The 57,671-nt window shown below is 44.5% G+C and carries 51 protein-coding genes and 1 pseudogene (1 of these 52 running past the window's edge); 25 read left to right on the top strand and 27 right to left on the bottom strand.

All coding sequences use genetic code 11. The features are described 5' to 3' along the window. Positions 1-127 precede the first annotated feature (127 nt). The 3 genes from FLM53_RS00005 to FLM53_RS00015 all read left to right on the top strand — a co-directional run bounded on the left by FLM53_RS00005 (position 128) and on the right by FLM53_RS00015 (position 2,574). Positions 128-508 (top strand): RidA family protein, encoded by a 381-nt coding sequence (locus FLM53_RS00005; RefSeq protein ID WP_176681204.1) that lies wholly within the window; start codon positions 128-130, stop codon positions 506-508. Positions 509-562: 54 nt separating this feature from the next. After that, positions 563-1,837, top strand: coding sequence for a serine dehydratase subunit alpha family protein (locus FLM53_RS00010; RefSeq protein WP_176681203.1), 1,275 nt, complete (start codon positions 563-565; stop codon positions 1,835-1,837). Between the two features lie 89 nt (positions 1,838-1,926). Next, a complete protein-coding gene (locus FLM53_RS00015; protein ID WP_176681202.1) occupies positions 1,927-2,574 on the top strand; it encodes a transcriptional regulator in 648 nt (215 codons plus the stop codon). A 51-nt stretch (positions 2,575-2,625) separates the two neighbouring features. Here the strand turns inward: FLM53_RS00015 and FLM53_RS00020 are convergent, their stop codons facing one another. Next, positions 2,626-3,429: a sterol desaturase family protein gene (locus FLM53_RS00020; protein WP_176681201.1), complete on the bottom strand. Its 804-nt coding sequence runs from the start codon at positions 3,427-3,429 to the stop codon at positions 2,626-2,628. A gap of 72 nt (positions 3,430-3,501) precedes the next feature. Here FLM53_RS00020 and FLM53_RS00025 point away from each other — a divergent pair, with 72 nt between their 5' ends. Continuing rightward, on the top strand, positions 3,502-4,248 hold the full coding sequence (locus FLM53_RS00025; RefSeq protein WP_176681200.1) for a tRNA-uridine aminocarboxypropyltransferase: 747 nt from the start codon (positions 3,502-3,504) through the stop codon (positions 4,246-4,248). 163 nt (positions 4,249-4,411) lie between these two features. Continuing rightward, positions 4,412-5,320, top strand: coding sequence for an N-acetylglucosamine kinase (gene nagK / locus FLM53_RS00030; RefSeq protein WP_048658721.1), 909 nt, complete (start codon positions 4,412-4,414; stop codon positions 5,318-5,320). A 181-nt stretch (positions 5,321-5,501) separates the two neighbouring features. Here the strand turns inward: nagK and FLM53_RS00035 are convergent, their stop codons facing one another. Continuing rightward, positions 5,502-5,768: a DUF2960 family protein gene (locus FLM53_RS00035; RefSeq protein WP_017063882.1), complete on the bottom strand. Its 267-nt coding sequence runs from the start codon at positions 5,766-5,768 to the stop codon at positions 5,502-5,504. A 179-nt stretch (positions 5,769-5,947) separates the two neighbouring features. Between FLM53_RS00035 and FLM53_RS00040 the strand changes: the two genes are divergently transcribed. After that, on the top strand, positions 5,948-8,158 hold the full coding sequence (locus tag FLM53_RS00040; RefSeq protein ID WP_176681199.1) for a GGDEF domain-containing protein: 2,211 nt from the start codon (positions 5,948-5,950) through the stop codon (positions 8,156-8,158). Between the two features lie 120 nt (positions 8,159-8,278). Here the strand turns inward: FLM53_RS00040 and FLM53_RS00045 are convergent, their stop codons facing one another. From FLM53_RS00045 to FLM53_RS00065, 5 genes are all read right to left on the bottom strand, one after another. Next, the gene (locus tag FLM53_RS00045; protein WP_176681198.1) at positions 8,279-10,096 is read right to left on the bottom strand and encodes a bifunctional molybdopterin-guanine dinucleotide biosynthesis adaptor protein MobB/molybdopterin molybdotransferase MoeA; all 1,818 of its coding nucleotides are present in this window, start codon (positions 10,094-10,096) and stop codon (positions 8,279-8,281) included. Beyond that, positions 10,096-10,680: a molybdenum cofactor guanylyltransferase MobA gene (gene mobA, locus FLM53_RS00050; RefSeq protein WP_046224284.1), complete on the bottom strand. Its 585-nt coding sequence runs from the start codon at positions 10,678-10,680 to the stop codon at positions 10,096-10,098. The genes FLM53_RS00045 and mobA overlap by 1 nt, the downstream gene beginning before the upstream one ends. Beyond that, positions 10,658-11,377 carry an energy-coupling factor ABC transporter ATP-binding protein gene (locus FLM53_RS00055; protein ID WP_176681197.1) on the bottom strand — a complete coding sequence of 240 codons (720 nt, stop codon included), beginning with the start codon at positions 11,375-11,377 and terminating at the stop codon, positions 10,658-10,660. The genes mobA and FLM53_RS00055 overlap by 23 nt, the downstream gene beginning before the upstream one ends. 10 nt (positions 11,378-11,387) lie before the next feature. After that, complete coding sequence (locus FLM53_RS00060) at positions 11,388-12,086, bottom strand: ABC transporter permease (RefSeq protein ID WP_132968372.1); 699 nt, start codon at positions 12,084-12,086, stop codon at positions 11,388-11,390. Positions 12,087-12,297: 211 nt separating this feature from the next. Next, on the bottom strand, positions 12,298-13,104 hold the full coding sequence (locus FLM53_RS00065; protein ID WP_150878019.1) for a substrate-binding domain-containing protein: 807 nt from the start codon (positions 13,102-13,104) through the stop codon (positions 12,298-12,300). Between the two features lie 302 nt (positions 13,105-13,406). Between FLM53_RS00065 and FLM53_RS00070 the strand changes: the two genes are divergently transcribed. The 3 genes from FLM53_RS00070 to FLM53_RS00080 all read left to right on the top strand — a co-directional run bounded on the left by FLM53_RS00070 (position 13,407) and on the right by FLM53_RS00080 (position 18,780). Further along, positions 13,407-14,870 (top strand): sigma-54 dependent transcriptional regulator, encoded by a 1,464-nt coding sequence (locus FLM53_RS00070; protein WP_132968370.1) that lies wholly within the window; start codon positions 13,407-13,409, stop codon positions 14,868-14,870. Then, positions 14,860-16,887 carry a cache domain-containing protein gene (locus tag FLM53_RS00075; protein WP_176681196.1) on the top strand — a complete coding sequence of 676 codons (2,028 nt, stop codon included), beginning with the start codon at positions 14,860-14,862 and terminating at the stop codon, positions 16,885-16,887. Before FLM53_RS00070 ends, FLM53_RS00075 begins: the two co-directional genes overlap by 11 nt. 273 nt (positions 16,888-17,160) lie before the next feature. Next, a complete protein-coding gene (locus FLM53_RS00080) occupies positions 17,161-18,780 on the top strand; it encodes a methyl-accepting chemotaxis protein (RefSeq protein WP_176681195.1) in 1,620 nt (539 codons plus the stop codon). Between the two features lie 136 nt (positions 18,781-18,916). On the opposite strand, the gene FLM53_RS00085 is transcribed toward FLM53_RS00080, so the two are convergent. After that, the gene (locus tag FLM53_RS00085) at positions 18,917-19,804 is read right to left on the bottom strand and encodes a mechanosensitive ion channel family protein (RefSeq protein WP_176681194.1); all 888 of its coding nucleotides are present in this window, start codon (positions 19,802-19,804) and stop codon (positions 18,917-18,919) included. A gap of 1 nt (position 19,805) precedes the next feature. After that, a complete protein-coding gene (locus tag FLM53_RS00090; protein WP_176681193.1) occupies positions 19,806-22,151 on the bottom strand; it encodes an ATP-binding protein in 2,346 nt (781 codons plus the stop codon). A gap of 461 nt (positions 22,152-22,612) precedes the next feature. Here FLM53_RS00090 and FLM53_RS00095 point away from each other — a divergent pair, with 461 nt between their 5' ends. Continuing rightward, on the top strand, positions 22,613-24,196 hold the full coding sequence (locus tag FLM53_RS00095; protein ID WP_176681954.1) for an ABC-F family ATPase: 1,584 nt from the start codon (positions 22,613-22,615) through the stop codon (positions 24,194-24,196). 162 nt (positions 24,197-24,358) lie between these two features. Here FLM53_RS00095 and FLM53_RS00100 read toward each other — a convergent pair. Both FLM53_RS00100 and FLM53_RS00105 read right to left on the bottom strand, forming a co-directional pair. Continuing rightward, positions 24,359-26,243: pseudogene (locus FLM53_RS00100) on the bottom strand (methyl-accepting chemotaxis protein). Positions 26,244-26,526: 283 nt separating this feature from the next. Next, positions 26,527-27,351: a formate dehydrogenase accessory sulfurtransferase FdhD gene (locus FLM53_RS00105; RefSeq protein WP_176681192.1), complete on the bottom strand. Its 825-nt coding sequence runs from the start codon at positions 27,349-27,351 to the stop codon at positions 26,527-26,529. A gap of 401 nt (positions 27,352-27,752) precedes the next feature. Between FLM53_RS00105 and FLM53_RS00110 the strand changes: the two genes are divergently transcribed. The 11 genes from FLM53_RS00110 (at position 27,753) to cobB (ending at position 39,316) form a co-directional block, all read left to right on the top strand. Then, positions 27,753-28,217, top strand: coding sequence for a DUF3305 domain-containing protein (locus tag FLM53_RS00110; RefSeq protein WP_017630662.1), 465 nt, complete (start codon positions 27,753-27,755; stop codon positions 28,215-28,217). Then, the gene (locus FLM53_RS00115; protein ID WP_176681191.1) at positions 28,207-28,866 is read left to right on the top strand and encodes a DUF3306 domain-containing protein; all 660 of its coding nucleotides are present in this window, start codon (positions 28,207-28,209) and stop codon (positions 28,864-28,866) included. The genes FLM53_RS00110 and FLM53_RS00115 overlap by 11 nt, the downstream gene beginning before the upstream one ends. 301 nt (positions 28,867-29,167) lie before the next feature. Continuing rightward, complete coding sequence (locus FLM53_RS00120; protein ID WP_176681190.1) at positions 29,168-30,835, top strand: 4Fe-4S dicluster domain-containing protein; 1,668 nt, start codon at positions 29,168-29,170, stop codon at positions 30,833-30,835. Positions 30,836-30,844: 9 nt separating this feature from the next. Beyond that, on the top strand, positions 30,845-31,477 hold the full coding sequence (locus FLM53_RS00125) for a molecular chaperone (RefSeq protein ID WP_176681189.1): 633 nt from the start codon (positions 30,845-30,847) through the stop codon (positions 31,475-31,477). A gap of 78 nt (positions 31,478-31,555) precedes the next feature. Then, the gene (locus FLM53_RS00130) at positions 31,556-31,756 is read left to right on the top strand and encodes a twin-arginine translocation signal domain-containing protein (RefSeq protein ID WP_008217926.1); all 201 of its coding nucleotides are present in this window, start codon (positions 31,556-31,558) and stop codon (positions 31,754-31,756) included. Positions 31,757-31,766: 10 nt separating this feature from the next. After that, on the top strand, positions 31,767-34,622 hold the full coding sequence (locus FLM53_RS00135; protein ID WP_176681188.1) for a formate dehydrogenase subunit alpha: 2,856 nt from the start codon (positions 31,767-31,769) through the stop codon (positions 34,620-34,622). An 11-nt stretch (positions 34,623-34,633) separates the two neighbouring features. Next, positions 34,634-35,242, top strand: a complete 609-nt coding sequence (gene fdh3B / locus FLM53_RS00140) for a formate dehydrogenase FDH3 subunit beta (RefSeq protein ID WP_004742271.1) — start codon at positions 34,634-34,636, stop codon at positions 35,240-35,242. Between the two features lie 13 nt (positions 35,243-35,255). Beyond that, the gene (locus FLM53_RS00145; protein WP_102478359.1) at positions 35,256-36,329 is read left to right on the top strand and encodes a formate dehydrogenase subunit gamma; all 1,074 of its coding nucleotides are present in this window, start codon (positions 35,256-35,258) and stop codon (positions 36,327-36,329) included. Next, a complete protein-coding gene (locus FLM53_RS00150) occupies positions 36,313-36,729 on the top strand; it encodes a hypothetical protein (RefSeq protein WP_048658737.1) in 417 nt (138 codons plus the stop codon). The genes FLM53_RS00145 and FLM53_RS00150 overlap by 17 nt, the downstream gene beginning before the upstream one ends. Before the next feature lie 377 nt (positions 36,730-37,106). Further along, complete coding sequence (locus FLM53_RS00155) at positions 37,107-38,327, top strand: ammonium transporter (RefSeq protein ID WP_176681187.1); 1,221 nt, start codon at positions 37,107-37,109, stop codon at positions 38,325-38,327. A gap of 257 nt (positions 38,328-38,584) precedes the next feature. After that, the gene (gene cobB, locus FLM53_RS00160; protein ID WP_176681186.1) at positions 38,585-39,316 is read left to right on the top strand and encodes a Sir2 family NAD+-dependent deacetylase; all 732 of its coding nucleotides are present in this window, start codon (positions 38,585-38,587) and stop codon (positions 39,314-39,316) included. Positions 39,317-39,497: 181 nt separating this feature from the next. On the opposite strand, the gene FLM53_RS00165 is transcribed toward cobB, so the two are convergent. The 6 genes from FLM53_RS00165 to potA all read right to left on the bottom strand — a co-directional run bounded on the left by FLM53_RS00165 (position 39,498) and on the right by potA (position 45,556). Continuing rightward, on the bottom strand, positions 39,498-40,298 hold the full coding sequence (locus FLM53_RS00165) for a GGDEF domain-containing protein (RefSeq protein WP_176681185.1): 801 nt from the start codon (positions 40,296-40,298) through the stop codon (positions 39,498-39,500). Positions 40,299-40,382: 84 nt separating this feature from the next. Beyond that, on the bottom strand, positions 40,383-41,420 hold the full coding sequence (locus FLM53_RS00170) for an extracellular solute-binding protein (RefSeq protein ID WP_176681184.1): 1,038 nt from the start codon (positions 41,418-41,420) through the stop codon (positions 40,383-40,385). Positions 41,421-41,647: 227 nt separating this feature from the next. After that, a complete protein-coding gene (locus FLM53_RS00175) occupies positions 41,648-42,682 on the bottom strand; it encodes an extracellular solute-binding protein (protein WP_017632482.1) in 1,035 nt (344 codons plus the stop codon). Positions 42,683-42,829: 147 nt separating this feature from the next. After that, positions 42,830-43,600, bottom strand: a complete 771-nt coding sequence (gene potC, locus FLM53_RS00180; RefSeq protein WP_008217945.1) for a spermidine/putrescine ABC transporter permease PotC — start codon at positions 43,598-43,600, stop codon at positions 42,830-42,832. After that, complete coding sequence (potB, locus tag FLM53_RS00185) at positions 43,600-44,457, bottom strand: spermidine/putrescine ABC transporter permease PotB (protein WP_017632481.1); 858 nt, start codon at positions 44,455-44,457, stop codon at positions 43,600-43,602. Before potB ends, potC begins: the two co-directional genes overlap by 1 nt. Further along, on the bottom strand, positions 44,441-45,556 hold the full coding sequence (gene potA / locus FLM53_RS00190; RefSeq protein ID WP_050653493.1) for a spermidine/putrescine ABC transporter ATP-binding protein PotA: 1,116 nt from the start codon (positions 45,554-45,556) through the stop codon (positions 44,441-44,443). Before potA ends, potB begins: the two co-directional genes overlap by 17 nt. A gap of 329 nt (positions 45,557-45,885) precedes the next feature. Between potA and FLM53_RS00195 the strand changes: the two genes are divergently transcribed. From FLM53_RS00195 to ttcA, 4 genes are all read left to right on the top strand, one after another. Continuing rightward, positions 45,886-46,701 (top strand): hypothetical protein, encoded by an 816-nt coding sequence (locus FLM53_RS00195; protein WP_029405598.1) that lies wholly within the window; start codon positions 45,886-45,888, stop codon positions 46,699-46,701. Further along, positions 46,694-47,545: a glucosaminidase domain-containing protein gene (locus tag FLM53_RS00200; protein WP_176681183.1), complete on the top strand. Its 852-nt coding sequence runs from the start codon at positions 46,694-46,696 to the stop codon at positions 47,543-47,545. The genes FLM53_RS00195 and FLM53_RS00200 overlap by 8 nt, the downstream gene beginning before the upstream one ends. Before the next feature lie 120 nt (positions 47,546-47,665). Continuing rightward, positions 47,666-48,316 (top strand): DUF2987 domain-containing protein, encoded by a 651-nt coding sequence (locus tag FLM53_RS00205; protein ID WP_176681182.1) that lies wholly within the window; start codon positions 47,666-47,668, stop codon positions 48,314-48,316. A gap of 326 nt (positions 48,317-48,642) precedes the next feature. Continuing rightward, on the top strand, positions 48,643-49,536 hold the full coding sequence (ttcA, locus tag FLM53_RS00210) for a tRNA 2-thiocytidine(32) synthetase TtcA (RefSeq protein ID WP_017632476.1): 894 nt from the start codon (positions 48,643-48,645) through the stop codon (positions 49,534-49,536). Between the two features lie 123 nt (positions 49,537-49,659). On the opposite strand, the gene uspE is transcribed toward ttcA, so the two are convergent. The 10 genes from uspE to ccoN form a co-directional block, all read right to left on the bottom strand. After that, a complete protein-coding gene (uspE, locus tag FLM53_RS00215) occupies positions 49,660-50,610 on the bottom strand; it encodes a universal stress protein UspE (RefSeq protein ID WP_176681181.1) in 951 nt (316 codons plus the stop codon). Positions 50,611-50,742: 132 nt separating this feature from the next. Then, on the bottom strand, positions 50,743-51,489 hold the full coding sequence (locus tag FLM53_RS00220; protein WP_017632474.1) for an FNR family transcription factor: 747 nt from the start codon (positions 51,487-51,489) through the stop codon (positions 50,743-50,745). Positions 51,490-51,575: 86 nt separating this feature from the next. Continuing rightward, positions 51,576-52,250: a sulfite exporter TauE/SafE family protein gene (locus FLM53_RS00225; protein WP_176681953.1), complete on the bottom strand. Its 675-nt coding sequence runs from the start codon at positions 52,248-52,250 to the stop codon at positions 51,576-51,578. After that, a complete protein-coding gene (ccoS, locus tag FLM53_RS00230; protein WP_176681180.1) occupies positions 52,240-52,476 on the bottom strand; it encodes a cbb3-type cytochrome oxidase assembly protein CcoS in 237 nt (78 codons plus the stop codon). Before ccoS ends, FLM53_RS00225 begins: the two co-directional genes overlap by 11 nt. Further along, positions 52,476-54,848 (bottom strand): heavy metal translocating P-type ATPase metal-binding domain-containing protein, encoded by a 2,373-nt coding sequence (locus FLM53_RS00235; RefSeq protein ID WP_176681179.1) that lies wholly within the window; start codon positions 54,846-54,848, stop codon positions 52,476-52,478. Before FLM53_RS00235 ends, ccoS begins: the two co-directional genes overlap by 1 nt. A 5-nt stretch (positions 54,849-54,853) precedes the next feature. After that, complete coding sequence (locus FLM53_RS00240) at positions 54,854-55,333, bottom strand: FixH family protein (protein ID WP_123301700.1); 480 nt, start codon at positions 55,331-55,333, stop codon at positions 54,854-54,856. An 85-nt stretch (positions 55,334-55,418) separates the two neighbouring features. Continuing rightward, positions 55,419-56,393, bottom strand: a complete 975-nt coding sequence (gene ccoP / locus FLM53_RS00245) for a cytochrome-c oxidase, cbb3-type subunit III (protein WP_086711456.1) — start codon at positions 56,391-56,393, stop codon at positions 55,419-55,421. Further along, a complete protein-coding gene (locus tag FLM53_RS00250; RefSeq protein ID WP_004742291.1) occupies positions 56,393-56,569 on the bottom strand; it encodes a CcoQ/FixQ family Cbb3-type cytochrome c oxidase assembly chaperone in 177 nt (58 codons plus the stop codon). The genes ccoP and FLM53_RS00250 overlap by 1 nt, the downstream gene beginning before the upstream one ends. Before the next feature lie 9 nt (positions 56,570-56,578). Beyond that, on the bottom strand, positions 56,579-57,199 hold the full coding sequence (ccoO, locus tag FLM53_RS00255) for a cytochrome-c oxidase, cbb3-type subunit II (protein ID WP_004742292.1): 621 nt from the start codon (positions 57,197-57,199) through the stop codon (positions 56,579-56,581). Positions 57,200-57,210: 11 nt separating this feature from the next. Next, positions 57,211-57,671, bottom strand: the 3' end of a protein-coding gene (gene ccoN, locus FLM53_RS00260; RefSeq protein ID WP_050645360.1) for a cytochrome-c oxidase, cbb3-type subunit I. The gene runs 967 nt beyond the window's last position; the window shows 461 of its 1,428 coding nt (coding positions 968-1,428); its start codon lies beyond the right edge, outside the window; the stop codon is at positions 57,211-57,213.

Below are 57,671 nucleotides of genomic sequence, written 5' to 3' on the forward strand. Positions count from 1 at the left end.
GGATTTCATTTTTGAGATCTTTGATTGAAAGTATTTTATGATAATTATTGCAACTATTTTTGCATTTTAACGATTTCAATGTTTAAACTGTAGTTGAAATATTTAGCAACTCTGAACAGGAATAAACATGAAAGAAGTCATTACAGCAGACAAAGCACCAGAAGCCATCGGCCCATACTCGCACGGCAACGCATTCGGAAACCTCGTTTTCACATCAGGTCAATTACCCGTGTGTAGAGAAAAAGGCGGTGTTGTAGAAGGTGGCGTTAGTGAACAATCTCGTCAGTCGTTACTAAACCTTCAATATGTTTTACAAGCGGCGGGCAGTGACCTAGACGCGGTACTAAAAACAACGTGTTACTTATCAGACATTAGCGATTTTGCGGCTTTCAATGAAGTCTACAAAGAGTTTTTTGAAAAGGATTGTCCGGCTCGTAGCTGCTTTGCAGTGAAGGATCTTCCTCTAGGTGTGAAAATCGAAATTGAAGCGATTGCTGGTCGTAAATAGCTGCTCGTAAATAGCTGGTCGTAAGTAAACTAAGAATAGTGTGAGGTCCTTACTATGAAACAACAATGGCAACAGTATAAAGAGATTTTAAATACCGTCGTTAAACCCGCTCTTGGCTGCACAGAACCCATCTCCGCAGCTTACGCTTGTTCAGTCGCTGCCAAGATGCTTGTGGGTACACCGGATAAAGTTCGAGTGTATGTGTCGGACAATTTATACAAAAACTCTATGGGCGTGTTCGTTCCGGGGACAGGAAAGATAGGCTTACCCATTGCTGCTGCTGTTGGTGCGATTGGTGGGGACCCACACGCTGGTTTAGAGGTGTTAGCGAAGATCAGCACAAAAGATGTTGAGAAAGCGCAAGCTCTTATCGATGCCGGACAGGTGAGTGCGCATCGTAAAGATGTAGACGAATTCATCTATTGTTACGCTGAAGTGGAATTAGAAGGGCAAGTCGCGACAGTTGAAATCAGCGGCGGCCATACACAAATCATCAAAAAAACCTTAAATGGCACGGTTCTTTTCAGTCAAGATTGCGACCAAACCGTTTCAACAGGTTCGATTTGTGAAGGAATCGATATTGATATCGGTAACATCTATAACTATGCCACCAGTGCTGAATTCAAAGACATTGAGTTTATTCTCGAAGCTTCTGACCTCAACGGCAAGCTATCGCAAGAAGGCCTAGCACACGCTTATGGGCTTGAGGTTGGTCGCACCATGGAACAGGGTATTCAACTCGGCTTGATGAGTGAAGACTTGATGAACAAGATCATCATGCAAACTGCAGCCGCGTCTGATGCTCGAATGGGTGGTGCAACTCTACCAGCGATGAGTAACTTTGGTAGTGGTAACCAAGGCATTGCTGCAACGATTCCTGTCGCGGTTATCGCTGAGCACTTTAAATCGTCTCAAGAGCAACTTGCGCGTGCACTTATCATGAGTCACCTTGGTGCGATCTACATTAAATCGTACTATCCACCGCTTTCTGCTTTTTGTGGTAACACGGTAACCAGTGCCGCCGCTGCGATGGCAATGGTGTATCTGGCTAAAGGGTCATTTGAACAGAGTTGCTACGCAATTCAGAACGTTCTAAGTGATTGTTCTGGAATGGTTTGTGATGGTGCTAAATCGACATGTGCGATGAAGGTTAAAACCTCAACCAGTGCAGCGGTAAACGGGTTCTTAATGGCTATGCGTTGTAATGAAGCGCACAACCAAGGCATTGTTGCTGATGATGTTGAGACCAGTATTCGCAATATTGGAAAATTGGTTACCGCTGGTATGAGTGTTACAGACTCAACGATTATTGATATAATGTCTGCGTAATCAAATGTTTTAGAATCAGATGATTTTAATAAATCAAACCGCTTGGTAGTTTTACTTAGCGGTTTTTTCGCCAGAAGAGGAAGGACTCAGTGTTCGAATTAGCTCAAAGTGATTATGATATTTTGCACTCAATCGAAAACATCGTTGACGGGATTGCTGCAATGTATGGCGAGCATACGGAAGTGCTATTGCACAGTTTAGATGTCCGTAATCCTTCGATTATCAAAATCGCGAACAGTCATGTCACAGGACGAGACGTTGGCGCACCTATTACTAACTTAGCACTGATGAAGCTGACTCAGGGTAAAGATGTGTCGGGCGCTTACATGACAAAATGTCCTGATGGTAAAACCTTGCGTTCGATGACCACTATAATTCGCAACCCGCAGCAAAAAGCCATCGGCTTGCTATGCATTAACACCAACCTTGATGCACCGTTCCAAGAGGTGATGCATTCACTGGTTCCTTGTTTGCTTCCACACTTAGAAAGACCTCAAACTACGCCTGAGACTTTTGCTCGCAGTAACGAAGAGATGATGCACAGCTCAATTGAAACTGTGCGAGAGCAGGTGACTGGAGACGCAGATATCGCACCGTCGAAGAAGAGCCGTGAGATTGTGACTCGATTGCATGAAATGGGTATTTTTGATTTGAAAGACAGTGCGCAAATCGCGGCAAAAGGGCTCGATATTTCTATCCATACCATCTACCGCTACCTGCGCGAACTCAAAGCGTAATCCATTAGTTTAGCGTGATACATTGGTTTAGCGTAATATTTTGGTTTCAGTTTAATTATTCGGTTTCTGGTTATATCTAAATGGCTGGGTCATCAACTTATCTAGCCTTTGTTCTTTTCCATCGCGTATCTCAGGAACGCCAATGCTTACCTTGTCGTGGCCAAGCTTAGGTTGAGCGCGATAGGTTTTGAACCAAATGTCCCACACCGACAAAAAGAAACCAAAATTAGAATGCGTTTCTTTGACGATCACAGAGTGATGCACTCGATGCATGTCAGGTGTCACAATCACCTTGCGTAATTGCTTATCGAACCATAATGGCAAACGACCATTGCTATGGTTGAACATCGCACTCACATTCAACACCACTTCGAAGATCACCACCGCTAATGCCGGAACACCGAGTACAAAAATCAATGCCACTTTAATCAACATCGATAAGATCATCTCTATCGGGTGGAAGCGTGTGCCTGTCGTTACATCAATATCCAAGTCTGCGTGATGAACACGATGAAGTTTCCAAAGCAGAGGAATACGGTGGAAGACGAGATGTTGAGTGTAAATGGCAAGGTCTAACAGCACCACACAAAGAAACACGGTTATTTCAAAAGGAAGCGTAATGTTATTAAACAGACCCCATTGGTTTTGCTCAGCAATCAAAGCCGCTTGAAACGCTGCTACGGGAATTAATGTTGCCAACAATACGCTGTTAACCGCCATCAACGAGAAGTTATTTCCCCAACGAAACCACTTGTTTTGAGTCAGCGTTTTTCTAGGAGCACGGTACTCCCACAACGCACACAAGATGAAAGCGGTGATAAAACAGACAAGGCGAAGTAGCGATGGGTCCTGCATAAGAATTCCTTCTATCATTATCAAGCCACTGTAAGTACAATCGTGCCACTTTTCTAGTTCTATCTGTCGTTATTGTCCATGAGAATCCACGCTTTCCACCGTTTATACCAACACCGTTTATCTCTTTCTACCAAACCGTTTAATGCGCGCGGGTGTAAAGTGGTGCGCTGTGAGTACTGCAAAATCAAACAAGACAGTTGTATCTGTGAACATCAACCAGACATAGATACGAACGTCGCGACCATGTTGATCTTGTCAGACAACGAAATCTTAAAGCCGAGTAACACCGGCCGTTTGATTGTGGATACCGTAAAAGACAGCCATGTTTACCTTTGGCACAGAACTGAACCCAACGCAGAAATGTTGGATGTACTGAAAGACGAAAAGTATCAACCTGTCATTGTGTTCCCTGAAGATTACACCGATGACAAAACGCGAGTAGTTCAAGACTTGCCACAAATGCGTGACTCAAATAAAAAGCTTTTGCTGATTTTCATCGATGGAAGCTGGCGCGAAGCAAGACGCATCTTTAGACGTTCTGAGTACCTACAAGATTTACCTGTATTATCGATTGAACCAGAATCGGTTTCTCAATACATGATGCGTAAGTCAGACAACGACCAACACCTTTCAACGGCGGAAGTGGCGAGCTTGGTATTAAAACAAGCAGGTGAAGAGCAGGGCGCGAAGACTTTACAACTTTGGTTCGAAGCATTTCGCGAAAGCTACATGCTAAGTAAGACGCGTTATAAGTCGGATCTGACCAAACCTAGCCTGAACGCTTTCATAGAACACAGTAAAAGTGAGACTTCACTCTAACCTTTAACCGCTTTGTGCTGACTTGTTGTTCAAACAGACTCGAACACGAGATAAGTTTGTTATCTATCACGGTTTGTAGGGGGAGTGTTATGGATAATGTTCCTCAGTTGTTTTATTTAAAGAATTTATTTGCCCGAATTTAGGGAAAAATTGGAGAGATTTCATGTATTACGGCTTCGATGTTGGCGGCACAAAAATTGAGTTTGGTGCATTCAATGAGAAACTTGAGCGAGTAGCAACAGAGCGTGTTCCAACACCAACAGACGATTATCAGTTACTGCTTGATACAATTGCTGGTTTGGTAAAAAAGTACGATAGCGAATTCTCTTGCGAAGGCAAAATTGGCCTTGGTCTTCCTGGCATGGAAAACGCAGACGACGGCACAATGCTGGTTGTTAACGTACCAGCTTCAACAGGTAAGCCACTACGTAAAGATTTAGAAGCGCTTATTGGTCGTAGTGTAAAAATTGAGAACGACGCAAACTGTTTCGCGCTTTCAGAAGCGTGGGATGATGAGCTTAAAGATGAACCATCAGTTGCTGGCCTAATTCTGGGTACTGGCTTCGGTGGTGGTTTAGTTTACGAAGGTAAAGTGTTCTCTGGTCGTAACCACGTTGCAGGTGAGCTAGGCCATATGCGCCTTCCTATCGATGCATGGTTCCACCTTGGCGATAACGCACCGCTACTAGGCTGTGGTTGTGGCAAGAAAGGTTGTCTAGACAGCTACCTATCTGGTCGTGGCTTTGAGTTGATCTACGAGCACTACTACGGCGAGAAGAAGAAAGCGATTGAGATCATTCAAGCATACAACGAAGGCGAAGCAAAAGCGGCTGAGCACGTTGATCGCTTCATGGAACTATTGGCTATCTGTTTCGCGAACCTGTTTACTGGTCTTGACCCACATGTTGTTGCATTGGGTGGCGGTCTTTCAAACTTCGAGCTTATCTACGAAGAGATGCCTAAGCGTGTGCCTAAGTACCTACTGTCTGTAGCGAAGTGTCCTAAGATCATCAAAGCGAAACACGGTGATTCAGGCGGCGTTCGTGGTGCTGCATTCCTTAACATTAAGTAATCGCGACTTAACGTTGAACTAGTCAAAAAGAATAAATAAAAATGCCGCAATCTCGAAAGAGGTTGCGGCATTTTTGATTGTTTGGTGTTTTGGTTTCTTTAACTCTTCACTAAGAACTCCAAAACGAAAAGCTTGAAGCTAGAGCCTAGAAGCTAAATATCAAGAAAAAGAGCCAGAGGGCTTACTTCTTCTTTTTACCAACACCAAGGTTGTCTTTTTGCTTCAACGTAAGCTTAGTAAAGCCAAGCTTGCGGAAGTAGTTGTCTTGGTAGTTACGAACCGCTTTCGTATCAGAAATCAACTCAAGCTGTTGCTCAGTTTTAAGATACTCAGAGATATCGATGCCTTCAGCTGCAGCTACAGCTTCTTGGATCGTGCGGTGTTCTTGTTTAGAAAACAGTAACTCTTTGTCTTCGTCTTTATAGGTATACAGAATGGTACGAGCCATGATGCTCTCCAATAGGATTATTACTTTCGCGCACTCTACATAAAAACAGTACGTGGCTCAAGGTTATGATAAAAAATCTTGAAATATTAGCGATATCAATAAAGCGTGCAGTAAGTCGCAAAAATATTTTATGGTACACTATGTACAATTTATATGTTTGATCGGCTTAAATCTAATTTATGATCAATACGCTTTACCCTCAGATTATGGGAATCATCACTCGAATTCAAAACTATCCTGGAATCAAAGGATTAGAAGAAGTTGATGCGCGAGTAAGAAAGATATGCCGTGACCATAATCAACCGTTCCCAGAGTCTATTGCGCTTTTTCTGAAGGCGTACAAGAGTGATCGCCAAGACAATCTACTTGATGCTGTCGAACATTATAAAACCTGCCTAAATGCAACCCAACCAGAAGAAGTTCAACTCACTGTTTTCGTCAACGGTCTATTAGCATCGGTTTATAACGACTGTGGCGACTACCAATCGGCTTATGCGTGTTATGCCAAGACGTTAGAGAGCTTACATCTCGTTGATGACAACATTCGAGCGCTCATCTACTGCAACCTAAGCGACATGCATTTGAGCTTAGGGAAGTTCGAAGAAGCAAAACAATATGCACGTAAAGCAGTAACAGCATCTCAGAATGCTAACCGCCAGCTAGATTGTGCAGTGAGCCACCTTAACCTCGCTTATGGTTGTGCGTATACCGGAGAGTTTGACCAAGCGATTCGAGCAATCGCTGAAGCGAAAAAGATAGCCGAGTCACTCTCAAGCAATAGAACGTTCGCACTGTGTCACGGATACCTAGCTCAAGCCATGGTTCAGCAAGGTAGGGTTCAGCAAGATGAAGTTCAACAGGGCGGTTTTGCTCCAAGTGATGTGCTCGATGCGTTTTATCAAGCGGAACAGTATTTCCTGAAAATCAACGACGACCATAATCGAATGGAAAACTTGGTGTGTTGGTTTCAATATTTGGTGGAAATAGGGGAGCTTGAACAAGCCCATGAACGATGTCTTTTCCTTGAGCAAAACTTTGAACTAAAAAACAGTTACCACTTCTACAGTATTTACGCGAAGGCCAAGGCGAAAACCTTTCACCATCAACAAGATTGTAATGGTCTCGCATCACTGCAAACGGAACATATTGAACTTTCAGAAAAATACCTCAAGGCTTACGAACGCAAACAAAGCGATCGTATTTTGCAAAGCGTGGATACTCTTAGAGACAAACAACAGCACGAAGTGTTTACCCAAATGCAAAAGTACATGGGCGCGATTACTGATATCGGTCAGTTCATTGCTACCGCCCCCGACCTTTATAGCGTGCTTCCTGAGATCTTAAGCAAGATAAACACGATTCTACCGACATTCGAGTTTGGTATTGCGCTGTATGACGACGAGTCCGACATACTTGACTACCAATACTTTGTTGACACTCATGGCTTGGTACAAAACCTCAAGGTCACTTGCCAAGATAACCAAACCGTCGGTACTTATGTGATTCGCAAGCGCGCGACCGTGCATTTGAACAGTGTCACCGATGATGCGCTAGAGCCTTATGTTGATAAAGCCTCACGTAAAGATGATGACTTGGTGGTGGTTAAAGACAAGCCGGATACCAACTCCATCATTCTGACGCCGATCATTCTCAATGAAAGAGTGATAGGACTGTTATCCGTACAGCATCATTTACCCAACCAATATCAACAACACCATTGTCAGTTAATCGAACATTTGGCGAGTTTCATTGCCGTGTCGCTTGAGAATCAAAAGCAAAGACAGCGCTTAGAGAGTGCCAATCAAACGCTTGAGGTATTGAGCACGACAGACCCATTAACGGGTTTATCGAATCGATATCAACTCGACAAAATAACACCTGTGTTGATTCGTAATGCTTATACACAGAAACGGTCACTTGCAGTATTGATGATTGATATTGATGAGTACAAAGCCTACAACGATTTTCATGGTCACTTACAAGGTGATGAAGCGCTGCGTATTCTTAGTCGTTTGCTGAGAAGTACATTCTCGACCAAGAACGATTACTTGTTCCGATATGGCGGGGATGAGTTTATGGCCATCTGTTTTGGTCAAAGCAGCGAAGATATCGAAGAGAAAGTCGTTACGCTTAGAAATACATTGTCTGAGTTGGCGTTAGTCAGCCCGAAGGCGATCAGAGCCAAGCAGCTTACCTTATCAATCGGTGGGGTAAACGTTGAGCTTGTTAGCGACAACGTGGATAGCAACTTCAAAATGATTTGTGACATTGCAGACAAGCAATTGTATCGAGTGAAAGAGAGTGGCCGTAACAATTACAACCTGATCGACTGTTATCTGAATAACTGCGACTTAGCCAATTGTCCGTTAGATAAACCCACGGTCGTTTAAACTACTCGGTATATCACTCTAGTTGTCTCTGTACGAACAAAAAAGAAGCCCGATTATATCGAATATAAGCGGGCTTCGTCTTTTTCTTGGGAAGCGATGTTAAATCCAGGGTGTGCTAAATCAAACACGACCTTGCAGTGGAATAATCGTCACTGTTTCACCGACTTTCACCGTATCAACCGCTGGTGAGATTTCGATTAAGCAGTTTGCTTCGCTCATTGAACGCAGAATACCTGAACCTTGTTTACCCGTCGTCTTCACTTCGAGCACACCAGATTCGTTCATAGAGAACACACCACGGCTGAACTCAGTACGACCTTGGCGAGAACGTAATTGTTCCGTCGCAACCGCGTTCGCTTTCACTGGTGTCCAATTAGTTTGACCTTGCAGCTTACGAATTGCAGGCTCAACAAAGTTAATGAACGACACCATTACCGCAACTGGGTTACCCGGTAAGCCGAAGAAAGGTTTGTCTTCAATTTTACCGTAAGCAAGAGGGCGGCCTGGACGCATGTTGATACGCCAGAAGTTAATCTCACCCAGTTTATCTAGCGCGAGTTTAATGTAGTCAGCATCACCAACAGACACACCGCCAGACGTCAGTACCATATCAGTTTCTAAAGAAGCCGCGTGAAGTACATCCATCATCTTCTGTTCGTCATCTTCAATGATGCCGTAATCGACGATGTCACAACCTAGCTTCTGAAGCATACCGATAATAGTAAAACGGTTTGAATCGTAGATAGAGTTCGGCTTCTGCTCGCTACCAGGCGCTTGAACTTCATCACCTGTAGAGAACACGCCCACTTTAACTTTTCGCAGAACAGGGCAGATACCGAAACCAAGCGACGCCATCATACCCATTTCTGGTGCTTCGATTCGTGTGCCACGCGTAAAGACAGGTTGACCGATTTCTAGGTCTTCACCCGCCATACGGACATTTTGTCCTAATGAGATTTTCGCATCTGGGAAGCTAACTGTGTCGCCTTCTTGAACGGCTTGCTCACGCATCACAACCACATCAACACCTTCAGGCATTGGCGCGCCAGTCATGATCTTAACAGCTTCACCTTGTTGAACGGCTTTGTCGTAGCTGTGTCCAGCCATCACTTCAGCTACAACTCGGTAGCTATCTAGCTCTAAATCTTCACCACGAATGGCATAGCCGTCCATCGCAGAGTTAGTGTTCTGAGGCACGTTGATTGGCGAGATAACATCTTCAGCCAATACACGACCATAGCCTTGCTCTAACGCAACAGATTCAATCAGATCTAGTGCATCAATGCTACCAACAATCTTTTGCTGGCCTTGAGTCACCGTGAGGCCGGCTGGAGAGAAAGAGTCACAACACACAACTGGCGTGTTGTCTTTTGATGATGCACACGAAGCGACTTTACTTGTTTTCGAAGCAGGGTCGAACGATTGAGCATAGTCGATGATGAAATCACGAATCGCTTCTAAGTCGCTGATCGCCATTTGTGGCAGGTCAGATTCAACTTTGCTGTCTGCAGCGATAGCAATGATGTTGTCATCGTTTGGATAAAGCCAAGGTTTGCCCACTTCATCGCGGTGCAGCTCAATCTTAGGGAAGGCGATGTTCTTGCAGCCTTCAACCAGAATCAAATCTAACGTATTGATATCAAAGCGTGTCAGCAGGTAATCAAAGTCCGCTTCGGCTTCTGGCGTTTCTGTCATCATTACATGACGGTTACGCGAAGCGATCAGCATTTGATTCGCGCCCGCTTTACGTAGGCGGTAGCTGTCTTTACCTGGCTTATCGACATCGAAATCGTGGTGAGCGTGTTTAAGAACACCCACTTTCAAACCTGCGTTGGTCAGCAAAGGCAGCAACGCTTCAAGTACGGTAGTTTTGCCTGTACCGCTGTAGGCAGCAAAACCCAATAAGGGAAGGTTAGGGCGTTGTTTTGAATCTTTCATTATTGAAGCGTTCCGAATTGGGTGAGTTCTTCTGGCGTATTGAGATTTACAAAGCAGTTTGGCGCGTCGCTAAAATCGACGTACTCAGTCACACACTCTTTGTACAGCAAGATGATCTTGCGGTCGCCACGTTCTAAAAAGGCTTCTAACTTTGGAAGTACGCGCTTGTGAAATAGGGTAAACACAGGCTGTTTATATTCACCATCGTGAGCCACAAGAATGTCGCTGTCTTCTTTTACCGCCGCGCAAAAACGCTCAACAAGGTCGTCACTGATTTGCGGGCTGTCACAAGGAACAAAGCCAACCCAATCTGTAGCCGCGTTTTTAAGGCCAGCGTGAATGCCACCCAAAGGGCCTGGGTAATCAGGGAACGAATCGGAAACAACCGGAGCGAATGCTTGGTAACTGTCGAGGTTACGGTTGGCATTGATGGTGATGCTGACATCTTGTTGTGACAGCTTGTCTATAACGTATTGAATAAGCGGGGAACCGTTGAGCTCAACAAGTCCTTTATCTTTTCCGCCCATACGGCTGGCTTGTCCGCCAGCCAAAATAACCCAACTAGTTTGCGTTGGAAGCAGCATAAATATTCTCTTGTGCTTTGTTCTTTTTAATTACTTGCAGAAGCGGTGATTCGGTCAAGGTATTGTCTTTGATCCACCACTGCTTCTTGCACAAATCGGTTAACGCGTTGGTTTGGTGACTTGTAATGACTAAACTCGCGCCTCTCTGAAGAAGATCTTCGGCCATAATCACCAATCTTTCAATAGATTCTTTGTCTAAAGAAGCACTTGGTTCGTCCATCAGCAAGATTGAAGGCTTGAGAATCCAAGCTCTTGCCATTGCTACGCGTTGACGCTCACCACCAGACAACACAGAAATGTGCTCGTCTGCCAGGGTTTCTAAACCTACCATCCTCAAAGCATTAATTATTTGAGCTCGCTTATCTTTTTGGCTCTCTTTGTTAAAGCGAATGCCATAAGCGACATTTTGGTACACAGAGCCATCAAATAGGTAAGGGGTTTGATGGAGATAGATGATGTCTTTGAATTTTAGTCTAGGAAACAGGTTATGTTGCCAGCTTTGTGTTGGGCATTGAATACGGCCAGAACTTGGTTTGATCAAACCTGACAATATTTTAAGTAGGGTTGTTTTGCCAACACCGTTGTCACCCTTCAGATAAATAGCATCGTTAGGGCCGATCGACAGTTCAGGGATATGGAACAAAACACGCTCTTTGTAGCGCATTGAAATTTGCTGCGTTGTTATTTTTATACTCATGACAGCGTTCCTAAGTTCTTAGATAGCCTTTTCCTCTCACACTGGAAAGGAAAAAGTTAAGGGCTAATGCCAATGCCAATAAAACCATGCCTAGCGCGACACCTTGAGCGAATGCGCCTTTGTGGCTTTCCATAGCAATAGCCGTTGGGATATTTCGAGTCATTCCCATAATGTTGCCACCTACCATCATTGAACAACCCACCTCAGTTACGATGCGAGAGAAGGCAGCAATGGCAGCCGCAAGTAGAGGAAAACGAGTTTCCCAGATCAAGGTACACGCGACTCGAGTGGTCGAAACTCCAAGAGTACGTGCCGTTTCTACCGCTCGACGGTCACTGGCTTGCAGCGCGCCGTGCATCATGGCAACCAGAATAGGGAAGCAGATCAGCATCTGACCCAGAATCATCGCCTTTTGAGTGAACAGCAATTGCCAGTCACCTAATGGGCCGGAACGAGAGAGCATCATGTACATCAGCAAGCCAATTACCACGGTAGGGATAGCTTGTAAGGTGTTTATAACCGACAGCAGCGCCCATTTACCGGGAAACTCGGTATAAGCCAATATGAAAGCCATGATGATTGCAGGAATAATCACCAATGAAATGGCGGACAAAGATACACTGAAGGATACCGCTACAATTTGCCACAGTTCTTGGTCAAAACTGACTAGTAAATTCAATGCATCAAGCGTTGTTTGCCATAGGGTCATGAAGTATCTCGTGTGAATCGATAATGGGTCTTTATCGGTAATGACTGATGTTAATCATAGCTGACACAATATTATTGAGCCTATATTGGCCAGCTATTGTTTCTTTAATCGCTTCAGTTAACTGATTAGTTAAGCGTAGTGCTAATTGGAAATAGCACTTACAACAAACCATTTGTCAGCTTGCTGTAAACGAATCTACGCTGACGAAAAACTACTCTGCGCTCGCTACAAACAGCTGTTTGCCATGCAGTTTAAAGTCGTTAATCAGTTTCTGACCTTTAGGGTTCACCAACCAATCACTGAATACTTTCGCTGCTTGGTAGTTAATGCTTGGGTAACGCTCTGGGTTAACAAGAATTACTTGGTAAGGGTTGAATAGGTTCTTGTCGCCTTGGAAAAGGATTTTAAGATCCAATTTGTTTTGGTAAGCCAACCACGTGCCACGGTCTGTCATGGTGTAGCCTTGCATTTCAGACGCCATGTTCAGAGTAGGGCCCATGCCTTGACCAACACTGCGGTAGCCACCAAAGTTTGGTTCCATTTTAGTCTGTGCCCAAATGCCCATCTCTTTCTTGTGCGTACCTGAATCGTCACCACGAGACACGAACGTCACGTTGTTGGTTGCGATTGCTTTGAACACATCGGCTACCGCTTTTTGAGATTCAATTTTTGCTGGATCGCTTTGAGGGCCAACAATCACAAAGTCGTTGTACATCAGTTTACGAGGTAAAACGCCGTAGCCTTTTTCAACAAAGTTCGCTTCAGCCTTTGGTGCGTGAGTCATCACCAAATCCACATCGCCATTTTCACCCATGCGAAGAGATTTACCTGTACCTGCAGCTAGAACATCTACTTTAATACCAGAATCTTTTTCAAATTCAGGCAGTAGGTAATCCAGTAGACCAGAGTGATAAGTACTTGTCGTTGTCGCAAGCTTGATATGCGTGGTGTCTTCTGCGCTGCTAGCCGAGTAACTGACGATAGATAGAGCTGCAATAGTTAGGGGAATTGCTTTCATTATTATTATGTCCATTCTGTTATAAATGAATGACATGCCTTCGTTTTAAAGGGCTCAAAGAAGGGCATGTACATAAGATGCTAATTCTTGTAATTAGAAATCATCACCTTATAAGCAAGCTTAATGCCAATAAATGATGCATCAGATTTCATTAAATTGCTGTTATTTCGGACAAAACTGCGCCATTTGACCCTATAAAATGAATCAAAACATGAGCTAGGACAAAATGTCGCACTTTGACCCTGTTGATCAAAAGGTTAATTGGTACACTCTGTCCCAACTTTCCCTATCGGCTGATCATTATGTCTTTACCTAGTTCAAGTACGTCTCATCTTAATTCAAGCACATTGACTCAATATCAGGCATTTTCTGTCTTGGTTGTTGATGATGAAATTGGGATGCAGGCAATTCTTAAGAAAGCACTAGGTAAGTACTTTGGCAAGGTGTCGAGCGCAGGTTCAGTAGAAGAAGCTGAGGTTCTACGTTGCAACGAACACTTCGATCTCATTGTTCTCGATATCAACCTTCCAGGCCGTTCTGGTATTGAATGGGAAGAGGCCTTTAACGACAGTGACCGAAAAGCTGATGTGATCTTCATGACCGGCTATGCCGATCTAGAGATGACCATTTCGGCACTCAAGCTTGGCGCTTCTGACTTTATCCTCAAACCGTTCAACCTAGAGCAGATGATACAAGCTGTGCTGCGCTGCATGGATAAACGCCTAGACCAAAGAATGCAATACGCGTTGAAGCGTGATGTTAGCCGTCACATTAAAACCGAGCTAATCGGCAGTTCAGACAAAACCAAACAACTTAAGCTCCTCATCAGCCAATTCGCGCCATCACGAGCATCGGTTCTTATTGAAGGCGAGTCGGGCACAGGTAAAGAGTTGGTTGCACGTGGCGTACATGAAGCCAGCAAGCGAACAGGCCCGTTTGTACCAATTAACTGTGGCGCGATTGCCCCAGAACTTCTCGAAAGCGAATTGTTTGGTCACACCTCTGGCGCGTTTACTGGTGCCAAGAAAAATCGTGAAGGTTTATTCAGAGTAGCGAGCGGCGGCACACTTTTTCTTGATGAGATTGGTGAAATGCCACTACCAATGCAAGCTGCGCTTTTACGTGTGTTAGAACAACGCACAATCCGACCTGTCGGCAGTGAAAAAGAGATCGCAGTTGACGTACGTGTCGTTGCAGCGACCAACCGAAACCTTCAGGAAGAGGTAGATAAAGGACACTTCCGTCGCGATCTCTTCTACCGACTCAATGTATTGAAGATTGATGTGGTGCCACTAAGAGAGCGTCCATCGGATCTGATTGAGCTGGTTCCATACTTCACCCGTCTATTATCGAGTGAGCTAGGCATGCCCGTTCCAAACTGGGCACATGAAGACATCTTGGCGATGAACGAATACGAATGGCCGGGCAATATCCGTGAACTTAAGAATTTAGTAGAGCGTTGCATTCTATTAGACAAGCCACCAGCTCATTATTGGCGTGAAGTGAATGGCGACCCGGCACCAACCAGCATTTCAGTGACGGTGTCACACGGCGCGGAAGTGCCAAACTTAAATAACACAGACGCCGCAGAGGGCTACCCAAACACTTGGACGCTCAAAGAAGTGGAAAAATCCCACATAGAACAATTGGTTAGTTTCCATGATGGCAATAAGTCTGCTGCAGCAAGAGATCTTGGCGTTGCACGTAAAACGCTAGAGCGTAAATACAAAGATTGGAATACAGAAGGCTCTGAATATGCCGATTAGACGTCAGTGGTGGTCAAAGTGGGCGTTCCGCTTCAAGACCATGGTGCGTTACCGCTTATTGTTTCTGACATCTGCGCCGATCATTCTTACGTTGTGTGCACTTGTTGCTATCACGTTGTATTGGTCGGTTCATTACACGTGGCAGGGTGCGTTGATCGATGTTGATGAGCGCCTAGACGTAGCGGATAACAGTATTCATCTGATTCAAAGCCAACAGGCTTATAACGTTCGTGCGTTTGCTGAGTCGTACAACTTCCGAGTCAAACTCGCGAGTGATCTTTCGCAAGAGGATCTTATTCGTTGGGTTTCTGAAAACAAATCTCGCTATGAACTCGACTTTCTTCGCTGGCGAAGTGTTGAAAGTATGGAAAAGAAACTCGAATACTTAAACCTGACCCACAAAGAATCGTTTTTCAGCGTATTGAGTCAAGATGAACTCAATACCTTAGATCGTGATCTCGCAAAGAAAGCCGAAGTGCCGATGCTCAAAGGGAAGAGCGTTGAAACACGAGGCTTGGTCAGTCGCACCGTGGTTTCCATTCGAGATAAGAACGAACATGTTATTGGTTTTCTTGATGGCGGTATTCTGCTCAATAACAGCACACAGCTTGTCGATCAAATCAGCAACCTGATCTATCCGCAACGCGATGGGTTCAACCGCCGTATTGGTACCGTTACCGTGTTCCTTGATGATCTGCGTGTCAGCACCAATGTGCCTTTAAGCAGCGAAGACAGCGCAGGGCGTGCGATTGGTACGCGTGTTTCACACGAAGTTCACTCCAAAGTTTTAAACGAAGGCAAAGAGTGGCTAGACCGTGCGTATGTTTATGACGCTTGGTACATCACGGCTTATCAACCCATTCATGACCAGTTCGATAATGTGATTGGCATGCTTTATACCGGTTATCTGATTTGGCCGCTTATCGAAACGTATCTGACTAACCTTGGCGAAATCAGCATTACCATCGTACTTTTATTGTTGGCGTCTGGTTTGATCGTTCACCGCGGCGCGCGTGATCTTTTCAACCCAATCGAACGCATCCATAAAGTAGTCAAGCTAGTCCAGATGGGGCAGGACAAGCGAATTGGCACGCTCGGCTTAGATGATCAACACGAACTCACTTTGCTTGCTAAGCAGTTCGACAAGATGTTGGATTTGCTTCACGAGCGTAATCAGGAGATTCAACAAGCCGCCTCCGAACTGGAATGCAAAGTTCACTCACGTACGGCGAGCTTGAAAGAGAAAACTGAAGAGCTCGAACTGCACATTAAGCTACTCAATCAAGCCAGAGATAAGCTGGTGGTGAATGAAAAGTTAGCTGCGTTAGGGGAGTTAACCGCGGGCATTGCCCACGAGATCAACAACCCAACCGCTGTGATTCTTGGCAACGTTGAGCTGATGAAGTTTGAGTTGGGTGATGAAGTGAGCCGTGTAGAAGAAGAAGTCCACGCCATCATGGAGCAGATTGACCGTATCCGAAATATCACACGAAGCTTACTTCAATACAGCCGACACGGCGGTGTACAAGATGAGATCACTTGGCAACACATCAACCCAATCGTTGATGAGAGCATTACGCTTGTGAAAACGGGCGCCAAGAAGAAAGGTATTGTGTACGTATCACAGTTACACGCGAAAACATCGGTCGAAGTTAACCGAAACCAATTACTCCAAATTCTGGTTAACCTCCAGATGAACGCGATTCACGCGATGGACGGACAGGGCACATTGACGATCTCAAGTGAAGACTGGGTAGAAAATGGCGCGTCTCATGGTGCTATTGTTCATGTGGAAGATGAAGGTTGTGGCATCAAGGAAGAGCAGCTGAAACGCATTTTCTCGCCTTTCTACACGACCAAGCGAGATGGCACAGGCTTAGGCTTATCGGTTTCTCAAAGTATCTTGAGTCAAACGGGCGGTGAGATACGTGTTGAATCCGAAGTCGGTAAAGGAAGTCGATTTAGTATCTATCTTCAACAAAAAGCCACGCCTCAATTGCTGGTATCAAATCTATAAGTTCTAACAACCAATTCACCGATATTATCACCCGATAATATTTCTAACGCACTTGGGCTATTACACGAACGTTTTAGCCCAAGCACGAAAATCCCGCACCACTAATCTATCCCCAGCCAAATCTCAACCTCTGCCGGTTTGACGGATACCTCTTTTTGGCTATGTAACACAGTGTATATCTTTCGATCTTGATGCATATCATCTGAACTGTACGAATTTTTGATAACTTGGTCGAAAATCCATAATCAAAACAAATAATAAAGTCAGTCAGCTATGAAATTAAGTAACCTATCCATCAAGTCAAAACTCGCCTCCATCGTCATTTTATCGGTCGTTTTACTGGTAATGGCATCCACCTTTAATTTAATGCAACAACGTGCGAGCTCTATGGAAGAGCGACAAGATAAGCTCAGTGCGCAAGTCGAAACCGCGGTAAGTTTGGCAAGCTACTATTACAGCCAACGCAGTGTGCTAGGTGAAGAGCTCGCAAAGGATCGTGCGCTACAAGCCATCAAGACGCTTCGCTATGACAACACTAATTACTTCTGGATTCTTAACCAGCAGCTCAACATCATCAGCCATCCGCTAAAGCCAGAGCTTAACGGCACCAATGCCGGCAACCTACGAGATGGCGCAGGTAAACATCACTGGCGTGAGATGGTCACCATCTCTCGTACACCGGAAGAGAAAGGCTTTCTTGATTACCAATGGATGAGTCCTCAAGGCGAACTCAAAGACAAGATCTCATACGTTCAGTTATTTCCAGAATGGAACTGGGTGATCGGCTCTGGAATCTTAGTCGCGGATATCCAAGAGGCGTTCTATACCTTAGCTATTAAAGAAGGAATGGTAGCGGTTGTTTTATCAGGCTTACTATTCGCTATGGGCTACGCGATTTCCAACAATATCCTTGTTCCACTGAATAAGCTTATCGATAACACCCATAAGATTGCCGATGGCGACCTTCGTGTGCGCATGAACATGACACGCAAAGATGAGCTAGGTGATATGAGCCATCAGATCGATACCATGCTCGATAAACTTCAAAGCACACTTCGCACTGCCAATGAATCTGCAGATTTGTCTAGCAACATGGCGAGTCACATCGCGCAAGCCAGTGAAGAGGCAGCAAACAGTGTTAGCTCTCAACATGCGCAGTTAGAATTACTGTCTACTGCGATGACAGAAATGAGCGCGACCATTTCAGATGTCGCGGTGAATGCTGAGAACACAGCCGCGAGCACCAATAAGGTGGTCGATCATGCAAATCAGAACGACGAGAACATGCAGGTAACCTCGACAACCATCTCACAGGTTTCAGAGAACATCTCGACAGCGAATAACTTAGTCAAAGATCTTCAATCTGGTGTGACTGAAATTAGCCAAGTTGTTGGTGTGATTCGTGATGTATCAGAGCAAACAAACTTGTTAGCACTGAACGCAGCGATAGAAGCGGCACGTGCCGGTGAACAAGGTAGGGGCTTCGCGGTTGTGGCTGATGAAGTGCGTAACCTAGCGAGCAGAACTCAGAACTCGACCAACGAAGTTCAAGGTACGATTGAAAAATTGACTCAGCAAGCTGAGCGAACCTTTAAAGCGATGCAAAACAGTAATGAGAAAGTCGACCACAGTGTCGTTGCTTCTAATGAAACACGTCAGCAATTGGATGTGATTGTGAATGAACTGCACAACGCGAATGACATGGTGGCTCAGATTGCCGCGGCGTCGGAACAACAAAGCACAGTAGCCACTGAAATGAGTGAAAGTGTCACTGGCATTCACTTAGCGGCTAATGAGGTTCTACAAGCCTCACAATCTTTGGCAGAAGACAGCCAAAAAATGGCCAACACCACAGAGCACCTAACAGAACAGTTGAAATACTTTAAAGTGTAAACCCAAAAGCACTTAGCGTTAACAAAGACAAAACCTCATAAAAAAACACCTCCGTACTTGAGATAAGTTCGGAGGTGTTTTCGTTTATCACTGACTAGGAGATTAATTCACTCTCCGAGCGTTAAACCAACTGCGACTAATGCGCTGCCACTGAAATCTTCGGTGGGTTGATGTTGTGCTTCTTAAACTCTTTCATCACACGCAGGGTAATATCGGTTTCAAACAACTTCTCATACGCGGTATCCACCACATAAGCCTTACACGTCAACTGTATCGCGAGGTAGTTGTCGGTGATCGTCTGTTTAACCAGAACAGTCACGGGCTTTGGTAAGTGGATGTAACGACTTGAAGACGCCGCTTCTTGAATCAAGTCACGGGCTAGGGTGATGTCTTCATTCATTCCGACATAAAACGGAATCACCACCTGCATATCCAACGCGCCATAGTTACCACTGGTGGTCACTTCGTTTAAGAACTTGTTGTTCGGAATCGTAATGATGTCGTCATTCAAAGTCCTCATACGCACAGAACGTAAACCAATAGTGATAATGTCACCGTAGTTACCTTCGAACGTGACGCGGTCACCAACTTGGAACGGTCTATCAATCATCACGGTGATACCGGCGATGAATGATGCTGCCAAGTCTTTAAGCGCAAAGCCGACTGACACGGCGAGGGTACCACCAATCAGAGCCAGTATTTGGTCATTGATTCTAAAGCTCATCATGAACACGATAAGACCCGTACTCACATAGATGAAGAACTGCATAAACGACTGAAGCTTTTGCAGCAGCATTCGATATTGCACGAATTGGCTACCAAAGCTCGTCACCATCGAGTTGATGAACTTAAGCAATAACCACATCGCACCAATCACGATGAGCGAGAAGAACACGCCGCTCCATCGTACTAGGCTCGCAATCTTCGAGATATTTTCTACATTGGCTAACTCTTCCGTTGCGTAAGTCGGGAAACTCATCGCCGTCGCTAAGCCAACAAGTAATAGGACAAATAACTTCTTCATTTTACTTCACCAATAAATGTTGACGGTCGAGAACGTTAGTAATGTGACGGAACCAGTGATCGGAAATCTTGGCCTTGTCTTCATTCCAACCAATGTAACCACGGCTCTCGAAGTAGCGCAGAATCCCGGTTATTTCCGCAATGCTTAGCTGAGTACATTCAGACAGTACCTCAGGAGACGCAATCTCCAGTTGCACGATAGAGCGCAACACAGCCAACATAGGTTTCGGCATGTTTTCTAACTCTTGTGCTTCAGGTACGTGGAACAATCTCACGACTGCTTGATCCGTCTCTTTGTTTCGATTCAGAGACAAACGGAAGAAGCGCAAGGCAACAGTCGGGTTACCATCTGAGTAGTGCCACAAGATACGATAGAAGCCTTGGCGTGCGCGCTCTTCCTCTGACATCTCATCTTGGTCCCACTGTTTCGGAACGACCAAACCATCGAATGACAGAGGCTTTTCTAGTTGGGTGTTGATACGGCTTGTTAGCAGTTCACCCACTTGCTTTTCTGTCCAACGAGGAAGGAAGCACACCAAATCAAACAACAGACGCTCACCACGCGCTCTGTCGACAAAGCGCCAGCTCGATTTCGCAATCGACATCACAATGCGGTGGTTCTTTTTAGAACGTCGCAACAAGTTGGTTAAGCGAATCAGATCGGATAGGCCGCCAACCATAGGTTTAACAAGGCGCTGCGCATTATCAATTGCGATTAAGTAAGTTGTTTCACTCTTACGTAGGTGCGCCAAGATTTGGATCTCAGTTGCTTCCTCTTCTAAACCAATACTTACTGCTAGGTGACAAAGCAGTTCTTGATAACCCGCATAAGGGCAACTTACGTAGATAGGCTCAGCGTTCGATACCTTGTGCAATAGGGTGTAAAGCAAAGTCGTTGAACCAACGCCACGCTCGCCAGACAGAATACAAATCGCAGGGCTGTCAGACATCAGATAGCGAGACAGCTGTTTCACCTCATCGCCCGCGTAGTCAATCAGTTCACTGTCTATTGAACCCGGTAGAATGTATTCAAAGGTTTGGTCGCCCTTGATTCTGACTAGATTCTGTTGGTTCTTATCCAAGTCCGACTGTTTAGCCACTTCAATTCTAAACAAGTAAGCCAATGCCTGACTAAACAGAGTAAAGCCAGACAGCAGCGCCATAATGCGATGTTGGAAGCTGTAGACCATCAACCACACCGCGCCAATCGCTGTCGCCACAATATTAAGAACAAAGGTATTCTGACGGTTAACCGCCCAGTTCACCCATACTGGTCTGTCAGTGATGTGCTCTAGTGCTTCAAAGACTTTTGCACGCCACAGTCTTAAAACAGAAATGGTCACCAAAACAAACCAGAAGAACAGGGCACTGTAGATCCAGCTGTAAATCGTGCCTTTACCTAAGGTTCTGATAGAGACCTGCATGATCACACCAGCAACAATGAAGCTCCACACATAGCGTCGGATGCTCGAGAGTCGAAGTGCTCTTACTTCGTTGTTTGAGGTACGACTAATGCGATACGCAAACTCAAGAATAAAGCTGATCGCAATTGAGCCACCAAGAATCCACCACGTGAAAATCTCTAGGAAAATTAAGTGCTGTAGGCTTGGCAAGCTCGACAGAATACGCAAAGAGATCGTAATCGCGATTAACCAAGCGATCGCTCTGTGCGCGCGGCTCACATACCAAATTAAACGAACCCAAAACGGTGGGCTCTGTTTGGTTTCTAGGAAGTTGATTCTAAACAGTTCGATTAAACGAGTGCCGTTTGAAAGCCACCACACCAAACCAAAGTAGATAAACAAGACTTTCAGAGATGCCCAAATCACCGGAACCGGTGAAATGAATATGTCCTTGATCAACGCCTTGAAGCTACGAGTCTGGAAATAGACAAGGTACTCCACGTTTAGCTGAGTCAATTGCCACTCTTGCTTAAATTGAGTCACACCATAAGGGCCAAAACCAGTAAGGCGCTCTTTATTGGCAGTTGTGGTTTGCTCAAGCAGATATTGCTTGCTGACGTTCAGGCTGTTTAGCGTGATGTAACTCGACTCAACCTCAAACCATTGCTCGGCATCGCTCTTCTCTCGATACGTTTTTAGCTGCTGGTCGAACGTCGCAATCTGTTGCTTTTGGATACGGAGCACTTGAGACAACAAGATGTTGACCTTGCGTTTGTCTGCCGTATTCATAAACAAAGGGTCGGGGAGTTCATCAATCCGGTTAGCCAGATCTTGGGCCGCTTCAGACACCTGAGGTTGGGATTGTAAGTCGTAGTCTAAGTTAGCAAGACTCGGCCAAGAAACGATGGCTAAAGTGAATAATAAGAAGCGCATGAATGAACGCATAAAAGTCTCTTAAAATTATGAGGTTAGGATTACTATAGTTAGTTAATTTCGCTTTGTGAAATCGAACCCATTTTTAGGGGCGAGTACTTTATCCCTGATTCTTGGGTCTTTGTCATGAAATTGTCAGAGGTTAGGCTAATATTGGAGCATCAGATGATGTTGTAAATAGCTTTGTATTAAGTAGGTTTGGTTGTAACAGTTTATTGTGCGATATATTTTATTATTTACACAGTATATGTCTTTATATAAACCGGATTTTACTCAGCCATTCGCGACTTTCGATCTATTGAATATTGGCGTTTTATTGCGCTTAAAATAGAAATAAAAAATGTGAGTCAGCTCAAACTATGATTTGGCTGGGTTATCACTCACTTAATAGCGGGTAAATGCAATCAATACTTGCAGTTAAAGCCCTGAACAAGTAACGTTGCGACGTTTTTCACATTAAGAAGGTAATGGCATTGATCTCCACAGCAAATATCACCCAACAATTCGGCGCTAAGCCACTTTTCGAAAATATTTCAGTTAAGTTCGGCGAAGGCAACCGCTACGGTTTAATCGGCGCGAATGGCTGTGGTAAATCGACGTTCATGAAGATCCTATCTGGTGAACTAGAGCCGACTTCTGGCAACGTAAGCTACGATCCAAACGAGCGCGTTGCTAAGCTAAACCAAGACCAATTTGCTTACGAAGAATTCACGGTAATCGACACGGTTATCATGGGCCACAAAGAGCTCTGGGCTATTAAGCAAGAGCGTGACCGCATTTACTCTTTGCCAGAAATGAGCGAAGAAGACGGCATGAAAGTAGCCGACCTTGAAGTTCAGTTCGCTGAAATGGACGGTTACATGGCAGAAGCGAAAGCGGGTGAGCTTCTTCTTGCTGTAGGTATTGAAGAATCTATGCACTTCGGTCTAATGAGCGAAGTAGCACCAGGTTGGAAACTTCGTGTTCTATTGTCTCAAGTACTGTTTGCAGACCCGCATATCATGCTTCTTGACGAACCAACGAACAACCTGGATATGGACACGATCAAGTGGTTGGAAGATACGCTAAACCAACGTAACTGCACAATGATCATCATTTCGCACGACCGTCACTTCCTAAACTCTGTTTGTACACATATGGCTGACCTTGATTACGGCGAACTTCGTCTATTCCCAGGTAACTACGATGAGTACATGACGGCTGCAACTCAAGCGCGTGAACGTCTACTGTCTGACAACGCTAAGAAGAAAGCACAAATTGCTGAACTTCAAACGTTCGTATCTCGTTTCTCTGCTAACGCATCTAAAGCGAAACAAGCAACGTCTCGTGCTAAACAGATCGACAAGATCCAACTAGACGAAGTTAAAGCGTCTAGCCGTCAAAACCCATTCATCCGTTTCGAACAGTCCAAAGAGCTATTCCGTAACGCACTTGTGGTTGAAAACCTATCTCAAGGTTTTGAAGAAGACCTATACAACAAGTTCGACGGTATCTTCGAAGTAGGTGAGCGTGTTGCTATCATCGGTGAGAACGGTGTAGGTAAAACAACGCTACTTAACACGCTAGCTGGCGCTCTAGAGCCACGCACTGGTGAGTACAAGTGGTCTGAAAACTCAAACATCGGTTACTACGCTCAAGATCACGCACACGATTTCGAGACTGACATGAACTTGTTTGATTGGATGAGCCAATGGCGCCAAGAAGGCGAAGACGAGCAAGTTGTTCGTGGCTTCCTAGGTCGCATGCTGTTTGGCCAAGACGACATCAAGAAATCTGTAAAGGTTATCTCTGGTGGTGAGCAAGGCCGTATGCTTCTTGGTAAGATCATGATGCACAAGCCAAACATCCTTCTTATGGATGAACCAACGAACCACATGGATATGGAATCTATCGAAGCGCTTAACTTGGCTCTTGAGAACTACAAAGGCACATTGTTCTTCGTATCTCACGACCGTGTATTCGTAGACTCTCTAGCAACTCGTATCCTTGAGATCCGTGACGGCAAGATCAACGACTTCCGCGGTACTTACGCTGAATTCCTAAAAGCTCGTGGCTAATAACTTGTAGGCACGTCTTTTTAGACTAAAGCTGCTCGTTTATAGACAACCGCAGTTACGATTATTAAAACGCCCTTATAGTGAAAGCTATAAGGGCGTTTTTATTTGCCTGCGGTTTATTACCTAGAATCGGTTATGCCTCAAAAGAAAGAAGAGAACACATCAGTACTTAAACTGAGCCACAATCTTTTCTAATTTCACACTCACGTTTGACACCTGTTCACTGCAACGCACTGACCCTGACACCACAGTATGTGTATCACTCGCGAGGTGAGCGATGTCGGTGATGTTACGATCAATCTCAATAGATACCATGGATTGCTCTTCAGAAGCAGTCGCTATCTGGCTGTTCAAGTCGAACATCTCCCCGACCTGAAAGTGTATTCCTTCAATCGCGTTAACCACATCTTTAGTTTGGTGTTTCACCAACTCGGTTTGTTCTAAGCTTGCCGACATTTTAGCGACAGTCTTGGTGATGCCAGAGGTTAAACCATGAATGGTCGATTCTATTTGATGGGTTGAATCGTTGGTCATCAACGAGAGCTCTCTCACTTCAGAAGCAACGACTGCAAAGCCGCGTCCATGATCGCCAGCGCGTGCAGCTTCTATCGGAGCGTTAAGTGCGAGTAGGTTGGTTTGCTCCGCAATCCCCTGAATGGTGGTGACGACCTGATTGATTTCACGACTCTGTTCTTCAAGCTGAACAATCAAGTTTTGTGACTCTGCAATGTTCTCTACCAAAACATTAATGCTGTCGTTGGTTGATTGTGTTTCTTGCAGCGCTTGATGTGCGTTGTCTTTGATCTTCTCGGCATTGGTTGCTGCATTTTCTATGTTCGCAGTGACCTCATTACTGGTCATCACCAACTCATTAACTGCCGTCGCTACTGATTCAGATTGCTGCTTCTGTTTTTCTGCGTTGCTCATGCTTTTGATGGCAGCTTCCTCAGAGCTACACGAACTATCGGTCAGCACTTTCATCACGCTCGACAACTCTTTGATATTACCGTGCAGCTTATTGATGAAGGTATCGAACGAATGCGCTAGTTGCGCTAGCTCGTCGTTACCTTTAGCGTTCATTCTTGCGGTTAAGTCTCCATCTCCATTGGCAATAGATTCCATCATCACGTTTATCGCTTTGATACGATCCAAGATGTTGCGACCGATGAAAACCAACAACAACGAAAGCAGAGCAACAATAGCGGCGCCAAACAGATGCAACATATTTTGTGTGTGCCTAACTGCCGCTGTAATCGCTTAGCTTATCTCATTCTGCGCTTCTTCAATAGCTTGTTCCGTTTGATGGACATTGCTACGTAAGGCGCCTCTAAGCCCCAACTCTGCAGACAAACCTAGATTGCTGTTAGCAACCAACAGAGTTTCAACTGCATCCTTATACTCGGAATAGGCTCGTTCAGTGGCAATTGAGGTTTGGGAGTAAGGTTCAAACTCAACAAGAGCGTTGGTTAACGCCGCATTCGTTTGGCTATTAATATGTGCGAGGTAATGGAAGTCTTTTTCGATCAACTCTAACAACGCAAGTTCCAGCGCCAAGCTTGATTCTGATTCGATTGCTGATTTTAGCGCTGTTCTTTTTCCATCAAGAGCTGCGACAAAACCCAAAGGCGGGGTTGTACGTTCAATGTCGTTCACTTGATTGACGATCTGGTGGAACTGTTTCTGGTACTGGTACTGGTGAAGGGTATCGGAGATCTTGGTCATTTGCTCGGTCAGATGAAGCTCGTGCGATGTGAGGGTTTGGTTCAACGTCACCAATCTTTGATTCAATATGTCGGCGGTTTTATCGAAACGCTCTGCGTATTTTTGATCGTGGCGAGACAAGAAGTCTTTCTCATGTCGCCTAAGCGTTAATAAATCGACTGAGCTTCTGAGGTTTTCAGTCGCAGCGATCTCCAACGATTCCAATTTGTCTAAGCTGAGCTGCTCGTAGACGGCATAGATAAAAACAGAAATAAACAGGGTGAGGTTGATTAAAATAAACAGAAATAGACAGCAGAGGATGCTGAGGTTCCGATGGATTACTCATGGTTAATTCCCTTTAAGCCGGTGACGTTGATATTCATCTTTAATTTTTATTAATAGATTCATTAAATTGATGAATATGTAACTAATGGCTTATTGAGGTGTTAAATCAAGATTTGTTTTAGGAAAAGCTAATTTAAGACATGATACGTGTAGGTTTAGATGGTCTGAAGCGTGAAACCTGTATCGGGAACGAATTGGGATGGAAACTTAAGAATATAAAAAAGGTGCAGCGGATACTGCACCATTAATCATTAGGTAAGTACTATTTAAAGCTTACTGGTGGTTTACTGATCGCCTTTGACATCAAAGCTAATCTTGTCTGCACCAGTAAACACTTGGAAGCGTAAGCCTTTAGCACGAGCGATCGTAGTGATGCCGAACTTCTGCGCTAAGTCTAAGCCCATTTGTGTAACGCCAGAGCGTGACAGTAGAACAGGGATTCCCATCTGCGCTACCTTAATCACCATTTCAGAGGTTAGGCGGCCAGTGGTGTAGAAGATCTTATCTGCGCCATCTTCTTTGTTAAGCCACATCTCACCCGCTAGGGTATCAACCGCATTGTGACGGCCTACATCTTCCACAAACGACAACACTTGATCGTCTTTGCAAACAGCACAACCATGAACGGCACCCGCTTTTTTGTAGGTATCGTTGTAATGAGTCAGCGCTTCTAGAGCGGTATAGATTTCAGATTGCTTAATCTTGGTTTGAGGCACTTGGTAATCTTCCAACTGCTTCATTACGTTGCCATACATGGTGCCTTGACCACAACCAGACGTTACGGTCTTCTTCTTCAATGCTTGTTCAAGTTGGCTCGTATCTTCTTTGGTGATAACCGCTGCAGAGCTGGTTTCCCAATCGATAATGATAGATTCAACGGCTTCTGGGTCAAACAAGAAGCTTTGGTTTTTCAAATAACCTAAGACTAACGCTTCTGGGCGTGAGCCTAATGTCATCAGCGTTACGATCTCTTTCCAGTTCAACATAACGGTAAGAGGGCGCTCGCACGCAATTTGTTTCGTTAGCTTTTCGCCATATTCATCAAACACTTCAACTTCAATGGTCTGAAGTGGGTTTTCACTGGTTTTTATTATGTTTGGTTTTACCACAGTCACGTCCTACTTAATGAGATAGCGATTTTAAGAGATAAGAAGTTAGGTAAGAGTCATCATGATACCACTCTTTAGAATACATGCGTTCTCTGTCACTTAGTCAGTCTTAGCTTTAACTCAAACATTTAGCAATTCTCATTCCAAAATAGCGGCTATTCGAGAAAACATGAAGCATTCGATTAAAATAGAGCAAAATATGAGAGTTCACGGGTAGAGCTGTCTGAATTTACGCGTATCGACTACCGTTATAAGGGTGACTGACTAACAAAAGCAGCGATGTTTGTTGATGAAGGTTAGCGGTTATTGGCGTGTTTATTGCTTTATAGGGCCTATATGATTGCGCTCAGTACAAAATGTCCTAAGTGCGTTCAGACCAAAGAAAATTAATTGGGTGAAGTATGTCTGAGATAAAAGAATTCAAAGAACAATATGAGAAAACAGAAGCAGCTTGGCCTATCGGCGTCCAAAGAATAGAGAAAGAGATCAAAACGGGTATCTGGGTAACCACTCAATGGGAATTGACCGGATTTGAACTGTCACCAGAAGACGACACGCAAGACGTGTGTTTGCTTCAGTTACACAAAGACGAACGTACTGACTACCGATTCAATTTAAGCTCTCAACAGCCGAAGCTTTTCTTAGTGATGGATAATGTCGATTCAGGCGTTAAGCCAATCATTCAATTGCTGACAGCCTCACAAACCGTTGCAGGGCAATACATGGACGGAGATAACCAAGTACTGTCTTACGACATGCCTTTGCCTGTACAAGCCTGGATGGAAGCCTTTATCGGCCGTCATGGCGAGTTATTAGAAGCAAGACGTAAGAAGCGCAAAGGGGCGGGCAGATCAAATGGCAACTAATTTCTTTAGCCGTTGGTCTCAACGAAAACTCGACGACTCTGCTGATCAAGCAGAACAAGCATTAGAAACCGAGCAAACGCTTGAAGAAGCTCAAGTGGAGTCTTCAGAGGCTCCAACTTCTGAAACTTCGTCTGATGCACTTTCTTCTGCTGACGTAGAAACATCTGAGTCATTAGAAAACGCTCCAGATACTGAGGCTGAAGCCACACAAGGTGGAGTAACAGAAGCAAGTGAAGATTTGTCTGTTGCTCAACTATTGGTATCAGAAGCCTCAGAAAGCGTAAAAAAAGCCGCATTGCGTAAATTATTTCTCTCAGAGGAGTTTAATGTGCGTGATGGCTTAGATGATTATGATGACGATTACAGCAATCTTAAGTCACTTTCCGAAGATGTCGCTGAAACATTACGTGATTGGGTCAAAGATAAAACTGAAGAAGAACCCGCTGAGGAATCGTCTCAAGATATTGAAAATAAAGAAGAAGACCAAGCTAGTAACGCTGAAGAAACGGAATCAGAGCTTGTTGAAAGTGACGAAATTACCGAGCAAGAAAAAGAGCTGTATAAAAACACAGTGCCAAATAATAACGACACCGAATCTATAGAAGATGACTTAAAAGAGGTGGGACAAAATATACCACACAAAGAATAGGTACATTTTGACTAAACACTCAATGAGCCGCTTGCGACAAAATGTCCCAAGCGGTTTTTTTATTGTCCAAATAGACTTAAATTGACGCTAATTCATTGAAAATAATAAATTATTAAATTGGCATGGCATTTGCTAAATATCGTTCATTATCAACTTTTTTGTAGATAGCCTGAGTAAGGTTGACTGGATAATGAATAGCTAGCGAAACAGTTAGTTGTTAACTGATTACTCAGCAAGTTCTCTAACGCTAACTACAATGAAGGTTGTACAGATTATCCATATCCAAAGATGGAACTGAGCAATGCTTAAACAATTATTAGAACAAGCAACTTCAAATAACGCGAAAGCAAGGCTGTATGCATTTGAAAATACAGTTGAGTTAACAAACCTGATTCCACCGACAGTCAGTTATGAAAGCGGTGGTAATACGCTAATTATTGGTCCAACGGCGATCATCGAAAGTGCTGCGGCGCAATTACCTCAGTTAACAAGCCTGACACTGCTTTCAACTGATGGTGTGAAAGCGACGAATACCGAGTCAGAGCTTTACTACGCGAACGCGGTTCAAGTTTCTGGTTTCCTTGGTACGTTCGAAGTTCTTATCGAAAGCAAAGGCCTAACCAATAACCTAGCGAAAGTGGCAATTAATCATGACTGCTTCGATGTAGTTTTGGATTTATGCCTAAGCAGCTGTATGACAGAAGAAGTGCCTGTACCGGGTTATTACCCAGTAGGGCGCGGCTACCCTAAATTGGCTGAAGCGTTGGAAGAGATTCCTACGTTAATGGGCACGTTTGATAAGCCTAAGTTCTTCCGTTTAGACACAGACCTATGTGCGCACAGTTCTCGTGGCGTGAAAGGTTGTGAGCGTTGTGTTGATGCCTGTCCTGCTGGCGCGCTTTCAAGTGAAGGCTCAGATAAGACGGGTCACAAGATCGAGATTAACCCTTACCTATGTCAAGGCGTGGGTACTTGTGCAACGAGCTGTCCGACAGAAGCTATCTCTTACGCATTGCCTAATCCTGACGATACTCAAAAATTCATTGAACGTACGCTAGCTAACTACGAGCAGGCGGGCGGTCTGGATCCTATCGTGCTCATCTGTAGCTCACGTCATGAAACTTACAACGTGATGGCTCTTAAAGCGCTCCCAGATAACGTGATTCCGATTGTTGTCGAAGAACTGCCTTCTATTGGGATCGATACTTGGTTTGCAGCTCTAGTAAATGGCGCTACTCAAGTTCTGTTTGCCGCATCTCGCTTTATGCCAGAAACGATCATTCGAGTTCTGAATAACGAAGTAGGGATTGCTCAAGAACTGCTAGACCAAATCGGTATTCCAAAAGAAACCATCGATATCCTGTATTTGGAATCGCTACGTGAAGGACCTCCGACACTGTGTGTGGATTCGTTCGACCTTGCACTTGGCGATCTTCAAGGTAACAAGCGTCAACGTCTATTCACGGCTCTTGATGCGATGTCTTCAGCTCGTATACCTGTTGAAAATATTGTTGAGCTTCCGTCAAACGCACCTTACGGCAACGTTTCGTGTGATAGCAAAGATTGTACGTTATGTATGAGTTGTGTGGCTGTATGTCCGACACGTGCACTTCATACCGACGGCGCATCTCCATCACTTAAGTTTGTAGAACAAGACTGTATTCAATGTGGTCTGTGTGAAAAAGCATGTCCAGAGAATGTTCTGACTCTAACGCCTCGTATGAACTGGGTGAAAGAAGAGCGTCAGAAAGCGGTTGTGATTCATGAAGAGAAAGCAGCGGAATGTGTACGTTGCCATAAACCATTCGCTCCTCAGTCTATGATTGACATGTTACAGAACAAGTTACGCGGTCACTCTCACTTTTCAGATGAAGCAGCGATTAATCGTATTGCAATGTGTGAAGACTGTCGTGTGGTGGATATGTTCGATTCAATGGCTCAAGACCCATTGAAACAATTGAAATACTAGGAGTTGGCCTTGGAAACGAATTTGGATCAAGAACAGACACTAAGAACAGAGATCTATTTGGTTCTCTCTGCACTGTTTCGTAGAGCACCTTCTGAAGAGGTAATTGATTTTCTAAAAACGCTAGATATTGAAGCGTCTGAAAGCGCTATGCAAAAGGCTTGGATTGCCATTCAACAAGCGGCAACAGAATCAAACCGTGAAGCACTAGAAGACGAATATCAAGATTTGTTCATTGGTATTGGTCGTGGAGAGGTCGTTCCATTTGGTTCTTGGCATCGCACTGGCGCCATGATGGAAAAACCATTGGCAGAGATTCGTCATGACTTAGAGCTTTTAGGCATTGAGCGTGACGATCAAGTGAAAGAGCCAGAAGATCATATCGCAGCATTGTGTGAAGTGATGGCTATGCTAACGGCTGAAGAAGAAGCCCTGCAACAAGCAATGTTCAATAAACACCTTGGCCCTTGGTTTAACTCTTTCACGCGTCAGCTTGAAGGGGCAGAAAGCGCGAACTTCTACAAATCGGCCGCTCAGCTGTGTGAAGCATTCCTAACGTTAGAACAAGTGCGTTTTAGCGTGAATACAAAAAGCAGTAAGCACAAATTAAAGATTGATGTGAAAAACGTCACTGATTACGAGTAATCGAGCAGTACGCGATTATATCGATAGAGGGGCATTAAGCCTCCAAAAAAAGATCTACCGTAAGGTAAGGAAGCAATGATGAAAGATAATAAAGATATAAATACAAGCCGTAGGGACTTACTCAAAGGCTTGACGACTGCAGCCGTAGCTGGTGCCGTTGTCGCTGGTACAACTAAAGTGGCAACCGCTTCAGAAACTGTTGAAATTTCGAAAGAAGACGTGAAGAAGACTGGGTATCGTGAAACGCAACATATTCGCGATTACTACGACACACTTTAGGAGATAACGGATGAAACTTGTCAAACGCTCCGATAGTGTGAGCAAAGAAACCAATCAGTTAGGCGTGTCTCGACGTGCCTTCATGAAAAACACTTCATTAGCTGCTGGTGGCGCAGTGGTAGGCGCAAGTCTATTCGCGCCGGGCATGATGAAGAAAGCACAGGCGAAATCAGTCGATCCAGAAGCGAAAACAGAAGTGAAACGTACTATCTGTTCTCACTGTTCTGTGGGTTGTGGTATCTACGCTGAAGTTCAAAATGGCGTATGGACAGGACAAGAGCCTGCATTCGATCACCCATTTAACGCTGGTGGACACTGTGCAAAAGGTGCTGCACTTCGCGAGCACGGCCACGGTGAACGTCGTCTTAAGTACCCAATGAAACTGGAAGGCGGCAAGTGGAAGAAGCTTTCTTGGGAACAAGCGATTGAAGAAATCGGTAACAAAGCACTAGAACTTCGTAAAGAGTCTGGTCCTGATTCGGTTTACTTCCTAGGTAGTGCGAAACACAGCAACGAGCAAGCTTACGCATTCCGTAAGATGGCGTCGCTTTGGGGCACCAACAACGTTGACCACCAAGCGCGTATTTGTCACTCAACCACAGTAGCCGGTGTTGCAAACACTTGGGGTTACGGTGCGATGACAAACTCGTTCAATGACATGCACAACTGTAAGTCGATGCTGTTCATTGGTTCAAACCCTGCAGAAGCTCACCCAGTAGCGATGCAACACATCCTTATCGCGAAAGAGAAGAACAACTGTAAGATCGTTGTTGCGGATCCTCGTCGTACGCGTACTGCTGCGAAATCTGATCACTATGTATCACTTCGCCCAGGTTCTGACGTTGCGTTTATCTGGGGTGTGTTATGGCATGTCTTTGCTAACAAATGGGAAGACCAAGAATTCATCCGCCAACGTGTATTCGGCATGGATGAGATCCGCGAAGAAGTCGCGAAATGGAGCCCAGCAGAAGTTGAGCGTGTAACAGGCGTAAGCGAAGAAGACGTTTACCACACAGCGAAACTGCTTTCTGAAAACCGTCCGGGTTGTATCGTTTGGTGTATGGGTGGTACTCAGCACACGACGGGTAACAACAACACACGTGCTTATTGTGTACTTGAGCTTGCGCTAGGTAACATCGGTAAATCAGGCGGCGGTGCAAACATCTTCCGTGGTCACGATAACGTACAAGGCGCAACTGACCTTGGCGTACTGTCTGACACACTTCCAGGCTACTACGGCTTGTCTGAAGGTTCATGGCGTCACTGGTCTAAAGTTTGGGACGTAGACTTTGATTGGATCAAAGGCCGTTTCGATGACAACGCATACGGCGGTCAAAAACCAATGAACAGTGCAGGTATTCCTGTATCTCGTTGGGTTGATGGTGTACTTGAAGACAAAGAAAAGATTCGCCAACGCGAAAACATCCGTGCGATGTTCTACTGGGGTCACGCAGTCAACTCTCAGACACGTGGTCCAGAGATGAAGAAGGCGATGCAGAAGCTGGATATGATGGTTATTGTTGACCCATACCCAACCGTTGCAGCGGTAATGAACGATCGTACTGACGGCGTTTACCTGCTTCCAGCGACGACTCAGTTTGAAACCTACGGCAGTGTAACGGCATCAAACCGTTCTCTACAGTGGCGTGACAAAGTGGTAGATCCTCTGTTCGAATCTAAGCCTGACCACGAAATCATGTACCTTCTTTCTAAGAAACTTGGTTTCTCTGATCAGCTGTTCAAAAACATCCGTGTTGAGAATAACCAACCATTGATTGAAGACATCACTCGTGAATTCAACAAAGGTATGTGGACGATCGGTTACACAGGTCAAAGCCCAGAGCGCTTGAAAGAGCACCAACAAAACTGGCACACATTCCACAAAACTACGCTTGCTGCAGAAGGCGGCCCAGCGAACGGCGAGACTTACGGTCTTCCTTGGCCATGTTGGGGCAACCCAGAGATGAAACACCCAGGTACACATATCCTTTACGATACGTCTAAGCCTGTTGCAGAGGGTGGCGGTAACTTCCGTACTCGTTTCGGTGTGGAGTTTGAAGGTCAAAGCCTACTGGCTGAAGACAGCTACTCGAAAGGCAGCGAAATCAAAGACGGTTACCCAGAGTTCAGTGACAAACTACTGAAACAACTGGGTTGGTGGGATGACCTAACAGCAGAAGAGAAAGCCTCTGCTGAAGGTAAAAACTGGAAGACCGACGTTTCAGGTGGTATTCAACGCGTGGCTATCAAACACGGTTGTATCCCGTTTGGTAATGCAAAAGCGCGTGCGATCGTTTGGACATTCCCAGACCGCGTGCCACTGCACCGTGAGCCGCTTTACACACCACGTCGCGACCTAGTTGCTGATTACCCAACGTGGGATGACAAAGAAGCGATTTTCCGTGTACCTACGCTTTACAAGTCGATTCAAGAGCAAGACAAATCTGGTGAATACCCGATTATCCTGACTTCTGGTCGTCTGGTTGAGTACGAAGGTGGTGGTGAAGAGACACGTTCAAACCCATGGCTAGCTGAACTTCAACAAGAGATGTTTGTTGAAGTGAACCCGAAAGACGCAAACGACATCGGCTTCAAAGACGGTGACGATGTTTGGGTTGAAGGTGCAGAGAAGGGCCGTATTAAGGTGAAAGCGATGGTAACACGTCGTGTGAAACCGGGTCTGGCGTTCATTCCATTCCACTTCGGTGGTAAGTTCCAAGGCGAAGATTTGCGTTCTAAATACCCAGAAGGCACTGATCCTTACGTTATTGGTGAAGCTGCTAACACAGCAACCACTTATGGTTACGACCCTGTCACGTTGATGCAGGAAACGAAAGTAACCCTTTGTAATATTCGTAAAGCGTAAGGAGTCTTAAAATGGCTAGAATGAAATTTCTTTGTGACACCAAGCGTTGTATCGAATGTAACGGTTGTGTCACTGCATGTAAGAATGAAAATGATGATGCTCTGGAATGGGGTATTCAACGTCGTCGCGTTGTCACACTGAACGATGGCGAACCGGGTGAAAACTCAATCTCAGTAGCGTGTATGCACTGTACTGATGCGCCATGTATGGCAGTTTGTCCTGCAGACTGTTTTGAACATACAGAAGACGGCATCGTACTTCACAATAAAGATCTTTGTATCGGTTGTGGTTACTGCTTGTTTGCTTGTCCATTTGGCGCACCTCAATTCCCTAAACAGGAAGCGTTTGGTGAGCGCGGTAAGATGGACAAATGTACCTTCTGTGCTGGCGGCCCAGAAACAGAGCCAGGTTCTGTTGAAGAGCGTCAAAAGTACGGTGCGAACCGTATTGCTGAAGGCAAACTGCCAATGTGTGCTTCGCTTTGTTCAACCAAAGCACTGCTAGCGGGTGACGCAGAGAAAGTTTCTGATGTTTTCCGTCAGCGTGTAGTTGAACGTGGTGCGAAAGGTGCAGGTTGGACAGACGGCAACGACCTTTCTTACGATGCGACTAAGAGCTAAGTAGGAGAGACATATGCTTACAATGTTTAAGCGTCTCTTCCTTGTTGTGCTGCCGATGTTGGCAGCACTAACAATGCTTTCTCCTATGAGTCATGCATCTGAGACGAACTCATCACAAACTCAATCAAGCTCTGCTCAACGAGAAATCACACAACTTGCTGGTGCCGATTTTTGGCGACAAGTAAGAAATGGTGAGGAAGGTTACACCACATCTCAATCAGCTGAGCACGGTGTGTTAATCAGTACTCCAGGTCAAACGTGGTACATATTGAAAGAGAAGTGGATGTCACCAGCCGGTGCTGTCGCTATCTTTGGCAGTATTGCTTTTGTGACTTTGATGTACGTTGTGATTGGCCCGCTAATGCTAAGTGCACCAAGAACAGGCCGTAAGATCAAACGTTGGTCTCGACTTGATCGTGCATTGCACTGGAGCATGGCGTTTACCTTCTTAACACTGGCGTTCAGTGGTTTGATGTTGGTTTACGGTAAACACTTCTTGAAACCTTATATCCCAACGGATCTATGGGGCTTCATCGTTCTACTGGCTAAGCAATACCATAACTACATTGGCCCGATTTTCTACGTGCTGTTGATGGCTGTTCTTATCAAGTGGTGGCGCAAGTCTATCTTCAAGATGGTCGATATCCAGTGGTTCATGAAACTGGGTGGTATGGTCGGGAAACATAAAGGTTCTCATCCATCTGCAGAGTTTTCGAACGCGGGTGAAAAAGCACTGTTCTGGCTATTGATTGTTATGGGTAGTGTGGCTGCGATCAGTGGCTTGGTTTTAGACTTCCCAATCTTCGGTCAAACGCGTCGAGATATGGAGCTTTCAAACCTAGTCCACATGTTGGCTGCTTTGATCCTTATCTGTGGTTTCGTGTTCCACATCTACATCGGCTTGTTCGGTATGGAAGGGGCACTAGAAGGCATGGTAACAGGCGAAGTTGATGAGACTTGGGCTAAAGAGCACCATGACCTTTGGTACAAAGAAGTGATGGAACAAGAGAAAAACGGCGTTGAACAAAGCGCTAACGCAACAACAGAGAAAACGGAAGGGGTGAATAAGAATGAACAAACCTCATAAAGGTATTTGGGTCGCTTACATACTAAGTTGCTTTACGCCATTTACTTGCCTTCTCTCTGGTGTGGTTGCCATCATCTACGCGGGCTATCGTTTAGATAAAGGCGAAGACGGCGAAGTAGTGGATACCCATTACTACGGCTTGATTCGCTCGTTCTTCTTAAACCTGACGTTCTTTGTGGTGCTTATCGTAACGGTAGCGACCTCTAATGGCGTGTTAATCGGTGTGAACGATTACTGGTATCAAAACCATATTATCGATGACATCGCTTACTACATCCCGTATGTAGGCATGCTGTTCGGTGGTGTTGCGATTGTGGTTTGGTTTATACGCATGTATCAAGGCATGCAACGTTTAAGTCAAAACCTACCGCAAAACCCGTCGACAGGGCCAAACCTGTAACGCTAATACGTTAACGACATATCTAAAGAAAGCCCAGTGATTCATTTCACTGGGCTTTTTGTTTTTAAGCCTCTATAACAGCAAATAATTGTCAGCCGCTATCTGCATCAGAACCTACTTATTGACCGCTTCAATATGGTGCAACTCCCTTATTTGGTGCAATTGTCGTTGTGATTTTTTTGGTTTTTAAGAACCATAAAAGTGCACATAAATATTTAGACTCTAATAATCAATAAGTTAAAAAAGAAATCTGTTGCACGAAAATTACCCCTCACACTTGGAACACATCTTGCGTTCACTGTTGAGTCTTTAATTAATTACAACATTGAATCGCACGATATCAGTGCAAATCAGATAAAGCGAAGGAGAATGCTTTAATGAGTGAAACGGTGACTCAAGTTCATAGTGCAGTACAAACCCTTACCCAAAGTTCAGACACTTTATTCCTACTACTCGGCGCAATCATGGTTTTCCTGATGCATGCTGGCTTTGCGTTTCTCGAAGTCGGTACCGTCCGAAAGAAAAACCAAGTCAACGCGTTGGTTAAGATCCTTTCCGACTTCGGTGTCTCCGCCATCGCTTATTTCTTTATCGGTTATTGGGTTGCTTACGGCGCTCACTTTTTTGCCGACGCTGAAACGCTCTCGAAAGGTAATGGATACGAACTGGTTAAGTTCTTCTTCCTGATGACCTTCGCAGCCGCAATTCCTGCGATTGTTTCTGGTGGTATCGCAGAACGTGCTCGTTTCTATCCAATTTTGATTGCGACACTGTTTACGGTTGGTTTCATCTACCCATTTTTCGAAGGCATCATTTGGAACGGTAATTTTGGCTTCCAAGATTGGTTAGAAGGTCAGTTTGGCTATGGGTTCCATGACTTCGCAGGCTCTGTTGTGGTGCACGGTGTTGGCGGTTGGATTGCATTGGTTGCGGTTTACTTCCTTGGTATGCGTAAAGGTCGCATCCGCGCGGGTAAACACACTAACTTTGCACCATCGAACATTCCTTTCCTTGCACTAGGTTCTTGGATCTTATGTGTGGGTTGGTTTGGCTTCAACGTGATGTCTGCACAAGCAATCAACGGCATCAGCGGCCTAGTGGCGATGAACTCACTGATGGCAATGGTTGGCGGTATTCTTGCGGCGCTTGTTGCAGGGAAGAATGACCCAGGCTTTATCCATAATGGTCCTTTGGCTGGTCTAGTAGCGATTTGTGCAGGTTCAGACTTAATGCACCCATTAGGCGCGTTAGTGACTGGCGGTGTGGCAGGCGCCTTGTTTGTTTACCTGTTCACTTACATGCAAAACAAAACACAGATTGATGATGTATTGGGTGTGTGGCCTCTGCATGGCGTATGTGGCGCTTGGGGTGGCATTGCAGCGGGTATCTTTGGTTCGCAAACATTCTGGGGCTTAGGTGGTGTAAGCTTTGCTTCTCAAGTGGTTGGTACACTGGCGGGTATTGCTGTTGCTCTAATTGGTGCTTTGATTGTCTATGGCGTGCTGAGCAAACTAACAGGCCTTCGTTTAAGTGAAGAAGACGAGTTCAACGGTGCGGATCTTTCAATCCATAAAATCTCTTCTATCAACGAAGACTAACTCTAGTTGCTGCGATGAGTTTTAAACTCATCAAGTACATAACAGTTAAAAAACTAAGCGGCTTCGGTCGCTTTTTTTGTTTCTTTGAAAAGTAAAACAGAGAATTTGAATAAGAAAAAGCACAACTATCAAGCGAGTTATGTCACAAATAGCCAATGAATTCAGTTGCCTAAGACTATGGTCTAATCCCTAAAACTATTGTTGGAATTTGAACAGTGCTAAGCTGTTACAAAGTGACATATCTAAAAGGACGTTATATGCATTTCCCATATCGAAATATCGTAATTCTTACTGGCGCTGGCATTTCTGCAGAGTCGGGGATTCAAACATTCCGAGCACAAGACGGATTATGGGAAAACCATAAAATCGAAGATGTCGCGACTCCTGAAGGCTTTGCAAAAGATCCTGACTTAGTACAAGCGTTTTACAACAAACGTCGTCACGGTCTGCAAAGCGAAAGCATTCAGCCAAATTCAGCCCACAAGGCGCTAGGAGAGCTTGAAGACAAGCTTGATGGCAAAGTTACCATCATTACTCAAAACATCGACAACCTGCATGAGAGAGGCGGTAGCAACAATATCATCCACATGCATGGTGAACTGCTTAAAGCACGCTGCAGCGAGTCGAATCAGGTTATCGACCATAAAGAGAACATCGAGACAGGCGAGCTTTGTCACTGCTGTCAGATTCCCGCGCAAATGCGTCCACACATTGTTTGGTTTGGTGAGATGCCATTGAGAATGGGCGACATCTATTCCGCACTAGAAGAGGCGGATCTATTTATCTCAATAGGTACATCGGGGGTGGTTTATCCAGCTGCCGGATTTGTACATGACGCGAAAATGCATGGTGCACATACGATAGAAATCAACCTTGAACCCAGTGCAGTAGAGAGCGAGTTTGAAGAGAAGCGTTACGGTAAAGCGAGCATCGAAGTACCCAAACTAGTCGGCGAGCTTCTTTGTACTGAGAGAGCTTCTGTGTACTGAGACAAGCTCGTTAACGGCTTAATTAAAGATATAAGTCTTCAAGAGTCACAGCAACAAAAGCAAATACGTATCTAATTGCTACTCAGCAATTAAAATAGGTGTTTGCTTTTTTGTTCCTGAAGCATTTTTTATTTAATAGATTTAAGAACTCTTTGAGACACTTAAATGCTCTTTGATAGATTTAAGAACTTGTTGGAATAGAACGCTGCGCTTTTTTCATTTCATACATCGCCTTATCTGACTTATCCAGCGCCTGTTGAAAGTTCTCCTGACAAGTTACTTCTATTCCGTAAGAGAAAGAAATGTTTTCACCATGGAGCAGGTTGCTCACTTGGCTGACGAACTCACCACCACGACCCAGTTGTGCCGTCGCAACAAACTCGTCACCACCGACACGAAACACCATTTCATCTTCCAATACCGATTGACTTAATGCTTGAGAGAAGCGAACGATCATCAGATCACCGACTTTATGACCTTTGCGATCATTCACCGTTTTTAAGCCATCTAAGTCGAAATAGATAAGCTCGAATTCTTTTAGTTTGATGGCATCGAACTTCTTGCGATTGTACAAGCCTGTTAGTTCGTCTTGCTTGCTTTGATCTTTTAATTGAGTCGTAAGTTCGGTAATACCGTAAGCGATAAGTAGAAAAGCGATCTGCAATAAGCCATCTTCGAGGAAAGTGTCGAGCAATTCATTTCTGTCTGCCCATTCATCGAGATGTTTCAGCTCTGTGGTCACATCATAGAGTAGATTGAATATAAGAAGCAGCGCGCCGCAGCGAAGGATTCTATGAGGGCGAATAGCGTGACGAGCAACGTAGTAGATATACATGGTGATCACGAGCGTGTTCGTTTCGAAAAACAGGTCGTAATTAGAGTCTATGTGGATGAATGAACTCAGGCCAAGCATCAATAATGACGCAAGCAGCATTAGAGTCACAACCAATAGTATAGGGTTCGCTGGCATATTATAACGCACTCCATATCGTTTAATGCCATCGTATATAAAGTATAGATAAAAATAAAGCGGCTTACGCCGCTTTATTAACCTGTCAGTAACAATCTAGTTGTTTACTTTAAGTTTTTGGAAGTACTCGTCATAAATAACGCTCGCTTCACCAACTTCATCTTGCCAAACGCCGTTATCCATCACTGATTGTGGTGGGAAAACGTTCTTATCTTCAGCAAATTCTTTTGGAAGAAGAGGGTAAGCCGTTTTAACTGGCGTCGGGTAACCGATCTCTAGAGCAATCTTAGCTGCGTTCTCTGGGCGAAGAAGGAAGTCGATCATTTTATGAGCCGCTTCGATGTTCTTAGCACCTGAAGGAATTGCTAGGCTGTCCATCCAGAAGATAGCGCCTTGTTCAGGCCAGATAATATCAATTGTTGCGCCTTCTTGGCGTGCCATGTAAGCAGAACCATTCCAAAGCATACCAAGAGACACTTCACCCGCTAGGTAAGGGTTCGCTGGGAAATCTGAGTTAAATACCAATACGTTTGGCATTAGCTTACGAAGTTCTTCGTACGCTTCTTTGATTTCTTCTGGGTTGGTTGTGTTTGGAGAGTAACCCAGTTTAGAAAGTGCAATGTGGAAAACCTCACGAGAGTCATCCATCATCATCAGTTGACCTTCCCACTGTGTATCCCACAGATCGCCCCAGTTTTTAACTGAAGACTTGTCTAGCATATCTGAGTTGATACCAATACCCGTTGCGCCCCAGATGTAAGGGATCGAGTAGTTGTTGCTTGGGTCAAATGGCTTATCTAAGTAATTTGGATCCAAATCAGCAAAGTGGCTTAGCTTAGTTTTATCAAGCTCTTGAAGCATGCCTTCTTTACGCATCTTAGAAACGAAGTAAGTAGAAGGAACCACTAAGTCGTAACCCGTACCTTGAGTTTTTAACTTAGCGTACATGCTTTCGTTAGACTCATAAGTTGAGTAGTAGACTTTAATGCCAGTCTCTTCTGTGAAGTCTTCTAGTACTTCATTCGGGATATATTCAGACCAGTTGTAAAAATACAGTTCTTGGTCAGCTGCGAAAGAGGGTGTAGAAAGTAAAGTAGCAGCACACAATGCGCCGGTATACAGTGTTTTTTTCATTACTGTTCCGTTCATTTGTTTGATTTGGAGCTGGGTAGTGAACCCAAAGTAAAAGGATTTCTAAAAATCGCGCTAGATTATAGCAGCGATATAACAAAATAGGCAGCCTAAGCTGCCTATTCATTGATATTCTTATTTTTAACTTGTTGATTATCTAGATAGCCTTGTTAAGTAAACCAATGACTTATTAGCATCTGGTGACCAGAGCTACTAGATAACGAACTCGCTTACTGACCGGCTTTAAGCTTCATGAAGTAATCTTCGTACTTCACTGTCTTATCGCCAACCGCAGCTTGCCATTCAACACGGTCAAGATCTTCTTGAGACGGGAACAGAGCAGGGCTGTCTTTAAACTTCTCGTTAGACGCTTTAACTGCCGTTAGGTAGCCTGTGTCACGAGAGATTTGTTCAGCGATTTCAGGGCGAAGTAGGAAGTCAATCATCTTATGAGCCGCTTCTACGTTTACCGCGCCAGAGCTGATTGCAAAGTTATCAACCCAACCGATGCCGCCTTCTTTAGGGAAAACCAGTTTAATTGGTAAACCTTCGTTTTGCGCTGCAGCAGCAGAACCGTTCCAAAGCATACCAAGGCCAACTTCACCAGACATGTAAGGCGCGCCTGGGTTGTCTGAGTTGAATACAAGAACGTTCGGCATTAGCTTTTGCAGTTCAGCGTAAGCTTCGTCGATCTCTTTCTCGTTGGTTGTGTTACCTGAGTAACCTAACTTACGCAGTGCGATGTGGAACACTTCACGAGTGTCATCCATCATCATCAGTTGACCTTCAAGCTCAGGCTTCCATAGGTCAGCCCAGCTTTGGAAATCTTCTGGATCGTACATGTCTGTGTTAACAGCCAGACCAGTAATAGCAACTACGTGTGGAATAGAGTAGTCGTTATTTGGATCGTACGGCTTATCTAGGTAGTTTGTATCTAGATTCTTAAAGTTGTTCAGCTTGGTTTTGTCGATCTTTTGAAGCATACCTTCATCACGCATCTTAGATACGAAGTAAGTCGACGGCACAACAAGGTCGTAGCCTTTGTTGTGTGTTTTTAGCTTTGCGTACAAGGTTTCGTTCGACTCGTAAGTCGAGTAAATAACCTTGATACCAGTTTCATCAGTGAACTGTTCTAGAATCTCACTGTTGATGTAAGGTCCCCAGTTCATGAATACCAATTCTTTGTTATCTTTTGCAAAAGATGGTGCAGATAACATTGAAAGCGCACATGCACTACCAGCTAATAGAGTAGCCCATTTTTTCATTGACGTTAGCTCCAAACTAAACGTTGCCCGAAGGCAGTAGATAGAAAAACAGAATGGCAATTTACCATTCTGTTTATGATTAACACTTTGTAGAACATGAAGTTTGTTAACTTCTTATCAAGTTCACCTCTGTATAGAGTAGGAGACTTACTTGATCTTCTCTCTCGCTAGTAACTGAGAAATAATCACCAGTACTAACGACACCACTAACATCACTGTTGCTAGGGCGTTTACCTCAGGAGAGATACCCACTTTAACCATTGAGTAAATCTTCAGTGGCAAGATTTCATACGTTGGGCCCGTTACGAAAGAGCTGATGATCACGTCGTCCAAAGACAGGGTGAAGCTCAATAACCAACCCGCAGCCACCGCTGGCTTAGCAAGAGGAAGGATGATCTGCTTTAGAATCGTCCACTCGCTTGCACCTAAATCTTTTGCTGCTTCTAGCATTTTCACATCAAAGCCATTCAAGCGACTGTAGACCGTTACAACAACAAACGGCAGACAGAAAGTAATGTGTGCGGCAAGTAAGGTAAAGAACCCAAGTTGCACACCCATTACCAAGAATAGCGCAAGAAGCGAAATCGCCATTACGATATCTGGTGACATCATTACGATGAACAGCATGCCATTGACTACGCCTTTACCTTTGAACTGGTAACGGAATAGGGCTACTGCTGTCAAGCTTCCGACAATCGTTGCAGCTGTTGCTGAGAACACTGCTACGTTAATCGAGTGCCACGCAGCCTGCATTAGGCTGTCGTTGTTAATCAGCGCGTCATACCACTTAGTGGTGAAGCCCCCCCATTTCATACCAAACTTGTTGGCATTAAATGAGTTCGCAATCAATACGATAATAGGTAGGTATAGAAAAGCGTATACCAGCGCCATAAAGCTGAACTTAACTGTGCGACCCATTAGTCTAGCTCCACTTTCTTGTTCAATAGCTTACCTGCTCGGTAGTAGGCATATAGCATCACAGCCATTGCCATGGTCAAGGCGATGCTCGTTGCTGCACCAAACGGCCAGTCTCGAGCGTTGAGCACTTGGCTCTTAATCACATTACCGATTAGTAGGTTCTTAGCGCCGCCCAATAGATCAGAGATGTAGAACATGCCTAACGCAGGAAGAAGTACTAATAAACAACCGCCGATAATGCCTGGCATTGTCAAAGGAAGTACCACTTTCAATAGCGTTTGCAGTTTGTTCGCACCTAAATCTTTCGCGGCTTCTAAATACGTATCATCCAGTTTTTCAATCGCTGAATACAACGGCAGAATCATGAACGGAAGTAGGATATACACCAAACCGATCATTACTGCTGTTTCTGAGTACATGATACGTAGCGGCTTATCGATAATGTCTAATGCTAACAAGCCTTTGTTCAACACACCTTGAGTACCCAGCACCACTTTTAGTCCGTAAGTACGGATCAAAGAGTTCGTCCAGAATGGCACAATCACTAGGAACAACATGATTGGACGCCATTTCGCCGGCATTTTTGCCACGATGTAAGCGAACGGGTAACCAATGATTAAACAAAGTAGGGTCGCGACAATCGCCATATAGAAAGAGTGCATCAGCACTTTAAAATACAGCGGGTCAGCCAAACGCACGTAGTTATCGAGAGTGAAGGTCATCTCGATCAAGTTCGCTTCGTCACGAGTTAAGAAGCTAGTACCGATGATCATGATATTTGGAATCATCACGAACAGCACTAACCAACCTGTGATTAAAGCAACAATCGCGTTTTGTAAATTAAACTTCTTGCTCATCTTCTAATACCACTTCCCAGCTCTCAACCCAAGTTACTGCAACTTTTTGGCCCAGTGAGTGATCAACATCAGGGTCATCTTCGTTGAAGAATTCGCTAACCATGACACGCATACCAGATTCAAGTTCTACCACTGAATCTAATGTCATGCCTTTATAGGTTCGCTCGACAATGTGGCCAACAATACCGCGTTGCTCAGACTCTTTGATTTCTTCGATACGAAGATCTTCAGGGCGAAGCAATACTTGCAGTTTTTGACCCGGAGTTACGTCTTTATCGTGATAGATAACAGACTCTTCACCTTCGATTGTCGCAACAATGCGTTTTTCATCTAGACGAGATTTCGCTGTCGCTTCGAATACGTTAATTTCACCAATGAAGCGGGCTACAAACAGGTTCTTAGGCTCTTCGTAGATCTCTCTTGGCGTACCATCTTGTTCAATCACGCCATCACGCATAACAATAATACGGTCAGACATAGACAGCGCTTCTTCTTGGTCATGCGTTACAAAAATGAACGTGATACCAAGTTGGCGTTGTAATTGTTTAAGCTCGATTTGCATCTGTTTACGTAATTTGTAATCAAGAGCAGATAGAGATTCATCCAATAGTAGAACTTTTGGCTTATTAACGACAGCACGAGCGATTGCGATACGTTGCTGTTGGCCACCAGATAGCTGGTGTGGTTTTCGCTGTGCCATTTGTTCTAGGCGCACCATTTTTAAAGCGTCCATTACACGAGGTTCAATCTCGCTGCTTGGTACTTTCTGCATGCGTAAGCCAAATGCCACATTGTCGAAAACGGTCATATGCGGGAATAGGGCATAGCTTTGGAATACAGTGTTGACATGCCTTTGTTCAGCAGGAACTTGGGTTACGTTCTGTTCAGCTAATAGTATTTGACCACTATCTGCTGTTTCAAAACCCGCAATCATTCTTAGTACGGTTGTTTTACCACAACCTGATGGGCCTAAAATCGTGAGAAACTCACCATGATTTACGTTTAAATCAAGATTGCCGATGACTTCCTTACCATCGAAACTTTTACTAATGCCAGTTAGCTGTACTACTGGCTTTCCTACTGATTTTTTAGCGTTCAACGTCTGTTTTTCTCCACCTTGGTTCTATTTGAGACCTGTTGCTATACACCTTTAAGGCGCGCATCATAATCACCAAAAACGTGAATTCAAAGCATTTTTTACCTTTCGAAGATAAAAAATTTCGCAGGTAAAAGTAAACATCCTTTACCATACTGTAATTTACTGGGTTTACACCCCGACAAGTGTCTAATTATTAACCATTAAGACGCAAAAGCAAGCCTTGTTACAGATTCATATTTTAGTTTGTATCCGACATATGAGTATAATGAAGGTAATTTTTTATCAATAAGTTAGGTCGCTTAGTTTAATTGGCGCACCTAGGTATCAATATGAACAACGACATCGAAAAAGATTTTAATTTGGGCGGTAGTATCAACCGTGCACTTTCCGGCGATTATGAGCTCAAAGCAACGGCTGTATTTCAAGAAGCTTGGAAACATACGATAAGTCACTTTCTTTCGTTTTCCCCTGCGATTGTTGCTCTGATGTTCGTGCAACTGGCTATCTTTTATATCGCACTAAAACTGCAACTGGGTGACCCTGCGGTTATCTTAGATGCCGTTATCGATCCTGAGGCGTTTACGCCACAAATTGTTGAATCCATTTTTATTGCCAACTTCAGCTATGAAGTGATCAGCGCGCCTATCTATGCAGGTATCTGTTTGATGGCGATGAGCCACGCAGCTGGTCTACAAACTAAAGTGCGTCATATTGGTAAAGGTTTGCAGTTCACGGTTCCTGTTATTCTGGTGACTTTGTTTAGCCTAATGCTGCAAGGCATCGCGGGTATGATTCTGCCGTTCTTGTCGATTTACTTCTCGCTTGCGTTCAGCCATTCAATCCTGCTGATTTGTGATAAGAAAGTGCCGCCAATGCAATCGCTGCTGCTTTCATTACGTGCTGTGAATAAGAAGATCTTCACCGTTGCATCTATCTACTTGCTCGTTATGTTGATGTTCATCGTCGCTGCAATGATGTACGGCATTGGCCTGATCTTCGTTTTGCCTTTCTTCTTCCATGTGAAAGGGATTCTTTACCGCGAAATGTTTGGCATCAAACTGAAGGTGATTGCTTCTGAGCACCCGAAGAGTGATGACGATAATAACGACGATAACAACAAAAACCCGCAGGTATTCGATGCGTAATAACGTTCAAGCAAGCTCAAGTAAATCTCTTGCATTAAAAGTGACGGCACTTGCCCTTGTTGGCTCGATCTCATTAGTTGGGCCACTTCTTTACCAACAAGAAGAAGAGCGACGTCGGGCAAGCAAGACAAGCCAAGACTCTGAACAGCAGTTCGGCAACTTAACCGTGGCTTCAAATACACCGAACTTTGCTGCCATTGAAGATGTAAACGAGAAAAAAGACTCCTTCTTTTCGTATTTACGTCCAAGTATCAATATCGAAAACAAACGCATCACTAAAGAGCGTGCGTTTTTGACTAAGGTTTCTGACGCAGGCATTTCGAACATTGACTCGGAAGATGTGTCATACGCAAAAAGGCTAGGGAAGTTGTACAGCTTGCCAGTGCCTTCGTCAGGCTTAGATCAAGCTTGGCTTACAGAGATGCTGAACCGTGTAAATGTGCTACCAGAAGCGCTTGTCTTAACTCAGGCGGCCAATGAGTCAGCTTGGGGCACATCGCGCTTCGCAACCCAAGCGAACAACTATTTCGGGCACTGGTGTTACACCAAAGGTTGTGGCCTTGTTCCGCTACAACGTAACGAAGGTAGCTCTCATGAAGTGGCAACATTCTCTTCAAGCCAAGAGTCGGTACATCGTTACTTCATGAACCTGAACCGAAATCGTGCTTATGCCGATTTAAGAGCAATCCGCGCCAAACTTGCAGCACAAGGCGATGATTTGCTCACGACAAGCACGGCTACAGAGCTTACTAATGGGTTGCTAAAATATTCTGAGCGAGGTTCTGACTATGTGACTGATTTACAAGCTATGATCCGTCACAACGAGGTATACTGGAAAAAGTAACTCGATTTGATATCAGTTGGTTGCCTTTCATAGTAGGCTAAACCAATCGGCATTACACAAAGAGCAGCTCATGGCTGCTCTTTCTATTTATAAACGCTCAACTTCGACAAGATTATAATAATGAAAAAGACAGCACTCGCTTTATTAGCCTCACTAAGCCTTGGGGTCTCTTTACCCGCTGCAGCGCAAGAATACATGTTCACGTATTCTAAGCTCTATACACAACTTAAAAACAACACCAAAGAAGGGCACGATGACGTCAAAGTTGCGGTCTTCTTTGTGGATCAACAAGCTCAAACCATCTGTCACATCAGCAAAGCATGGATGGAAAAAGAAGAGCATTACGAAGAGCTAAAAGTATCTCCAACGCATGAGCTACTTTTACCTGTCGATCAAAACCTTCGTTCAGCGAACCCACTTATCTTTGTTCAAACTCAAGAACAAGAGTGTGCGTATTCTTTGGTTGTAATGACTCAAGAGCCTTTAGCAGGAACGGTTGAGGTTGCACAGTTGGAAAGCCTGTTACCACAGATGCAAGCGATGTTAGAAGACGTCAGCGGCATGTTCTCCAGTTGGTTCACGCCGGATGTTGAAGGGTTAACCTTAGAATTTGATAACAAGCTTGAAGGCAACATCACGCTGTCTAACGGTAAGCAAATCCCAATCACACAAGGGCGTGCGAAATTCACTCTAGAAGAACTGAATGGAAGTGACAGTATCACGTTACCGGAACCCACTATTCGCGTATTACCTTACATTCCTGCGCAATAGAGTTTGCCTAACTAGAGTTTGCCGAATCAACCTTACTAGAGCTTAAACAGCACAATGGAAAGCAGCTGAACCTTATAGGAATAGGCTGCTTTTCTTTTTCTATCAACAGGGTGATTCGCATTTGTGAATGCCTATTTATCTCAAAATCCTACAGCTTGTCGAAAATTTCTAGTCTTTATCGCAAGATAAAACCGAATCTTTCTATTACTCGCCTTGTTTATCCTGCCGTTACTATTTCAACCTGAAATAAAAATCCGTATAATCCACGCCCTAAAACAGTCCCACTAGCAATCTACAGTCGGTAATACGACGGTGTGAGAGTCGCAATGAACCAAAACGATAATAGAAAAGAAACACTTGAATTCAACAAACTTCAGAAACGTCTGAGAAGAAATGTTGGAAATGCCATCATCGACTACAACATGATCGAAGAGAATGACGTAGTAATGGCATGTATTAGTGGCGGTAAAGATTCATTTGCGATGCTAGACATTTTGCTACGTTTACGTGAAGCAGCACCTATCAAGTTTGATGTTGTAGCGGTAAACCTAGATCAAAAACAACCTGGGTTCCCTGAGCACATTCTTCCTGAATACTTTGAAACGCTGAACATTCCTTACTACATCGTAGATAAGGACACATACTCAGTGGTTAAAGAGAAGGTGCCAGAAGGCAAAACAACATGTGGCCTATGTTCTCGTCTGCGTCGTGGTACTTTGTACTCGTTCGCTGAGAAGATTGGTGCAACTAAGATCGCACTTGGCCACCACCTTGATGACATCGTTGAAACTATGTTCCTGAACATGTTCCACGGTGCACGTCTAAAGGCAATGCCACCGAAGCTTCGTTCTGATGATGGTCGTAACGTTGTTATTCGTCCACTGACTTACTGTCGTGAAACGGACCTAATCAAATACGCTGAACACAAAGAGTTCCCAATCATTCCTTGTAACCTATGTGGCTCACAAGAGAACCTACAACGTCAGAACATCAAAGCGATGCTGATTGATTGGGACAAGAAAACACCGGGTCGTGTTGAGAAGATCTTCAAATCAATTCAAAACGTTAGCCCAAGCCAACTGGCTGACCGCGAACTGTTTGATTTCGTGAACCTTCCACTAGACCGTAGCGGCGAACGTGAAGAATACGAATTCCAAGAAGCTGAGATTTCATCTTCTAACATCGATGAGTCAATGTTCATCGACGTGACTAACGTATAACGAGATGAATCACGCTTGAGCTATTTTGTATAAGTAGCGATAGACAAACAAAAACGCCTCAAGCAGTACTTGAGGCGTTTTTTTATGAGTTGAACTTGTCGTGAAGTTCAATGCTTAAACGACTTAACCTTTCGAAAGGTTAGGGTCTAACGGGCTAACATAACCAGACGGCTTAAGAGCCAACACGTCACAGTTAATCTTATCGATCACATGTTCTGCGGTATTACCAATAAACACGGCAGACAAGCCAGTACGACCTGTTGTCCCTAGAATTACCATAGCGGCGTTATTTTCAGACGCGACGCGTGGAATCACATCTTCTGGTAAGCCTTGCTCAACAACAGTTTGCTCTTCACACATACCGTGTTTCTGGCGTAGTGCCTTCATTGCGGTTAAGTGATGACCGCGAACGGCGTCAGTGTAAGACGTTGGGTCAAACTCAGGCAGTTCGATAGTGATATTCGCCGGTGTCACAGGGTAAGCATTAACCAAGAGTGGTTCAGCATCCAAGCGACCAGTGATCTCAAGTAATCTATCAACCATCGTATCGTTAAGTTCTAGGTGAGCTTCTGTCTCTGAGCCTACGTGAACTGAAGCAAAGATCTTCGCGTTATCAGGCCAGAAATCATTTTTAACCAGTAGCACAGGGCTAGGGCACTTTCTCAATAGGTGCCAGTCGGTTGGTGTGAAGATAACTGATTCTAATGTGTCGTGCTTGCGCGTCCCTTTAATCAAGATGTCGTGTCCACCACTGTAGACCTCAGCAATGATCGCTTCATATGGGCGATTATGCCAAACCACTTGAACATTAAATTCGATGGAATCATCAAGGTAAGGTTCTGCGACTTTATTCATCCAGATTTCACGCTGGTGAATCACGCCTTTACGCATTGCGTCTCTCTCATCGACAGAGAGCATAGATGTCATTTCATACGAGAAGTCGTATATCGACAAAAAGAAAGTGATGTGGCTTGTTGAGGTGCTTTTCTTGGCAAGTTGGATAGCACGAACTAGAGCAGGTTGCTCATCGTGATTAATGTCTGCGACAACTAAAATTTTGTTATAGATACTCATAACTAAGCCTACTTTTCAGACCGAACATATAAATAATGTAGCGTAGTTATGGGGAGATTAAGAGAAATAAAAGAGGTTTTAAGAGAGAAACATGATGTAGCTCATTATTGAACTACATCATTGATATCTAGACTATTCTTTTGAAACGCCAGCAAGTTCCATCAACGCATCGTGATCTTCGATAGTGATATATTTGCCTTTAACGCTCAAGATGTCTGCTTTTTGGAAACGACCTAAAAGACGGCTGATTGTTTCAACAGTCAAACCAAGGTAGTTACCAATATCGCCACGAGTCATCGTTAGGCGGAACTCGCGTGGGCTGAAGCCACGTTGAGAGAAACGAGTAGAAAGGTTGTAAAGGAATGCAGCAAGACGCTCTTCCGCGTTCTTCTTAGAAAGAAGCAGAATCATTTCTTGGTCACCTTTAATCTCGTTACTCATCAGACGCATAATTTGCTGACGCAATTTAGGCATTTTTCCTGATAGGTCATCGAGAATCTCATATGGGATTTCACATACCATAGAAGTTTCTAGTGCTTGTGCGAAACTAGGGTGTAGGTCACCAGTAATCGCATCGAAGCCAACAAGATCGCCCGCTAGGTGGAATGCAGTAATCTGCTCATCACCTTGCTCGGTAATCGTGTAGCTCTTGATCGTTCCAGAGCGAATAGCATATAGAGATTTAAGCTCGTCACCGGCTTTAAATAACTCTTGGCCCTTTTGAATAGGCTTTTTTCTCTCAATGATCTGATCAAGTTGATCGAGTTCAGATTCATTCAAAGTAAACGGAATACAGAGCTGGCTAATACTACAATCCTGGCAATGGATTGCACAGCCGCCAGACTGAACACGTTTCGTCACAGGCTTTTCAGAAATCATAACAATCTTTCACTATTTGATATACGTCAATATTTTAGCATTCCTTTATCCAGTTGGGTAGTAAAAAAACCGGATTTAAAGAATGGCTATACGGTATAAATAATGAGCTGCAATGCCATATAACCGGTATAGAAACCGTAAATGAGGATTAAAATTGCGCCTAGTTGGCGAAATAAGTCAGCTTGTTGCAGTTTTTTGAGGAAATTAGCGCCCATACCAACCGTCAGCATCGCTGGAAGCGTCCCTAAACCGAAGGCAAGCATGATGCCCGCTCCGTTGTACCAACTTCCCGATACCGCAGCCCACGTTAGCATTGAGTAAACAAGGCCACATGGAAGCCAACCCCAGATAAAACCAAAAGGCAGGGCGTGGCTTGGGTGTTTGAGCGGAAGAAAAGACTTACCGATTGGAGAGATATAACGCCAAAGCTTCTGGCCGACTTTTTCAAAGAACAACAAGCCGAACCACCATTTGCCAATGTATAAGCCTAAGATGATCATAAAGACAGCAGCGAATAGACGTAGCCAGCCGAGCAAAGCATTAAAATCGCTGAGCTGGCCAATCGAAGAGATTGCTCCGCCTATCACGCCACCAATCACGGCATAGCTTAATAGACGTCCAAAGTTATATAGGAGAGGGATAACAGGGGAAGGTTTGGCATTACCGATCGAAAGAAGCGACGCGATACCACCACACATTCCCATGCAGTGTCCTGCGCCGATCAATCCAACAACAAACGCTCCGATCCAATCAGGCGTCATCATTCTTTTTATCTAAGTTAGGTTGGCTTTCTGTATTGGCTTTTTCATTCTTAGCAGGTTTGCTGTCAGAATGGTTGTGAGCCTTTTCGTCTTCATCAAACAGAATGTTGTGGCCTTGGCGCTCAAGGTCTTCAAACTGTTCACTCTTAACAGCCCATAGAAAGATGCCGACAGCGATACATACAAGTACGATCGCGATTGGAATGAGTATGTATAAACTTTCCATTATTTACCTTGCTCTTTTAAAAGCCTTAACGAGTTAGACACAACAATAATAGAGCTAGCAGACATGCCAACAACGGCAATGTAAGGAGCAACCAAACCAGCGACAGCCAATGGAAGAATAAGCAGGTTATATCCCAACGACCATGCAAGGTTCTCACGGATTATCTTACGCGTTTTTAGCGCCAAAGTACGCGACTTCAGTAATCTATCGAGTTTGTCGCCCAATAAAACCATGTCTGCAGAAGCTTTAGCCACGTCTGTACCACCGCCCATTGCGACAGAAAGGTGAGCACCCGCAAGAATAGGGGCATCGTTAATTCCATCGCCAACCATCATTGTGATGTCACTTGCGTCTCTAGAGTTAAGGTAAGCCAGCTTATCTTCAGGTTTCGCGTTCGCAACGATATCGGTAATGCCAATCTCTTCAGCAACAGGTTTTGCGTTAATCAACGAGTCACCAGTCAGCAAGGTGGTTTTGATACCCGCTTCTTTGAATTGCTTAATGAACTCGATACTTTCTTTACGAATCGGGTCTTCATAAGTAAATGTAGCGATATGACGGCCAGCTAAAGACAGGTAGATACCATTACTTTCGGAAGGTTGAGATTCACCAAGAATAAACTCACTACTACCGATTGCTACTTCTTGACCATTCCACTCACCAGTAATACCCGAGCCAATCACATTGTTAACAGATTCTACTTCGAGAGCATCAGAAACATAGCTCTTGAATGCTTTAGCAATAGGGTGGTTCGCGTGTTGTTCCAGGCTAGCTGCAACTTGTAAACATGTCTCTTTATCAAGATCTGAGTAGGTGTCTACTTGGCTGATACGAATATCACCCTCAGTCAACGTACCCGTCTTATCGATGATCAAGTGGTTCACTTTACACAAGGTTTCAAACACATGGCCTTTACGTAGCAAAATACCGAAGTTACCCATACGAGAGGTTGAACAAGTAATCGCAGTGGGTGTAGCCAGTGAAAGAGCACATGGACAAGTCGCAACAAGTACCGAAAGCATGATCCAGAATGCGTCTTCAGGGCGTGTTTGGTGCCAGTAAAACCAAGTACCGAACGAAATAATCAGAATCACAGCGACAAAGTATCGAGCAACCACATCCGCAATCTCTGCGATGCGAGGCTTAGACAGTTGCGCTTCGTCTTGTAGGCGAACAATATTGGAAATCACTGAATCTGCTTTAGACGTCATCACTTCCAATTCAAACGATTCATCACCATTCAATGTGCCTGCAAAGACGGTATCGCCTTCGTTTTTCACCACATGGATAGATTCGCCAGTCAGCATGGATTCATCGATGTGGACTCGGCCAGACAGCACTTTGCCATCAGCAGGAATGTGTTCACCCGGAAGTACGCGGATCTGATCGCCTACTTTTAAGGTTTTAACTGGAACTTGTTCGCCATCGAGCGTTGTTGCCATTGCAGGCACCAACTTAAGCAGGTTACCACTTGCTGCAGCCGCTTTACGACGAGCGCGCATTTCAAGGAAGCGACCAAGCAACAGGAAGAAGGTGAACATCGAAATCGATTCGAAGAAGACTTCTCCTTGTTCTGTCACGGTTGCAACCAAGCTCGCCACGTAGGCAAACAAAAGAGCAATCGACACAGGCACATCCATACCTAACGTTCTGCCTTTGACGCTTCGCCATGCATTGATATAGAAAGGCAACGCAGAATAGAGCAGAACCGGTGTCGCGAAGATCAAGCTGACCCAGCGGAAGTAGTTTTTAAACTCAGGTTCAAGATTTCCAAACACTTCAAGGTATAGCGCTACCGCCAGCATCATCACCTGCATGGTTGCTAGACCAGCGACACCAAGGCGATACAAGTAGTTCTTCATTGAGCGGTGGTAGGCCGCTTCTTGTTGGTCTGCCTCGAAAGGCGCAGCTTTGTAGCCTAGGGTATGGATTGCCGATAACAACTCACTCAGTTTAACTTGCGTGTTGTCCCAGCTAAGTAGCGCACGGTTAGTGGTGGTATTCACACGGATGCTACCAACACCTTGTTTTGAAGAGACTTGCTTCTCGATAAGCCATGCACAGGCGGCACAAGAGACACCTTCTAGTGACAATGTCACTTCAGAGGTATTTTCGGAGTTACGAACAAACTCTAATTGAACATCTTCGTTGTCGTAATGACTGAGTGCCAGCAGTTGCTCTGGCACTAGATCAGCTTTTTCAGCAGGAGCGGTGCGATATTGGTAGTAAGAAACCAAACCGCTATCAACGATTGTCTGGGCTACGGTTTCGCAACCCGGACAACACATCTTACGAGTCGATCCTAAGATCTCTACTTTAAAATCCGTTTCCGCTGGTACATCTTCACCGCAGTGATAACAGGATTCACACATAAGCTTTAGTTCGTTAGTTGAGTAGGAGTTTCAATAGGGAAGTTCATACGACCTTGCACTAACCATTCAGAATCGTGCGGAGAAAGCTCGATAAACCATGGACCTTGCATTTCGTGGTCTAGAGTCAAGGTGTAGTTGCCTCTCGCGTCTGCAGTCAGCAGTTGAGTGAAATCGCGGTCAGGCAACGTTCTGTGAACGAACATCGCGCTAATAGCAGGGAAGTGTTCAAGCTTGCCTTTGTCTAGAGTAATGATAACCGAGTTACCTTTCTCGTTAACTAAAGCTGACAGGCCTAATTCTTTAGCGATGTTTACTTTCGAAATATCGACATTAATGCCTTTTCCTTTTTTATAGTAATCCTCAGTCACTAGGTCTACAGAGTTCTGTGTAAACACAATAACCGTCATGATGGTCCAAATAACTACTGTTGCTGGCAACGCGATTAAGAACCACGGCCAAAACTGTTTATACCAAGGCTTTACCATAAAAAATATCTCAAAAAAGAATAAAAAGAAGGGGTTATAAAATAAAGGAAAGACAGCCTCTTAGAAAGAGGCTGTTATTGAAATGTTACTTATTATCCGAGTTGCTTAAGCTCCACACGTAAGATGAAACCAGTTGTACTTTGTCTTCGCCTAGAATGTCTTTCCAAGCAGGCATTACGCCAGAACGTCCGTACATAACTGTTTCAGTTACATCTGCGCGTGAATCGCCAAACAACCAATCGCGGTCAGTCAGGTCAGGAGCGCCAACAGCAGGGTTACCCTTACCATCAGTACCGTGACACGCAGCACACACTACAAAGCGAGCTTTACCAGCTTCTGCTTCACGTGCGTTTACGCTACGACCAGAAAGGCTAAGAGTGTAGCTAACTACTTCTTTTACGCCTTCTTCGCCAAGCGCGTCTTTCCAACCTGGCATTTGACCAACACGACCGTGCATAACTGTTGTTACGATAGCCTCAGGTTCGCCGCCATATAGCCATGCGTCGTCAGTTAGGTTAGGGAAACCTTTCTGACCACGTGCATCAGAGCCGTGACACTGAGAACAGTTTTGCAAGAATAAACGTTGACCCACTTTGATTGCGTCAGCATCTGATGCAATGTCAGGGATTGAACGTAAACCATTTTCGTCGTGAGCAAGCTTTCTGAATGCTTCACCGAAGTAGGTGTCTGCATCATCAAGCTCTTTCGCGTACGCATCTAACTGTTTGTTTGCTTGCGCAGCAGCAATTGCAGAGCGAGACTCTTCAATGCTACGAACTTCTTGGTTTGAACTTGTCCAACCTAGTAGACCTTTAAAGTTGCCAAGGCCTGGGTATAGAGCAAGGTAAACCGCAGCAAAAACAATCGTACTGATGAAAAGGTATGTCCACCATTTTGGTAGTGGGTTGTTAAGCTCACGAATACCATCGTATTCATGGCCCATATCATGACCTTCTTCAACGCCTGTTTTATCTTTAAAACACCAACGAAGTAAGACAGCACAACCAATTAGGGTACCAATCGTAATCGCACTAACCCAGATACTCCAGAATGTACTCATTACTTTGTCACTCCTTCATTTTTAGAACTTGTTGCTGGCTCGTCGTCAGCAAACACTAGGTTCGCGTCTTCGTCGAAACGTGATTTACGGTTTTTGCCGTATGCCCACCAAACGATGCCGATGAAGCAAGCAAAAACAGTCACGGTCCAAACACTTTGAAATGTAATAATGTCCATAATTATTCCTTATTTCATTGCGTGGCCAAGCGATTGAAGGTAAGCGATGATTGCATCCATCTCTGTTTTTCCTTCAACATCTTGTTTAGCGTTAGCAATTTGTTCGTCTGTGTAAGGAACACCAAATTGATTACGGAAGAGTTCAAGCTTCTGTTGAGTCAATTTGCCATCAAGTACATTCTCAGCAAGCCATGGGAAACCAGGCATGTTTGATTCAGGAACAAGTTCACGAGGGTCGATAAGGTGAACACGGTGCCACTCATCAGAGTAACGGTCACCAACACGTGCTAGATCAGGACCAGTACGCTTAGAGCCCCATAGGAATGGGTGTTCCCAAACGCTTTCGCCAGCTACAGAGTAGTGGCCGTAACGTTCAGTCTCAGAGCGGAAAGGACGAATCATTTGGCTGTGACATACGTTACAACCTTCACGAATGTAGATATCACGACCTTCCATTTCCAGAGCAGAGTAAACGCGTAGGTTTTCTACAGGTTCAGTTGTCTGCTTTTGGAAGATAAGAGGGGTAATTTCTACTAAAGCACCAAAACTGATAGCAATAACGATCAAGATCGCTAGTAGGCCAACGTTCTTCTCTACCAACTCATGGCGATTATTTGAATTTGAGCTCATTCTAAATCTCCTTAAGCCGGTTGAGCGATAGCTTTAAGGCTATCTTTAGGTGCAGAAACAGTTTTGTACGTGTTGTATGCCATTAAGAACATACCAGATAGGAAGATGAAACCACCTAGGAAACGTACAAAGTAGAACGGGTAAGACGCTTCTACAGATTCAACGAAGCTGTAAGTTAATGTACCGTCAGAGTTAACTGCACGCCACATCAGACCTTGCATCACACCAGAGATCCACATTGCAACAATGTAGAAAACCGTACCAATCGTTGCTAACCAGAAGTGAACATTGATTAGAGATACAGAGTACATACGCTCTTGACCAAATAGTTTAGGAACTAAGTGGTAAACCGAACCGATAGAAACCATTGCAACCCAACCTAACGCACCAGAGTGAACGTGACCGATAGTCCAGTCCGTGTAGTGAGATAGTGCGTTAACCGTTTTGATTGCCATCATTGGGCCTTCGAAAG

The sequence above is a fragment of the Vibrio sp. Scap24 genome (assembly GCF_013394185.1).
Taxonomy (GTDB): domain Bacteria; phylum Pseudomonadota; class Gammaproteobacteria; order Enterobacterales; family Vibrionaceae; genus Vibrio; species Vibrio pomeroyi.

Bases quoted from the DNA above. Each gene is read 5' to 3' on its own strand.
- FLM53_RS00005 (WP_176681204.1), top strand. From the start codon at position 128: ATGAAAGAAGTCATTACAGCAGACAAAGCACCAGAAGCCATCGGCCCA.
- FLM53_RS00010 (WP_176681203.1), top strand. From the start codon at position 563: ATGAAACAACAATGGCAACAGTATAAAGAGATTTTAAATACCGTCGTT.
- FLM53_RS00020 (WP_176681201.1), bottom strand. From the start codon at position 3,429: ATGCAGGACCCATCGCTACTTCGCCTTGTCTGTTTTATCACCGCTTTC.
- nagK (WP_048658721.1), top strand. From the start codon at position 4,412: ATGTATTACGGCTTCGATGTTGGCGGCACAAAAATTGAGTTTGGTGCA.
- FLM53_RS00035 (WP_017063882.1), bottom strand. From the start codon at position 5,768: ATGGCTCGTACCATTCTGTATACCTATAAAGACGAAGACAAAGAGTTA.
- FLM53_RS00040 (WP_176681199.1), top strand. From the start codon at position 5,948: ATGATCAATACGCTTTACCCTCAGATTATGGGAATCATCACTCGAATT.
- FLM53_RS00045 (WP_176681198.1), bottom strand. From the start codon at position 10,096: ATGAAAGATTCAAAACAACGCCCTAACCTTCCCTTATTGGGTTTTGCT.
- mobA (WP_046224284.1), bottom strand. From the start codon at position 10,680: ATGCTGCTTCCAACGCAAACTAGTTGGGTTATTTTGGCTGGCGGACAA.
- FLM53_RS00055 (WP_176681197.1), bottom strand. From the start codon at position 11,377: ATGAGTATAAAAATAACAACGCAGCAAATTTCAATGCGCTACAAAGAG.
- FLM53_RS00060 (WP_132968372.1), bottom strand. From the start codon at position 12,086: ATGACCCTATGGCAAACAACGCTTGATGCATTGAATTTACTAGTCAGT.
- FLM53_RS00065 (WP_150878019.1), bottom strand. From the start codon at position 13,104: ATGAAAGCAATTCCCCTAACTATTGCAGCTCTATCTATCGTCAGTTAC.
- FLM53_RS00070 (WP_132968370.1), top strand. From the start codon at position 13,407: ATGTCTTTACCTAGTTCAAGTACGTCTCATCTTAATTCAAGCACATTG.
- FLM53_RS00075 (WP_176681196.1), top strand. From the start codon at position 14,860: ATGCCGATTAGACGTCAGTGGTGGTCAAAGTGGGCGTTCCGCTTCAAG.
- FLM53_RS00080 (WP_176681195.1), top strand. From the start codon at position 17,161: ATGAAATTAAGTAACCTATCCATCAAGTCAAAACTCGCCTCCATCGTC.
- FLM53_RS00085 (WP_176681194.1), bottom strand. From the start codon at position 19,804: ATGAAGAAGTTATTTGTCCTATTACTTGTTGGCTTAGCGACGGCGATG.
- FLM53_RS00090 (WP_176681193.1), bottom strand. From the start codon at position 22,151: ATGCGTTCATTCATGCGCTTCTTATTATTCACTTTAGCCATCGTTTCT.
- FLM53_RS00110 (WP_017630662.1), top strand. From the start codon at position 27,753: ATGTCTGAGATAAAAGAATTCAAAGAACAATATGAGAAAACAGAAGCA.
- FLM53_RS00115 (WP_176681191.1), top strand. From the start codon at position 28,207: ATGGCAACTAATTTCTTTAGCCGTTGGTCTCAACGAAAACTCGACGAC.
- FLM53_RS00120 (WP_176681190.1), top strand. From the start codon at position 29,168: ATGCTTAAACAATTATTAGAACAAGCAACTTCAAATAACGCGAAAGCA.
- FLM53_RS00130 (WP_008217926.1), top strand. From the start codon at position 31,556: ATGAAAGATAATAAAGATATAAATACAAGCCGTAGGGACTTACTCAAA.
- FLM53_RS00135 (WP_176681188.1), top strand. From the start codon at position 31,767: ATGAAACTTGTCAAACGCTCCGATAGTGTGAGCAAAGAAACCAATCAG.
- fdh3B (WP_004742271.1), top strand. From the start codon at position 34,634: ATGGCTAGAATGAAATTTCTTTGTGACACCAAGCGTTGTATCGAATGT.
- FLM53_RS00145 (WP_102478359.1), top strand. From the start codon at position 35,256: ATGCTTACAATGTTTAAGCGTCTCTTCCTTGTTGTGCTGCCGATGTTG.
- FLM53_RS00150 (WP_048658737.1), top strand. From the start codon at position 36,313: ATGAACAAACCTCATAAAGGTATTTGGGTCGCTTACATACTAAGTTGC.
- FLM53_RS00155 (WP_176681187.1), top strand. From the start codon at position 37,107: ATGAGTGAAACGGTGACTCAAGTTCATAGTGCAGTACAAACCCTTACC.
- cobB (WP_176681186.1), top strand. From the start codon at position 38,585: ATGCATTTCCCATATCGAAATATCGTAATTCTTACTGGCGCTGGCATT.
- FLM53_RS00170 (WP_176681184.1), bottom strand. From the start codon at position 41,420: ATGAAAAAAACACTGTATACCGGCGCATTGTGTGCTGCTACTTTACTT.
- FLM53_RS00175 (WP_017632482.1), bottom strand. From the start codon at position 42,682: ATGAAAAAATGGGCTACTCTATTAGCTGGTAGTGCATGTGCGCTTTCA.
- potC (WP_008217945.1), bottom strand. From the start codon at position 43,600: ATGGGTCGCACAGTTAAGTTCAGCTTTATGGCGCTGGTATACGCTTTT.
- potB (WP_017632481.1), bottom strand. From the start codon at position 44,457: ATGAGCAAGAAGTTTAATTTACAAAACGCGATTGTTGCTTTAATCACA.
- FLM53_RS00195 (WP_029405598.1), top strand. From the start codon at position 45,886: ATGAACAACGACATCGAAAAAGATTTTAATTTGGGCGGTAGTATCAAC.
- FLM53_RS00200 (WP_176681183.1), top strand. From the start codon at position 46,694: ATGCGTAATAACGTTCAAGCAAGCTCAAGTAAATCTCTTGCATTAAAA.
- FLM53_RS00205 (WP_176681182.1), top strand. From the start codon at position 47,666: ATGAAAAAGACAGCACTCGCTTTATTAGCCTCACTAAGCCTTGGGGTC.
- ttcA (WP_017632476.1), top strand. From the start codon at position 48,643: ATGAACCAAAACGATAATAGAAAAGAAACACTTGAATTCAACAAACTT.
- uspE (WP_176681181.1), bottom strand. From the start codon at position 50,610: ATGAGTATCTATAACAAAATTTTAGTTGTCGCAGACATTAATCACGAT.
- FLM53_RS00220 (WP_017632474.1), bottom strand. From the start codon at position 51,489: ATGATTTCTGAAAAGCCTGTGACGAAACGTGTTCAGTCTGGCGGCTGT.
- FLM53_RS00225 (WP_176681953.1), bottom strand. From the start codon at position 52,250: ATGACGCCTGATTGGATCGGAGCGTTTGTTGTTGGATTGATCGGCGCA.
- ccoS (WP_176681180.1), bottom strand. From the start codon at position 52,476: ATGGAAAGTTTATACATACTCATTCCAATCGCGATCGTACTTGTATGT.
- FLM53_RS00235 (WP_176681179.1), bottom strand. From the start codon at position 54,848: ATGTGTGAATCCTGTTATCACTGCGGTGAAGATGTACCAGCGGAAACG.
- FLM53_RS00240 (WP_123301700.1), bottom strand. From the start codon at position 55,333: ATGGTAAAGCCTTGGTATAAACAGTTTTGGCCGTGGTTCTTAATCGCG.
- ccoP (WP_086711456.1), bottom strand. From the start codon at position 56,393: ATGAGTACATTCTGGAGTATCTGGGTTAGTGCGATTACGATTGGTACC.
- FLM53_RS00250 (WP_004742291.1), bottom strand. From the start codon at position 56,569: ATGGACATTATTACATTTCAAAGTGTTTGGACCGTGACTGTTTTTGCT.
- ccoO (WP_004742292.1), bottom strand. From the start codon at position 57,199: ATGAGCTCAAATTCAAATAATCGCCATGAGTTGGTAGAGAAGAACGTT.